Genomic DNA, 53,726 nt, shown 5'->3' with positions numbered 1-53,726 from the left:
CCCCCCCCCCCCCCCCCCCCCCCCCCCCCCCCCCCCCCCCCCCCCCCCCCCCCCCCCCCCCCCCCCCCCCCCCCCCCCCCCCCCCCCCCCCCCGGTTCACGAGACGGGCCGGGCGATCCCGCTCCCGGCCCGCAAGGCCCCCGTCCCCGAAGACGATCGATCCGGAAGGCCCCTGATCCGGAAGGCGGCTCAGCCGCCGCTCTTGCGGCGGAAGGAGCGCTTGGCCGCAGCCGGGCCGTGGGCACCGTGGATCTTCGAGGAGTTCTTCCCCTTGCCCCCGGAACCCGCGTCCGTCTCGGCGAGCTTCTTGCGCTCCAGTGCCTCGCGGAACTTGCGCTTCAGCTCGTCGTCGGAACTCTCGTCGGAGCTCTGGGGCTCCGGTGTGACGTCAGACATCTACAGACCTCCTGATCTGGCGGGCGGTCCAACCCCGACCAACAGGATCGTCATTCTCTCACCCGGATACCGTCCGGGTGGCACCGTAGCTTCGGCTGTGAGAGGAAGGGCGGCCGTCCGCCTCAGTGCACGTCCAGGGCCATCAGCAGCAGCAGGCCGGCCAGGTGGCCCACCACCACGAAGACGAGCACGAAGACGAAGACGAACTTGGCCGGGCCGTGCTCGAAGTGCCGGCCCTCCTTGAGGGCCGGCCTCCCGGCCTGGCGCTCGGCGATCCGTTCCTCGATCGGCTTCTTGTGAAACATGGGGGATCCTTTGCTCGCCGATGCTTGGGGCGATAATCATTTGTGCGTTAAATATCCTACTATGTTCAGATGAGAGGTGATGAGGGACGTGATCGATGCCCTCAGCCTGGAGCGGCAGGTCTGTTTCGCCCTGGCGGTCGCCTCGCGTGACGTCATCGCGCTCTACCGGCCGCTGCTGGAACCGATGAGGCTGACCCACCCGCAGTATCTGGTCATGCTCGCCCTCTGGGAGCGGGCACCGCTGTCCGTCAAGGAGCTGAGCAAGCTACTGCACCTCGACCCCGGTACGCTGTCCCCGCTGCTGAAGCGTCTCGAGACCGTCGGCTACGTCCGGAGGCGACGGGACGGCCAGGACCAGCGTGTCCTGGCCGTCACGCTCACCCCGGAGGGCCTCCGGTTGCGGGACGAGGCGGAGAGGATCCCGCCGGCGATCGCCGAGCGCCTGGGGATGGACCTGGAGGAGCTACAGGAGCTCCACCGGTCGCTGACCCGGGTGATCGCCGCGGCCGGCGGCGCGCATCACTGACTCACGTGGAGAGGAAAGGCTCATGGCCGGTAGTCACGGGGGAAGCCCCAAGTCCTGGCTCGCGGTGATCGTCATCCTGCTGGGGTTCACCGTCGGGGGCGTGGCGCTGTGCCTAGGCCCCAATTGGACGTTCTTCTGGATCGGCGCCGGGATCGTCGCGGTCGGCGGCGTGATCGCCCTGATGGTGGACATCTTCTCGGACGTCATCATCGACGCCCCCCGGGCTCCGATGGACCAGCGCTGAGGCCGATCCACCGGACGCCAGCGCCTCCTCCACGGTGGCGAAGACGCCGAAGGACGAGCGCAGGCCGGTGATGGTGAGAATCCGCTCCAGGACTCCGTGCAGGCCGACCAGGGCCAGGCCGAAGCCCTGGGAGCGGCTCCGCCGGAGCACCTGGATGAGCTGGGCGACCCCGGTGGAGTCGCAGAAGGTGATCTCACCGACGTCGACCACGACCATGGAGGGCGTGCCGGCCTCCCAGGCCTTGTCCATCTCTCCGCGGAAGGTGGGGGCGTGCCGGTAGTCGAGCTCCCCGAGCACCCGGACGACCAGCGCCGTCCCGAGCAGGCTCGATGAGATCGTGAAAAAGGTCATGCTGGGCTCCTTCGCCCGCGGGGACAGGGCGGGCTGTCTTTTTCCTACCAGTTCCGGGGACGCGATGCCCCGGAGAAGCGGCCTCAGATGATCCGATAGAGCAACTCGGGCCGTCCGACCCCACCGTACCGGGGCACCCGGCGGATGATCCCGCTCTCGGTCAGGTGCTCCAGGTAGCGGCGGGCGGTCACCCGGGAGACGCCGATCGCCGCTCCGGCGGCCTGGGCCGACAGGCCGCCGGGGTTCGCGCGCAGCTCCGCCAGGACGGCGTCGAGGGTGGCCTGCGTCATTCCCTTGGGCAGCGGGCCCTGCGCCGGGTTCCGCAGCGCCGCCAGCGCGCGGTCCACCTCGTCCTGGCCGCTGGCCTCGCCCACCCCCTCCACCGACGACCGGAACTCCGCGTAGCGGGTGAGCCTCTCGTTCAGCGCGGCGAAGGTGAAGGGCTTGAGCAGGTACTGCGCCACGCCCACCGAGACCGCGGACCTGATCACCGACAGGTCGCGCGCCGAGGTGACCGCGATGACGTCCGACATCACCCCCGCGGCCCGCAGCGCCCGGCACACCTCCAGCCCGTGCATGTCGGGCAGGTAGAGGTCGAGCAGGACCAGGTCCACTGGGCGGCGGCGCAGGAAGCGCAGCGCCTCACCGCCGGACCTCGCCACCCCCTCCACCCGGAAGCCGGGCACCCGCTCCACGAAGACCCGGTTCGCCTCGGCGGTGATCTCCTCGTCCTCCACGACCAGTACCGAGATCATGGGGCCTCCCTCCCGTTCAGCGGCAGCCGCACGGTGAACACCGCGCCGTGCCCGTGGCCGTGCCCGTCACCGTGGCCGTCACCGTGGCCGTCACCGTGGCCGCGTCCGTGGCCGTCACCGTCGTCGCCGTGGCCGCCCGGGTCCGTCCCGCCGACCGCGATCGTCCCGCCCGCCCGGCGGACCGCCTGCCCGACCATGGCCAGGCCGAGACCGCGGCCGTCGCCCTTGGTGGTCCATCCCCGCCGGAAGGCGTCGGCCGTCCTGGCCGGGTCGAGCCCCTGGCCGCTGTCGGAGACGTCGATCACGAAGGTCGTCTCGTCGGCGCGCAACCGCACCTCCGCCCGCGCGGGACGGGTACCCGCCATGGCCGCGTCCACCGCGTTGTCCACCAGGTTGCCGACGATCGTCACCAGGTCGCGGGTGTCCAGGCCGAGGTCGCCCAGCTCGCTGTCGGGGGTGATCGCCAGCTCCACCCCGCGCTCGGCGGCCTCGGCGCTCTTGCCCAGCAGCAGCGCGGCGAGCACCGGCTCGCGCACGGCGCCCACCACCCGGTCGGTGAGCTGCTGCGCGGCCCGGATCTCCGCGGTCGCGAACTCCACCGCCTGCTCGGTACGGCCCAGCTCGACCAGGGTGATGACGGTGTGCAGCCGGTTGGCCGACTCGTGCGCGGCGGCCCGCAGGGAGTCGGCGAACCCGCGCTCGGCGTCCAGCTGCCCGGCGAGGGACTGCAGCTCGGTGTGGTCGCGCAGGGTGACCACGGTGCCCAGCGAGCGGTTGCCCGAGCGGACCACCGCCGCGTTCACCACCAGTGTCCGCTCCCCGGTCATGTGGATCTCGTCGGTACGGTTCTCGCCCGTCGCCAGCCGCTCGGCCAGCGACGGGGGAAGGCCGATCTCGGTGACGTGCCGCCCGGCCGGCTCGCCCGTCAGGCCCAGCAGCTCGCGCGCGCCGTCGTTGGAGAGCGTCACCCGCCCCTCGGCGTCGACGAGCAGCAGCCCCTCCCGTACGGCGTGCAGGATCGCGTCGTGGTACTCGTACATCCGGCTCAGCTCGGCCGGGCCCATGCCGTGCGTCTGGCGCCGCAGCCGGGCCCCGACCAGGTAGGTGCCGGCCCCGCCGACCGACAGGCCCAGCCCGCCGATCAGCAGGGCCCCGGCGAGCTGGTCGCGGAGCCTGACGCTGATCCTGTCGATCGTGATGCCCCCGCTCACCAGGGCCCTGACCCGGCCGCCGGTGTCGCGGACCGGGGCGACGGCGCGCACCGAGGGGCCGAGCGTGCCGGTGTAGGTCTCGGTGAAGGTCCGCCCCGCCAGGGCGGGCGCGGTGGTGCCCAGGAAGCGACGGCCGATCTGGGCCGGGTTGGGGTGCGTGTAGCGCACGCCGTCCAGGCTCATGATCGTGATGAAGTCGACCCCGGTCTCCCTCCTGACCCGCTCCGCGTACGGCTGCAGCGCCGACGGGTCGCCGAGGGAGGCCAGCACGGAGGGGGAGTCGGCCACGCTGACCGTCACCGCCCTGGCGGTGCCGGCGGCCTCCTCGACGAGCAGGTCCCGCGTCTGCAGGAGGGCCAGCGACGCGCCACCGGCCACGGTGACGCCCACGACGACGATCTGCAGCGCCAGCATCTGCCGCGCCAGGCTCCAGCCGCGCACGGCCAGGCTCCAGCCGCGCACGCGGCGGGGAAGCATCCACAAGTCCACGAACGAAATGTACGCAATGGTGACTTAGATCACAGCACCGGCTCATAGTCGCTCGACCGGATTCTCATCCAGAACGGGAGGCACGCATGAGCGCGGCCCGGGATCGAACGCACTACCTCTACATCGCCGTGATCGTCGCCGTGGTCGCCGGTATCGCCGTCGGGCTCGTGGCCCCCGATCTGGCCAAGGAGCTCAAGCCGATCGGCACCGCCTTCGTCGCCCTGATCAAGATGATGATCAGCCCGATCATCTTCTGCACCATCGTGCTCGGCGTCGGCTCCGTCACCAGGGCCGCCAAGGTCGGCCGGGTCGGCGGGCTCGCGCTCGGCTACTTCCTGGCCATGTCGACCGTCGCGCTGGGCATCGGCCTGCTGGTCGGCAACCTCATCGACCCCGGCCAGGGCCTCCAGCTCACCGACGAGCTGCGCAAGGCGGCCGGGGCCGAGGCGGCCAAGGGCGGCGAGAGCGACACGGTGACGTTCCTGCTCGGGATCATCCCCACCACGCTGGTCTCCGCGCTCACCTCCGGCGAGGTGCTGCAGACCCTCCTGGTCGCGCTGCTGGCCGGGTTCGCCCTGCAGGCCATGGGCGAGCGCGGCAGGCCGATCCTGAACGGCATCACGCACGTCCAGCGGCTCGTCTTCCGGATCCTCGCCATGATCATGTGGGCCGCCCCGGTCGGCGCCTTCGGCGCGATGGCCGCGGTGGTCGGCGCCACCGGCATGGACGCGCTCAGGAGCCTCGGCGTCATCATGCTCGCCTTCTACCTGACCTGCCTGCTCTTCGTGTTCGTGGTGCTCGGCCCGCTGCTGTGGCTGGTGGCCCGGGTCGGCCTGTTCTCCCTGCTGCGCTACCTGGGCCGGGAGTTCCTGCTGATCCTGTCCACCTCCTCGTCGGAGTCGGCGCTGCCCCGCCTGATCGCCAAGATGGAGCACCTCGGCGTCAGCAGGCCCGTGGTCGGCATCACCGTGCCGACCGGCTACTCCTTCAACCTGGACGGCACCGCCATCTACCTGACCATGGCCACGCTGTTCATCGCGAGCGCCACCGGCGCCCCGCTCTCCTTCGGCGAGCAGATCTCCCTGCTGGTCTTCATGATGATCGCCTCCAAGGGCGCCGCCGGGGTCACCGGCGCGGGCCTGGCCACCCTCGCGGGCGGCCTGCAGTCGCACCGCCCCGACCTGGTGGACGGGGTCGGCCTGATCGTCGGCATCGACCGCTTCATGTCCGAGGCGCGGGCGCTGACCAACTTCGCGGGCAACGCGGTCGCCACCGTGCTGGTCGGCACCTGGACCGGCGAGTTCGACCGGGAGCGCGCGGAGGAGGTACTGGCCGGCAGGGCGCCGTTCGACGAGGCGACCCTGCTGGACGACGACCACGGCGACCACGGCGATGACGGCGGCGACGGGAACGACGGTGACGACGGGGACACCCCGCCGCCCGCGACCCGCTCAGGCGACCCGGCGCTCTCGCCCGCGTAGAACCTGCCCGAGCCGGGTACGGTGCCGCCGGTGGCACCTCGCCGCCACCGGCACACCGTGCCGGCACACCACGCCGGCGGCCCGCGGGAGCCGCGGGCCGGGGCACCGGCGGGACGGCGGGCACCCGGGTACCTCGGTGCGCGGCGGCCGTCCCGGTGGTCCCGGCACCACGCCACGCGGTGCCGGCCGGCGTCCTGGGAAACGGAAAGGTCGCGATGAATCTCTCTGGTGTGGGCGTGTGGAGCACCCAGCTGCGGTACGGGGACCCGGCCGAGTCCGCCGAGGCGGCGGCCGAGCTGGAGGAGCTGGGCTTCGGCGCCCTGTGGATCCCCGACGTCGGAGGGGCGCTGTTCGACGCCGTCGAGCACCTGCTGGCGGCGACCCGCCGGACGGTCGTCGCGACCGGCATCCTGAACCTGTGGATGCACACCCCGGCCGAGGCCGCGGCCTCGTACGCGACGCTGTCGGCCGCCCACGGCGACCGGTTCCTGATGGGGATCGGGGTGAGCCACGCGCCGCTGGTCGACCAGGCCGAGGCCGGCCGGTACCGGCGGCCGATGGCGGCCATGGAGACGTTCCTCGACGGTCTGGACGCGGCGGAGCCCCCCGTGCCCACCGGCAGGAGGGTCCTCGCCGCGCTCGGCCCGAAGATGCTCCGGCTCGCGGGGGAAAGGACGCGCGGGGTCCATCCCTACCTCGTCACCCCCGGCCACACGCGGCTCGCCCGCGAGGCGCTGGGCGAGGGCCCGCTCGTCCTTCCGGAGCAGACGGTGATCCTGTGCTCCGGAGCCGACGAGGCACGCGCGATCGGGACCGACTGGCTGCGGGGCTATCTCACCCTCCCGAACTACGCCAACAGCCTGCTGCGCCTGGGTTTCTCGCCCGAGGACCTGGAGTCGGTCAGCGACCGCCTGTTCGACGCCCTGATCGCGTGGGGGGACGAGGAGGCGGTCAGGCGCAGGGTGGACGAGCACCGCGCCGCCGGGGCCGACCACGTCGCCCTGCAGGTGCTCACGGCCGATCCGGACGCCTTCCCGCGCGAGCAGTGGCGCCGCCTGGGCGCCGCCCTGGCATAGACGTCGGGGACGTCCCCGATCCTGCCCCCCGAGCGCCCCCGTTTAAGGGGTCCTCTCCAGGGGAGACATCGCGTTCCCGGACATCGTCCGGGCCGGGCCCGCCGTGCGCGGACGTCCCGGCCGGGACGGCAGGTACTCCCAGGAAAGCGGTTCGTCATGAGCAGAGCACCCATATCTCCATCCGGCTACGACCGGGTCGCGATCGTCACCGGAGCGGACTCCGGCATCGGCAGGGCGAGCGCGGTGGCGCTGGCCGAAGAGGGCTTCGACGTGGGCATCACCTACCACTCCGACCAGGACGGGGCCGAGGAGACCGCGAAGCTGGTCCGTGAGCTGGGCCGTACGGCGGCCGTGCGCCGGCAGGACCTGACCCGGCCGGAGGAGGCCGCCTCCGCCGTGGACGAGCTGGCCGAGGAATTGGGCGGCCTCGGCGTCCTGGTGAACAACGCCGGGACCGGCAGCAGCACGCCACTGCTGGAGATGGACTTCCAGGAGTGGCGGTCGGTGATCGCGGTGGACCTCGACGGAGCGTTCACGTGCGCCCAGCGTGCCGCCCGCCGCATGGTCGCCTCCGGCCGCGGGGGCCGCATCGTCAACGTCACCAGCGTCCACGAGGAGCACCCGAGGGTCGGCTCGGGACCGTACTGCGCGGCCAAGGGCGGCCTGCGCATGCTGACCCGGGTGCTCGCCCTGGAACTGGCCCCGTACGGGATCACGGTGAACAACATCGCCCCCGGGGAGATCGCCACCCCGATGACCGGCCAGGAGGACGAGCTGCCGGAGCCCGGCAGCCGTCCCGGGTACCCCATCGACCGGCCCGGCGACGCCCGCGAGGTCGCCGCCGCCGTCACCTTCCTCGCCGGCCCCTCCTCGTCGTACGTCACCGGCGCCTCGCTGTTCGTGGACGGCGGCCTGGGGCTCATGGGCCCGCAGGCGGGTGGTGCCCTGAAGTCGGGCGAGTGGCGCGAGGGCTGATCCGCACCCGGTACCGGCGTACCGGCGCCGTCCCCGGGACGGTCCGCCCTCCGCGTGCGGTGACGGCCTTCCCGCGGGCCGGTCCGTCCCTCGCACCCCGTCTCGACGGCACGGGCGTCAGCGGCGACGCAGGCCGCTTTCCCGCGGGCCGGTCCGTCCCTCGCACCCGGTACCGGCGCGGTCTCCCCGCGCCGGTACCGTGGTGCCCCCGCGGACGCGGGGGCGGGCCCGTACAGTGATTCCGGGCGGTGCGCTCAAGAGTGCCGAACCGGTACCCCCGCTGCCGCATACTCGATCCGGTGTGTGCGGAGCGTGAAGAGACGTGGGTGGTCACGGATGGACGTACATGACGAGCCGGGCGTCCAGCGCGGTACCGCCCGGATGCTCACCGGGCTCCTCACCGCCAGCCATCTGAGCGCGCTGGAGGAGTTGCCCGCCCTGGTCGTCGAGCACGCCGCGCACGCCGGTCTGGGCGAGGTGCTGATCTACCTGGCCGACCTGCAGCAGGAGGTGCTCCGGCTGCTGACCGGCCGGGGCAAGGACGCCGGTGAGGAGATCGACGGGCACGCCCACGAGCTGCGCATCGACGCGACGCTGGCCGGGCGGGGATTCCAGGAGTCGCGGGTGCTCTTCCGGCCCGGCGACGAGGACGACGAGGCCGGGACCGGCCACTGGTGGATGCCGCTGCTGGACGGCACCGAGCGCCTGGGCATGCTGCGCGTCCAGGCCCCGGCCGACATCGGCGAGGCGGGCCGGGAGGCGATGCGCGCGCTGGCCGCGGCGATGGCGCTCATCGTGGCCAGCAAGCGGGCCCACAGCGACTCCTACGCGCGTCTGGTGCGCACCCGGCCGATGCACGTGGCCGCGGAGATGCAGTGGACGCTGATGCCGCCGCTGACCTTCGCCAACACCGAGGTGGTGGTCAGCGCCGCGCTGGAACCGGCCTACGAGGTCGGCGGGGACGCCTTCGACTACGCCGTCGGCGGCGACCTGCTGCACCTGGGCATCTTCGACGCGATGGGCCACGACGTCTCGGCCGGGCTGACCGCCAACCTGGCCTTGGCCGCCTGCCGCAACAACCGGCGCCAGGGCATGGACCTGGCCGCCAACAGCGAGGAGATCGAGAAGGTACTGATCGCCGAGTTCGGCAGGGCGACCCGGTTCGTCACCGCCATCCTGGCCGAACTGCACGTCCCCACCGGCATGCTCAGCTGGATCAACCGCGGCCACCACCCGCCGGTGGTGATCCGGGGAGGCCGCACGGTCACCACCCTGCGCTGCCCGCCCGCCCACCCCATGGGCCTGGACTTCGACCTTCCCGTCACGGTCTGCCGCGAGCAGCTGCAGCCCGGCGACCGGGTGCTGCTCTACACCGACGGCGTCACCGAGGCGCGCAACCGCGAGGGCCGGGAGTTCGGGCTGGAGCGCTTCGTCGACTTCATCGTCCGCCACCACTCCGACGGCCTGCCGGTCTCCGAGACCCTGCGCCGCCTGATCCACCACGTGCTGGAGTACCACGACGGCAAGCTCCAGGACGACGCCACCGTGCTGCTGGTCGAGTGGCACGGCAACACCTACCGCACGCTGACCCCGAACTGACCGCGCCGCCGGCCGGGGTGCGGGAGGGACGGGCGAGGTGTGCGTACGGGATGCCGGGGGATGAGACGGGCGAGGTGTGACTCCGGGGCGTCGGGGCATGACTCGCTCTCTCCCCACCCCATCCCATCGACCTGACACGGAGCCGCGGTATGTCCGACCGGGACGAGGCGAGCGTGTCGTTCATCGGCAACGCCACCACCCTCATCCGTTACAACGGGTTCACCATCCTCACCGACCCCAACTTCCTGCACCGCGGCCAGCGCGCCTACCTGGGCTACGGCCTGTCCACCCGGCGGCTGACCGAACCCGCGCTGAGCGTCGACCGTCTCCCGCCGCTGGACGCCGTCCTGCTCTCGCACATGCACGGCGACCACTGGGACCGGGTGGCCCGCAGGGGGCTGGACAAGGGCCTGCCGGTCGTCACCACGCCGCACGCCGCGCGGAAGCTGAAGCGGCAGGGCTTCGGCGAGGCGGTCGGCCTGAACACCTGGCGTGACCACGAGCTGCGGGGCCCGGGCGGCTCCGTCAGGATCACCTCGCTGCCCGCGCGGCACGGCCCCGGCGTGATGAACGCCCTCATGCCGCCGGTCATGGGAAGCATGCTGGAGTTCGCCGACCCCGGCGGGCTCGTGAGCCTGCGCCTGCACGTCAGCGGCGACACGCTGATGGGCAGGGAGCTGGACGCCATCCCGCGTCGCTTCCCCGACATCGACGTCGGCATCGTCCACCTGGGCGGCACCAAACTGCTGGGGATGGTGATGGTGACGATGGACGGACGGCAGGGCGCCGACTGGGTGACCATGATCAATCCACGCCGCGTCCTGCCGGTGCACTACGACGACTACGGCGTCTTCAGCTCCCCGCTGTCCGACTTCCGCGAGGAGGTCGAGCGGGACGGCAACGGCGCCCGGGTCGTCTACCTGGCCAGGGGGGAGAGCCACCCGCTGCCCGGCCCGCCGCAGCGTTGACGTGCCCTCCGGGACGGCCCTAGCGTGAGCGGGCCCGGACGACCGATCGAGAAGGAGCGGCGGATGGCCGTCGTCGACGCCCACCAGCACTTCTGGAACCTGGAGACGGGCTCCTACCCCTGGCTGACGCCGGAGGCGGGCCCGATCCACCGCACCTTCGCCCCCGAGGAGCTCCTCCCGCAGCTCGCCGCCGCGGGGGTGGAGCGGACCGTGCTGGTCCAGGCCGCCGACACCTACGCCGACACCGACGCGATGCTGGCGCAGGCGGACGCCCACGACTTCGTCGCGGCCGTGGTCGGCTGGGTGCCGCTGCACCGCCCGGACGAGGCCGCCGGGGCGCTGGAGCGCTACCGCCGGCATCCGAGGTTCGCCGGGGTCCGGCACCTCATCCACGACGACCCCGACCCCGACTGGCTGATCCGGGACCCGGTGGTCGAGGGCCTGGGCCTCCTGGCCGGGGCGGGGCTGCCGTTCGACGTGGTCGCGGTCCTGCCCAGGCACCTGGAGCACGTGCCGGTGCTGGCCGAGCGCGTCCCGGGGCTGCGGCTGGTCGTCGACCACCTGGCCAAGCCGCCGATCAGGGAGAAGGGGTGGGAGCCGTGGGCGTCGCTCATCGCCCGCGCCGCCGAGCACCCGAACGTGTACGCCAAGGTGTCCGGCCTCAACACCGCGGCCGACGCGGGGACCTGGACGGCCGAGGACCTGCGCCCCTACGTGGACCACGCGCTGGAGGTCTTCGGCCCCGACCGGCTGATGTTCGGCAGCGACTGGCCGGTGGCCGTCCTCGCCGGGGACTACGCCAAGGTGTGGCGCGAGACCGGGGTGCTGCTCGCGGGCCTGGCCGAGACCGAGCGCGCCGCCGTCCTCGGCGGCACGGCCACGCGCTTCTACCGGATCGGGGACTGACGGCTCCCGGCGTCCGCTCGTGCCGGCGCGGGGGAGCTCACCCGGGACGAGGGCGGAGGCGGCGGGCGAGGAGCTCGCGCATGGCCCCCGTGTGGTCGGCCAGCCGGTCGAGGGACGACAGCAGATCGTCCGCCGCCGCCTCGCCCAGGACCGCGCGGAGCTCGGCGGTGACGGCGGCGCGCGCCCTGCGGCCCGCGTCGACGGCGTCCCTGCCGTGCCCGGTGAGCTCGACGACGCGCGCCCGCTGATCCTCCGGATCGGTCCTGCGGGTGAGGTAGCCGATCCGCTCCATCTCCGTCACGACCTTGGACGCGCCCTGCGGCGTCATGCCGAGCAGGCCGGCCAGGTCGCTCACGCGGACCGGGCCGCCGAGAAGGTGCTGGAAGACGTAGCCGTGCACCGTGCGCACCTCGGCGTGTCCCGCCGCGGCCATGCGCCCGCGCACTTCGGCGTCGCAGGCGGCGGCCAGGGCGGTGAAGAGCAGGGTGAGGTCCCCGGTCGCACCGGGATCGGCGGGGCTTGACGTCATGTGTCCCACCGTCCAATACTCAACCAAGGTTGCGCAACCATGGTTGAGTAAATGAGGGAGGGGTCATGTTCTGCGATCCGGCGTTCACCCCGGTCGTCGAGGCGTTCAGGCAGGGGATCGGCCCCGGAGGCGCCGCCCTGGCCGTCGCCGCGGGCGGCCGCCTCGTCGTGGACGTCTGGGCCGGTACGGCCGACGAGGGAGGGACCCGTCCGTGGCGGCGCGACACGGTGGTCAACGTCTTCTCCGTCTCCAAGGGGGTCGTCGCGACCGTGGCCCTGCTGTGCGCGCGGCGCGGCCTCCTCGACCTCGACGCGCCGGTGGCCCGCTACTGGCCGGAGTTCACCGCGCGGGCCACCGTCGCCCAGCTGCTCTCCCACCGCGCCGGGCTGCCCGCGATCCGCTCCCCGCTGCCGCCGGGGAGCCTCTACGACTGGGACGCCATGACGAGCGCGCTGGCCGCCGAGGAGCCCTGGTGGACGCCGGGGGAGCGGCACGGCTACCACGCGGTCACGTTCGGCTGGCTGGTCGGCGAGCTGCTCCGCCGGGTCACCGGCCGGGAGATCCGCGACCTCGTCTCCGGCCTCTCCGGGGAGCTGGGCGTCCCCGGCCTGTGGATCGGCCTTCCCCGGCACGACGCGCACCGGGCGGCGTTCGTGCTCCCCCCGGAGAGCCCGCCCACCCCGGAGAGCTCGTCGGCGGAAGGCCGGTCCCCCCAGGGAGGCCGGTCCCCCCAGGGAGGCCGGTCCCCCCAGGGAGGCCGGTCCCCCCAGGAAGGCCCGTCCATCCGGGGAGGCGCGTCCGCGCCGGAGGGCCCGCCCACGCCGGGAGGCCCGACCGGGCCGGGAGGATCCCCGCTGGCCGAGGCGATGGCGGACCCCGCGTCGGTCACCGCCAAGGCGTTCCTCAACCCGGCCGACCAGCTCGTGCCCGGGCTGGTGAACACCGGGCGCTGGCGTGCCGCCCAGATCCCCGCGGCCAACGGCCACGCGTCCGCCAGGGCCCTGGCCACCCTCTACGGCGCCCTCCTGTCCGGCGACCTGCTCGACCCCGGGACGCTGGAGCGTGCCACCACGGCGCACAGCGACGGTTTCGACGAGGTCCTGCGCGGCCGGACCCGCTTCGGCCTGGGATACATGCTCCCCAACGAGGTACGCCCCTTCGCGCCCCGGGCCGAGGCGTTCGGGCACAGCGGATCGGGCGGTTCGCTCGCCTTCGCCGACCCGGTGGCGGGCATCGGGTTCGCCTACACGCCGAGCCGTACGATCACCGCCCCCGCGGGCCCCGACCCGCGCTGGCCCCCGATCCTGGAGGCGCTCTACGACCGGCTGTGACCGGGACCTCCGGACGGCTTGGGCCCGGTCGCGGGGACGTGCCACGCCCACGTGCCGCCCCACCTCCGGTCGTGGCGGCGGCACGCGCTAGCGTGCTGGGGTGGACAGGACCTTCACCGTCGAGGAGGCGCGGGCGCTCATGCCCGTGCTGCTGGAGCGGGCCGACGCGTTCGTGACGATGCGGGGCGAGCTGGCCGAGCTCGCGCACGAGCTCCGCACCACCGGTACCTCCGAGGCCGGTGGGCTGGCGGAGGCGAAGGCGTACGAGGCCAGGCTGGAGGAGATCCTGGGCTGGTTCGAGGAGCGGGGCATCGAGGTCAAGGGCGTCGCGCCGCTGCTGGTCGACTTCCCCGCGGTGCTGGACGGGATGCGGGTGCGGTTGTGCTGGCTCGAAGGGGACCGTGAGCTGGCCTGGTACCACCGTGACGAGCTCGGCTTCGCGGGGCGCAGGCCCCTTCCCTGACCGCCGCGGGTCCCCTCCGGGCGGGGTCTACTCGACCACCAGCTCCACCGGGATGTTGCCGCGGGTGGCGTTGGAGTAGGGGCAGACCTGGTGGGCGGCCTCCACCAGGGCGGTGCCGGCCTCCCCGTGCAGCGCGTCGGGGAGCTCGACGCGGAGCGTCACGGCGAGCCCGAAGCCCTCGCCCGACGGGACGAGGCCGACCTCGGCGGTCACCGAGGCCTCGGAGACGTCGGCCTTGTGCCTGCGGCCGACGAGCTGGAGCGCGCTGGCGAAGCAGGCGGCGTAGCCGGCCGCGAACAGCTGCTCGGGGTTGGTGCCCTCGCCGGAGCCGCCCAGCTCCTTGGGCGGGGCGAGGGCCATGTCGAGACGCCTGTCGGACGAGACCGCCCGCCCTTCCCGGCCGTTGGCAGTGGCGATGGCGGTGTAGAGCGTACTCATCGTGATCCCCTTCATCTGTTGCGAACCATTTGATTGTGCGTAACTTAATAGGACACAGTCAAATCCGGTACACTCGGAACCGTGAAACTCTCCGTGGAGGACCTCGTCTGCTTCGACGTCCACGCCGCGTCCCGGGCGCTGGACGCCGTCTACCGCGGGGTGCTGCGCGAGCTGGGCCTGACCTACCCGCAGTACCTGGTGATGATGACCCTGTGGGAGCGCGGGCCGGTGACGGTCAAGGAGCTCGGGCTCGCCCTCAGGCTCGACTCGGGCACCCTGTCACCGCTGCTGAAGCGGCTGGAGGCCGCGGGCCTGGTGCGCCGCGAACGCAGCGCCGCCGACGAGCGCTCCGTGCTGGTGGGCCTCACCCCCGAGGGCGAGGCCCTGGAGGAGCGGGCCTGCGACGTGCCCGAGCACATCTTCCGGGCCGCGGGCCTGGAGCCCGCCGAGGTCGCCGAGCTGCAGCGCACCCTGCGCCGGGTCGTCGCCTCCCTGGACGCCTCGTCGCGCTGACCCCGGCCCGCTCCCGGCCGGCCGTGTACGCCCCCGTGCGCGACACGACGCGGCAAGGGCGGGCCGGGACCGGCGGGGAACGGACCGGCCGGGTCAGGCGCGCTTGGCGATGGCGGTGATGAGGGGCTGCACCAGCCGGGCGGCCAGCGGGCCGAAGGCGGCCAGGATGAGCACGTACGTGGCGGCCAGCGGGCCGAGGTCGGGGTGGACCCCGGCGGCCACGGCCAGACCGGCGATGACGATGTTGAACTCGCCCCGGGGGATGAGCGCGATCCCGGCCCGCACCCGCCCCGCCTTGGCGATCCCGGCCCGCCGCGCGGCGTACGCGCCGGTGAGCAGCTTCGTGATCATGCTGACCAGGGCGAGCAGCGCAGCCAGCCCGGCGACCGGAAGGATCTTGGTCGGGTCGGTCTGCAGGCCGAAGAAGACGAAGAACACCGCGGCGAACAGGTCGCGTACCGGGGTGAGCAGCGCCTGGGCGTCCTCGGCCAGCTCGCCCGAGAGCGCGATGCCCACCAGGAAGGCGCCGACCGCGGCCGAGACCTGGAGCTGCTGGGCCACCCCGGCGACCAGCAGCGCCAGCCCGATGACCTTCAGTAGCAGCACCTCGGAGTTGGGGCTGGAGACGAACGCCTCGATGGCCCTGCCGTAGCGGAGCGCGACCACCAGCACGACGCTGACCGCGGCCAGGGCGATCGCCACGGTGACCGCGCCGCTCGCGAGGCTCAGCCCGGCCAGCACCGCGGTCAGGACCGGCAGGTAGATCGCCATCGTGAGGTCCTCGAAGACCAGCAGCGACAGCACCACCGGAGTCTCGCGGTTACCGATCCAGCCCAGGTCGGACAGGACCTTGGCGGTGATGCCCGAGGAGGTCGCGTAGGTGACGCCGGCCATGGCGATGGCCGCCACCGGACCCCAGCCCAGCAGCAGCGCGGCGATCGCGCCCGGCGCCGCGTTGAGCACCAGGTCGACCACGCCCGCGCGGGCGTTGCTCCTCAGGCTCGTCACGAGCTCGTCGGCGTTGTACTCCAGGCCCAGGGTGAGCAGCAGCAGGATGACGCCCAGCTCGGCGCCGACCGAGATGAACTCCTCGCTGGTGGCCAGGGGGAGGATGCCGCCGGTGCCGAAGGCCAGACCGGCGATGAGATAGAGGGGGATGGGGGAGATGCCGACCCTCAGGGCCAGGGCACCGAGGATGCCCAGCCCGAGGAGAACGGCGCCGAGCTCAAGAAAGAGGATCGCCGTGTGCACCCGCTGACCTACCCGCCGGAAAGGATGTCGGACACGGCGGAGGTGCTCTCCGGGCTGCCCACCACGACCACCACGTCGGCCTCGGCCAGCTCGAAGTCGGGCGCGGGGCTGGCGAACACCTGTCCCTCGCGCACCACGGCCACGATGGAGGCCCCGGTGCGGGTGCGCACGCGCGCGTCACCCATCGGCCGGCCGGCGTACGGCGAGCCCGGCGCGATCGGCAGCTGCAGGCTGACCAGCCCTTCGACCTCGCGGTGCAGGGCGTTGAGGCGCTGCACGATGCGCGGCGCGCCGAGCAGCTCGGCGAGCGCGTCGGCCTCCTCGTCGTTCAGCTTGACGGTCTCGCAGGCCCGGTCGGGGTCGTTGCGGTCGTAGATCACCAGGTCGCGGCGGCCGTTGCGGTGCGAGACGAGTCCTATGCGTCTGCCCGACCGCGTGGTGAACTCGTGCCGCAGTCCTATTCCGGGCAGTGCCGTCTGCTCGACCTCCACCGTTCCAGCCCTTCACGCGTGCGTGCCCCGGCCTCTCCGGAGCACGACCCTGCACAGAACCTACCAACGCCACCCATGAGGTGCGCGGTCAGCACGGACACCCCGCGGGCCCCGGCGTCCCCTGTCGCGGCGCTCCGGGCGGGAGGCGATTACTGTGGCCGTACGTGATCTCGTGACGAGGAGCCGCACGCATGGCCGACGACCGCCCGTACGACATCGTGCTGTTCGGTGCCACCGGCTTCACCGGGGGGCTCACCGCGGACTACCTCGCGCGCGCCGCGGGTCCAGGGCTCCGCTGGGCCCTGGCCGGACGCGACCGGGCCAGGCTCCAGGCGGTCAGGGAGCGGATCGGCCTGCCCGGGCTGCCGCTGCTGCTCGCCGACGTGACCGATCCCGCCTCCATGACGGAGATCGCCCGGCAGGCCAGGGTCGTCGCGACCACCGTGGGCCCCTACCTGACCTACGGCGAGCCGCTCGTGGCCGCCTGCGCCGACGCGGGCACCCACTACGCCGACCTCACCGGCGAGCCCGAGTTCGTCGACCGGATGTTCATCCGGCACCACGAGCGGGCCAGGCGGACCGGGGCCAAGCTCGTGCACGCCTGCGGGTTCGACTCGATCCCGCACGACCTGGGCGCCTATTTCACGGTCGGCCACCTGCCCGAGGGGGTACCGCTGGAGGTGGACGGGTTCGTCCGGGCCTCGGGCGCCGTCTCGGGCGGCACCGTGCACTCCGCCGTCCTGGCGGCCTCCCGGCTCCGCGAGGCGGGCGAGGCCGCGCGGGTCCGGGAGGAGCTCGAACGCGTGCCGGAACCCCGGCTCGTCGCGGGCCCGGCGGCGGACCGCGCGGTGGACCCCGTGCCGCCGCCCGCTCCCAGGAGGGCGCGCGGCGGGCCCGGCACGGTCCGCTACGTCGGGGGCTGGGCGCTGCCGCTGCCCACGCTCGACCCGCAGGTCGTCGCCCGCTCGGCCCGCGCGCTGGAGCGTTACGGCCCCGACTTCACCTACCGCCACCACTTCGCGATCAGGAGCCTGCCGGCCGCGCTCGGCCTCGCCGCGGGCATGGGCACGCTGGCCCTGCTCGCCCAGGTCCCCCCGGCCCGTTCCCTGCTGCTGAGCCGCTTCCCGCAGGGCGCCGGGCCCACCCCGGAGCGCCGGGCCCGGAACTGGTTCAAGGTCACCTTCCTCGGCCGCGGCGGCGGGGCGCGCGTCGTCACCGAGGTCGCGGGCGGCGACCCCGGCTACACCGAGACCGCCAGGATGCTCGGCGAGGCCGCGCTCTGCCTGGCGAGCGACGACCTGCCGGACGTCTCGGGCCAGGTGACCACCGCCGTGGCGATGGGCGACGCGCTGATCGGGCGCCTGCGGCGCGCGGGCATCACGTTCAGGGTGCTGAGCGACTCGCGCGGGCAGGCCCCCGGCCGGTGAACGCCCTGCTCACCGGGGTCACCGGAGGGCGCCCGGGGGTCGCCGGGGTTCGCCGGAGGGGAAGACTTGGCACGGGCATGGGCGTGAGGGCACCCCGGCCGAGGTATGAGACGGGGTAGCTCCCGTGCTCACGAGCGGGCACGGGCCGCGTCACGTCCGGCCACGGACGCCGGGGACCGTGATCGGGACCCGGCGGACGGGACCGGAGGGCGGTAATACCCACCGGGACACGCCGGGCCGCCGGGTGGTACGCCGGACAGGCTCCCGGGTGGCAGAGCCCGGGGCGACCGGCCGATCCCGGGACCGGCCCCAGCCTCAGGAGGCTTCACCATGCAGATGCCCGCAGTCAACGAGTGCCAGGTCGACGCGTGCGCGTACAACACCGACCACTCCTGCCACGCGCTGGCCATCACGGTCGGCAACAGCACCCACGCCGAGTGCGAGACCTTCTTCAGGGTCTCCACCAAGGGCGGCGACCCGAGCGCCACCGGTCACGTCGGCGCCTGCAAGATGTCCAACTGCCAGCACAACGTCCAGTTCGAGTGCCAGGCCTCCGGCATCGTCGTGGGGTACGCGCAGAAGGACATCGACTGCCTGACCTACGCTCCCGCCTGATCCGTACCCGCCCGGCGACACGGGCGGACCTGGAACGGCGCCCCGGCGCCGCGTCCCCGGCCGGGCCTCAGGGAGAGCTCGTCCGGGCCCGCCGGTCGACGACCACGTCGGCGACGGCCACGACCAGCGCCACCAGCACGAAGGCCACGGTGACCAGCAGCGAGTGCCGGAACGCCGTGGCCTGGTCACCTCCGGACGAGGCGACCTCGGCGAAGAACACCGAGCCGATCGCCGCGATCCCGAGGGCCGCCCCCATCCGCTGACCGGTCTGCAGCACCCCACCGGCGGCGCCTCCCATGGCGGGCGGCACCTCCGACAGCGTCAGCGTCTGGTTGGGGGAGATCACCAGCCCGCTGCCCAGGCCAGCGGCGAGCAGCGGCAGCGCGGTCGCCCAGGCCACGTGCTCGCCGGGGACCAGCCACACCGCGAGCGCCGTGACGCACAGCGAGACCGCGACCAGCAGCAGACCGGCCACGACCAGCGGGCGGCCCATCCGGGTGACGAGCCTGCCGCCCAGGGCGGCGGCCACCGCCGACCCGGCCGCGAACGGCGTGGTGGCCAGGCCCGCCTCCAGGGGCGAGTAGTGCAGCCCGTTCTGCAGGTACAGGGTCAGGATGAAGAAGATCGCGGTGAACCCGGCGAAGTAGAGCGCGCCGATCAGCGCGCCCAGCGCGTAGGAGCGCCTGCGGAACAGCGACAGGTCGACGACCGGCGTCGAGTGCCGCCCGTAGCGGCGCTCCCAGGCCGCGAACCCCGCGAGCACGACCAACCCGGCCGCGGCCGAGACCCACTTCCCGGCGCCGTGCCACTCCTGCCCCTCGACGAGCGGCAGGAGCACCAGCGTGATCCCGCCCGCCAGCAGCAGCACGCCCACCGGGTCGGTGCTCTCCCGGGCGCGCCCGGTGGGAACGTGAGGCCGGATGTAGCGGTACGCCAGCACCACGGCCAGGATGCCGATGGGCACGTTGACGTAGAACACCAGCCGCCACCCGTCGGTGCCGCCGCCCAGATGGATGAGCGCCCCGCCGAGCAGCGGGCCGATCGCGGTCGACACGCCGATGACGGTGCCCAGCATGCCGAACGCCCGGCCCCGCTCGGCCCCCCGGAAGAGCTGCTGGATCAGGCCGCTGACCTGCGGGTTGATCACCCCGCCCGCCACGCCCTGCACGAGCCTCGCCACGACCAGCCAGCTCGCGTCACCGGCGATCCCCGCGACCGCGCTGGCCAGGGTGAACAGCACGACGCCGAGGACGAACGCGTTGCGCCGGCCGTACATGTCGCCGAACCGCCCGGCGGGGATCAGCGCCAGCCCGAAGGTGAGCGCGTAGCCCGACACCACCCACTGCAGGGCGCTCTGCGAGGCGTCCAGCCCGGTGCGGATGGCGGGCAGGGCCACGTTGACGATGCTGACGTCCAGCAGGGTCATGAACCCGGCGACCAGGCAGACGGTCAGCGCCTTCCACCGGCGCGGGTCCGCACCCTCCGGATCCCGGGTGGCGGCCGTGCCCGGCGATCCGCCGCTCATCCGCGCACGCGGGGGAGAGCGGCGCGACACGGCCCCGGCGACACGGGCGACGGGCCGAAGACCATCGTGACCACCTCGTTCTCCGCGCCGACGGCCGGGCTCCGTGCTCGGCAGCCCCTACCTACCCCTTGCGGACATCCGAATCACGAGCCCGGCTCCGGGGGCGTGGTGCGGAAGTGCGGTGGGTTCGTGAAGAGGGTCGCGGTGGGGTGGCGAGAAGGGGGCGGTGGGTCCGCGGGGAGGGAACGCGGCAGGCGCATGGGAAAAGGTACGGCGGGCGGCATCCTCGCCGCCCGCCGTACCCGGCCCGCCCTGAACGCTCCCTCCCACGAGGCCGGGGCCCTTCCGGCCCGAGCCCCCGGCGCCGAACGCTCCCGGCGCCGGGGGAGTCCCGGATCGGGGAGCCCCGGCCCCGGAAGAACTCAGGGCCGGAGATCACCCGATGTCACGGGCAGGCCACCTCGCCGCTGGCGGCCGGTACGTTCACCGCGGTCCAGGCGGCCTTGACCGCGTTGACCTCGACGCAGCTTCCCGGGAAGAGCGACTTGGCCGCGGCCACCGTGGCCCGGCGCGCCTTGGCGTGCGTCCACGGCGCCGTCTTGGTGTTCAGGCCGGACTGGAAGATCTGGCCGGCCTTCTGGATGCCGATGCCGGTCAGGGTCGTCGGGCCCGAGCAGACCGTGCTGGCCGGCTTGCCGACCGGGTTGGTGCCCTCGGAGAGCAGGTAGAACCAGTGGTTCTGCGGGCCGGCCGCCGAGTGCACCGGGGTGGAGGGGATGGAGGAGCTGTAGCAGTTCGGGTGCCCCTTGGCGGAGGGGTTGTACATGTTGCGGATCTCCCCCGAACCGGACAGGTTGACCTCCTCGCCCACCAGGTAGTCCGGCGGGTCGAGGGTGGCGGGCTGGTTGGCGTAGTGCTCGGTCAGCGCGCCGTAGATGTCACCGGTCGACTCGTTCAGGCCGCCGGACTCGTTGCCGCTGCCACCGCCGCCGCTTCCGGAGTTCTGGAAGATGGCGTGGCCGTACTCGTGGGCGACCACGTCCATCGGGGTGGCCTGCCGGGTGTTGGCCGAGTTACGGCCGAAGCTGGTGTAGCTGCCGTTCCAGTAGGCGTTGACGGCGGCCAGGCCGACCCGCGCGGGGTAGGAGCGGCCCGTGCCGGTGACGCCGTTGCGGCCCAGCCAGGTGCGGAGCATGTCCCACTGCTTCTGCGCCGCGTACAGGGCGTCGACGCACGCGGTCTCCAGGTTGGTGCCGGACCCGTTGCCCCAGTTGTCGGTCGACTTGGTGTAGACGGCGCCGTTCTGGCCGCCGCAGCGCAGGCCGGGACGGGTGGTGTCGGTCATCGAGTACGAGCCGCTCGACCCCGACGTCTGGATGGTCACCGGGTTGCCGTTGTAGTAGCTGTTGCCGGTGCCGGCGCGGACGTCGTCGTAGGACTCGATGATCGACCCGTCGAGCGCGTCCACGAAGACGTGCAGGACGCTCGGGGCCTCCTGGGTGGCGCCGTTGACGACCACCTCCCAGGCCAGCCTGGGCGTCGTGGTGGTCGCGTGCACGACCAGCTCGGGGGTGCCCACGCTCTCCACGGTCGGCAGCTGCGCGCGGGCGGTGGCCGACGCCGTGGCGGCGTCCACCCTGCTGGTGACGTCGATCGTGATCCTGCTCTGCAGGCCCGAGTTCACCGAGCCGACCTGCTCGCCGAACCGGTCGGTGGCCACGACCACCTCACCGCCGTGGACCCGCAGGCCGCGGTAGCTGCGCGAGTAGGTCAGGTACTGCAGACCCTTGACGCCCGAGACGTTGGCGGCCAGGTTGAACTTCTCGTTCTCTCCCTTGAGCGTGAGGTCGGCCCTGGCGGCCAGGGTCGCGTTGGCGGTCGCGACGGCCTGGGCGCGCGCCTCGGCGCTCGGCGGCGCGTACACCGGCGGCTCCGCGGAGGCGGCGCGTGCGGGGTTCACCGGCGCGGTGGCGGCGTTCACCGCGGAGGGGGTGGTCAGGGCGGCGACGGCCAGTACGGCCACGGCGCCGACCTTGAGCTTCGAGTTCACGCGGGGTGACTCCTCTCGATGTCCCTTGGGGGGTAGGAGGGATGCAAGGAGCCCTGCAGGTGGGGGCTACACGCAAAGCTGACATCGAAGAAGCCGGTCGAACACCTCACAAAGTTCCATAACGTCGTGCTATGGGCGGTGTGACAGGACCGCCGCAGCGGCGTACTCCCAGCACACGACGGTGGTCGGCCCGCCGCTGTGCCCGCCCGGTGCGGATCGGGGATCACGCGAACGGAGGCGGAGGGCTCCGGAGCGTCACGGTCCGGAGCGGGAGACCGGGGTTCGTCCCCGCGCCCGCGCGGGCCGGACAGGCCCCCGTACGGGTCAGAAAAGACAGTGGTCGCAGGTTTCCGGACCTGTCGATCCGCTTTCGTTGGCGCCCGGCCGGTCCGGCGGGACCGTGGGTACATGACACAGACAGAACCGACTCGCGGACCGGTCACGGCGGCACAGGACGGTGGCCCGGCCGGCACGGCGGCGGGTCCCCGCATCCGGTGGGGCCGGTTCGCCTGGCACTACGTCGAGATGATCATCGCGATGTTCGTCGGGATGTTCGTCCTGGGCATGCTCCTGCGTGCCGTCGGCCTGGGGTTCTCCCAGGAACGGCAGCCCGAGCTCGCCTACCTGCTGATGGCGTTCGACATGTCGGTCGGCATGGTCGTCTGGATGCGCTACCGGGGGCATGGCTGGGTCCCCACCCTGGAGATGTGCGCGGCCATGTTCGTCCCGGTCGTGCCGCTGTTCCCCCTGCTGTGGGCGGGCGTCATCGACTCCGAGGGCCTGATGATGATCGCTCACATGGCGATGTTCCCGCTGATGCTGGTCGCCATGCTGTGGCGCCGCGACGAGTACGCCGGTTGCGGGAGCTGACGCCCCGGCTCGGCGGCCCCGGCCGGATCCGGCGATCCGGCGGGGGCGCCGAGGCCCGGCGCCGACGGGGGCCGGCGCCGGGACGTCGGCCGCCGGGTGAGGTTGGGTCTTCTCAGGGTCCACGCGCCGGGTTATCAAGGGCTGCGGGGCCCGCAGGCCCCCGCCCTCGCGTCAGGCCGCCGGACGATCCCGCCCCGGATGCCTGTGACCATCCACCCCGGAGTGGACGAAGGACGACATGCGACACGTGCGGCAAGCGATCATGCGAATCCTCTGTGTCATGGCCGTGTTCGCGGTCCCGCTCGGGGCCGGTTCCGCCTCGGCCGCCGCGCACGGCCGGGTGGCCGGACCTCCCGGCCCGTGGGGGGTCGCATTCGTCGTCAACGGCCCCACCACCACGACCGTCCAGCGCCAGCGAGGCACGTGGCCGGTCGAGTACCAGGTCCAGAGCTCCTTCGGGGAGCCGGGCGAGGTGCTGGTGAGGTTCCCGCGGATCGGCCTCGCCTCCGGAGGAGTCGCGCACGTCACGGCGGTGTCGGGAGCCCCCGCCTGGTGCCAGGTTCGTGAGTGGCGGCAGTCCGGCGCCGACGAGATCGTGGCGGTGCGATGCCACCGTTATGGCGGGGAGCGGGTCCTCATCCCCTTCTACGTCGTCTTCGGGCACAGCGCCCAGATCCTGCCCGCACGCCAGGCGTACGGCTACGTGCACTGGGACGGCTCCGCGGTGGCCGGGCAGTTCAACTCCTCGGCGGCGACCGCCGTGAACTCCGTGGTGAGGTCGGCGACGACCCCGGGAGTATGGCAGGCCGTCCTGCCCGGCCTCGGCACGACGGGCCTGGCCGGCAACATCCAGGTGACCGCGGTGAACCCGTCCGTGCCGGCCCGCTGCAAGGTGGGCGGATGGACATCGACGGCCGCCGAGCAGAGGATCGCGGTGCGGTGCCACGACGCGAACGACGCGCCGCTCGACACCGGATGGAGCCTGACCTACCACCGGGCGCACGCCGTCCTAGCGACGTACCCGCAGTACGACTCGGCCTACACCTTCGACAACGCGCCCGCCACCGCGGGCTCCTACGTGCCGGTCCCGTCGGCCGTCAACCACAACTCCCACGGCATGGGTGTCGGGATCCAGCGCCCGGCGGTCGGCAGGAAGCAGGTGACCGTCTCCGGGATCGTCAACATGTACGTGGACAACGTGCAGGTCACCGCCACCGGGCCCGGGCCCGCGTTCTGCAACCTGTCCCATCCCTCGCAGCTCTACGCCATGTACGTGAGCATCCGGTACGTCTCCTGCTACACCGGCACCACCCCGTCCGACCAGCCCTCGATGATCACTTACCTCGCCCCGCCCGCCTGACCGGCGAGGCCGGGAGCGCGCGGGGCGATCCCGGCCTGCCGTCCGGAAGGTGCGGTCAGAGCGTCCTGTAGTAGACGGCGACGGGGAGCATGGTGCACCCGAGCTTCTCGTAGAGGGCTCTGGCGGGTGCGTGGAAGGGGTCGCCGCCGGTGCCGATCTCGACCACCTCGGCCCCGAGGGCCCGCATCCGGTCGAAGGCGTGCTCGCACAGCGCGGTACCCACGCGGTGACGGCGGTGCTCGGCCTGGACGGCGAGGTGCGAGACGGTCCCGTTCCTGCGAGCCACATCGACGCTCCAGGCCACGTAACCGGCGACCGCGTCGCCGATCTCGGCGACCGCGACGTGCCTGTGCCGCTCCGGGGCGTGGAGTTCGGCGACCTCCTCGCGGTAGTCGGCGCGCCAGTCGCCGTGCTGGTTGGCGAAGACGACCTCGCCCACCAGGGGGCGGAAGGATTCCTCGTAGAACGGCCGGAACGTCTCGATGGTCAGTTCGGTGAGCCGCGCCAGGTCATGCTGGACGAACGGACGGATGAGCATGGAAGTGCGCCTTTCAGGCTGAGGGCGTGACACCTGGATGGAAAAAGGCATCGGTCGGCCCGCTCACGGCCCGGTGCGGACGGTGAGCCGGCCCTCAGCGGCGGGTACGCCAGGCGGCGAAGCACTCCATGCGCGCCACGATAGCCCGCCAGCGGGCGACACGTCGACCGGCCTCCGCCGAGGCGTCGTGGACGGTGGACCCCGCTTGTTCATGGAACTCCGGAATGAGATGCCCGGCGTGGCCGGTCCCGTGGCTCGAACGGGCATCGTGCCCGAAAGCGGTGCAGGTGGAATCCATGCGGACGTAAAGGCAAACGCATTGCCTTGATGGTGGCAACCGCATTGGCTCCCCTGAGTGAAACGCAATGACCTGCTCGCTCGAACGGCGCGCCTGGCCAGGCGGTACGGCTTCGAGTTCTCCTGGAAGGCCCGACGTGCACGGCGGTGGTCGTGACAAGTGGTACGTCCGGGGGACGCGGTGATCGTGCCGCGCGACGTTGAGATCAACGAGTTGACGGCCAGGGGCATCCTCGGGGAGCGGGAGGCCCTGCTCGCCGCCGAATCGGATGGTCGGCTCGCGGCCACCTGGCGTATCACGGTCGTTCCCGTGCTCGGGGACGACCTCGCGGCGGAGGTCGCACGGACCAGGGAGGTCCGGCGGGAGGCCGACAGGCTGCGCGAGGACGCGGTCAGCCGCTCGCGCCGGACCGCACGGCACCTGCACGAACAGGGACTCCCGCATCGCGACATCGGCCTGCTCCTCGGAGTCTCCCACCAGGCGGTCGGCAAGCTCCTGGCCGGATAGCTCCGTCTTTCCCGGAAGCGGACCACTTCGCCTCCGGCGCTCCGCGCTCCCGGGCGGGGATCTCTTCCGCGAGGCCGTCGAATATCGTTGGTGAAACCAAGGGATCTGTATATAGTTGGTGATACCAATGTTGGAATGACCTACGAAATGGAGTCCTCATGTCCACGGACACCCTGACCGCCGACCGTGTCGAGATCGCCGGCCTGTTCACCCGTCTCGCGCACCTGCTCGACGAGGCGCGGTGGGAGGACGCGGGCACCGTCTACACCGACGACGTGGTGGTGCGCTCGCCGCGCGGGGGCGAGCTCCACGGCATCGACGAGATCGTCGGCTATCTGCGGGGGAGCGAGGTCGAGGGGGAGCGCACCCAGCACCTGACGACCGACCTGCTGGTGGACGTCGACGGCGACCGGGCGGTCGCCTCGGCGAACTCGCTGGTGTACTTCTACCGCGACGGCCGGGCGCCCCACCTGACGAGCGGCCTGCGCCTGGCCTGCACCGCGGCACGGACGCCGGCGGGCTGGCGGTTCCGCGAGTCGCGGATCACGCTCGCCTGGACGCGCGAGGGCTGACGTCCCCGGAAGGCCCGTGACCCCCGGGGTGCCGGACGGGCACCGCCCGGCCGGAGCGCGCGGAGGACGCCGTGGAGCGGTAGCGCGAGGGCGGGACGCCGTAGCGGTCGACGAACGCCTGGCGCAGGGTCTCGGTCGTGCCGAACCCGCAGCGGCTCGCCACGGCGCTCATCGGCAGCGAGGTGGAGGCCAGCAGGTGTGCGGCGCCCTCGGTGCGGGCCCGCCGTACGAACCGGGCCGGGGTCTGCCCGAGGTGTCTCAGGAACAGCCGGGTCAGGTGCCGCTCGCTCACGCCCGCCCCGGCCGCCAGCGTGGAGGAGGCCAGGTCGGCGTCCAGGTTCCCCGTCACGTGGTCGACGATCTGCCTGACCAGGACGTTGTCCGACGGCGGGGTGGCGGTGTACATGCTCATCTGCGCCTGGTTGCCGGGCCGCTGCAGGTAGGTCACCAGGTGCTGCGCCACCTTGCGGGCCGTCTCGGCGCCGTGGTCGTCCTCGACGAAGGCCAGCGTGAGGTCCAGGGCGCTGGTGACACCGGCCGCCGTGTAGGTGTCCCCGTCGCGGACGAAGATCGGGCCCGGGTCGACGGTGACCCCCGGGTGGCGCGCGGCGAGGTCGTCCGCCCACTGCCAGTGGGTGGTCGCCCGGCGGCCGTCGAGCAGCCCGGCGCCGGCCAGGATCTCGGCCCCGGTGCACACCGACGCGACGCGACGGCTCTCGCGCGCCAGGCGGCGGACGTGGCCCACGATCAGCCGGTTGCCGGCCGCGGCCCGGTGGCCTATCCCTCCCGACACGATGAGCGTGTCGAGCGGCCCGGTCACTCGTTCGAGCGCCCCCTGCGCCTGCAGCGTCAGGCCGGTGCCGCAGACGATGGGATGCCCGCCCGGGGTCACCACGAGGACGTGGTACGGGGGAGCGGCCCCCTGGGTGTTGGCCATCACCAGGGTCGTGGTCACGCAGGCGATGTCGAGCAACTCCGCGGCGTCGTACCCGACGACGATGACGCGACGCTCACTCATGGCACGACCCTATGCCAGGAGGGGACAAAGGGCCCTGAGGGCTGGAGGCGACCGGGTCGGGTGACGGCCACCGATACGGGGATTTGCTCCCCGGTTCGGGGTGTGAGAAGTCGGTCACCCGGCGCATCCGGCCACCCGGCCGTTGAGCCTCCCCGCCCCGCCGGGTCCCGTGGTCCTAGGTCCTGGTGAGCCAGGTGACCTGGGCGCCGTTGTCGAAGGACTCGCGCCGGGTGGGGGTGAACATGGTGGGGTCGAACCCTCCGGAGAACATCGGGATGCCCGCGCCCGCCACCACGGGGTAGCTCTTGAGGATGATCTCGTCGATCTCCGGGAGCAGGGAACCGGCGAGCCTGCCGCCGCCGCAGAGGTAGATGTCCATGCCGGTGTCCTCCGCCTTGAGTCGGCGGACGAGCTCGACCGGGTCACCGGTCTCCACCTCGACCGCCGGGTCGTCGATCGTCAGCGTGCCGGAGACGACGTACTGGCGCAGGTGGGCGTAGGGGCTGGTGGTGGGGACGGCCAGGGCGGGCTCGTAGGTGCCGCGGCCCATGACCAGCGTGTCGAAGACCTTGTTCGGTACGTCGTCGATGCCGACGTGCCTGCGGACGTGGGTGGGGAGCGTCTCGGGATAGCGGGTGTTGATCCAGGCGGCCATCTCCTCCGACACGGGGTAGAAGTCGAACTCACCGCCGGGACCCGCGATGTAGCCGTCGAGCGAGACGGCGATGTAGTAGACGAGCTTTCGCACGGGCATCACCTTAAATGTAGTACTCTGGATGAAGTGATCTGAACGTAGTACTACATCTGGAGTGATGTCAAGTGCGGAGAAATCCCGAGCGGCGGCTGGCGCTCATCGACGCGGCCATCGAGGTGCTGGCCAGGGAGGGCGCGCGGGGGCTGACCTTCCGGGCCGTCGACACGGAGGCGGCCGTGCCCCCGGGGACGGCCTCCAACTACTTCGCCAACCGCGACGACCTGTTCACCCAGGTCGGCGGGCGTATCTACGAGCGGTTGCTGCCCGACGAGGCCACCTTCGCCCGGAGCCGGGAGGGCGTTCAGGACGAGGCCCGTTACACCGAGCTCATGCACGAGCTGCTGGCCCGGATCGCCGCCTTCGACACCGGCTACCTGGCCCTGCTGGAGCTCCGGCTGGAGTCCACCCGGCGCCCCGAGCTGCGCGCCGTGCTGACGAAGCGGATCCGCGAGGACATCGACGCCAACGTGGGCTACCACGCCGAGTCGGGCCTGCCCGGCGACTCGACCTCGGTGGTGCTCCTCTACCTCGCCCTGAACTGGCTCATCCTGGAACGGCTGACGCTGCCCGACATCTTCACCGAGGAAGAGGTCCGCGAGCTGGTGGACGCCGCCGTGCAGCGCGTGATGAACCCGCGCGGGGCCGGGCGCGACTGAGGACGCGGTGCCTACGCCCCCCGGACGCGGATCGAGGGCAGGTGGGTGATGGGGAAGTTCACCGAGCGGGCGATGAAGCACAGCGCGTGGATCTCGCCGTGCAGGGCGCGGGCCTTCTCCGTCATCGACGGGTCGGCGACCGTCACCTCGGGACGCAGCACGACCTCGGTGATCCGGCCGCCCCCGCCGCTCTCGTCCATCGTCATGACCCCGTGGGCACGGTCCTCGTACTCGACGACCGTGACCCCGCCGACGGCGCACAGGTGCAGGTACCAGAGCATGTGGCACTGGGCCACGGAGGCCACGAGCAGTTCCTCGGGGCTCCAGCGCGCGGGGTCGCCGCGGAAGGCCGGGTCGGAGGAGGCGGCGATCGGAGCCTTGCGATCCGCCAGGATCTCGTGGTCGCGGCTGTAGGACCGGTAGTCCTCGGTGCCCGGCCCCAGGTTTCCCGTCCACTCGACCGTGACGTCATAGGTGTGCGTCGTCGTCATGGATCGAGGGTAGAGGACGGGCCCCGGACGCCCGGGTCACCCCCTCACGGGCGCCACCGGCGAGCGTACCGGCCGTTGCGACGCACGGCGTCGCCGCGCGGGAGTCCCCCGGCGGGAGGTGGTGGAACGCTGACAGGATCCTCGCCATGACCGCGAATCCGAAGATCGAGATCATCGTCCACGACCCGGCGGACGGGGTGTACGCCAGCACCGACGACTACGTCCACGCGGTGGAGGTCCGCAACGCGCAACGGCTGCTGTTCGTCTCCGGGACGATGGGACTGGATCCCTCGGGTGCCGCCGGAGCCACGCTCGACGAACAGCTCGCCCTCGTCTGGGCCAACCTGCGCGCGATCCTGGCCTCGGCCGGCATGACCGTGGACAACGTCGTCAGGCTCACCAGCTACCTGCGCGACGCCTCCTACGCCGAGGCGAACGCGGCGGCCCGGGTGAGGGCGCTGGGCGGCCGTACCGTTCCCACCACCGTGATCGTCGCGCAGACGCCGGCCGGCGACTGGCTGGTGGAGATCGAGGTGACGGCCGCCGGGTGACCCGTCGCGGCCGGTGCCACTGCCGCTGCGGGGCCCCTCCGGCTCCTGACCGCCGAGCCCGTGACGGTGTGTCCTCCTCCTTAGGTCCGGCCGCGGGTGTCCCTCCCCGGCGACGACGGGACGCCGTGCCGCGGCCGTACCGGAAGGGTCACCTGGTGGACGGCCCCCGTCCTGTTGCTTCACCTATCGATTGTCGATATGTTTTCATCGATAGTCGATTGAAGGAGGGGCGATGGGAAAGTTGGCAGTGCTCGCGTTGCGCGCCGTGCTCGTGGCGTTGCTCGCGGGTTCGGTGTTCGTTCAGGCGGTGATGGTGCCGCTGCTGGCCAGTGACATGGAGGGGTTCAACGCGGAGTTCGCCTACCTGCGCACCCCGCTTCTCGTGATCATCGTGCTGGGCGTCGTGACGGTCCAGGTCGTCCTGGTCTGCGTGTGGAGGCTGGTCACGATGGTGCGCCGCGGAACGGTGTTCTCCCACGCCGCCTTCCGGTACGTGCACATCGTGATCGGCGCGATCGTGGCGGCGGCCCTGCTGGTGTTCGCGCTCGCGGTCCTGCTGGCACCGGGCGAACCGGTCGCCCCGGGCGTGGTCCTGCTGATATGCGGGGGATCCCTGGCGGTCCTGGGGGTCGCCCTCGTCGTGCTCGTGCTGCGGATGCTGCTCGCCCAGGCCGTCGCGCGCGACGTCGAGGCGGCGCAGATGCGGGCCGAGCTGGAAGAGGTCATCTGATGCCGATCGCCGTCGACATCGACGTGATGCTGGCCAAGCGCAAGATGTCCGTGGGCGAGCTCGCCGACCGCGTCGGGATCACACCCGCCAACCTGGCGGTGCTCAAGAACGGCCGTGCCAAGGCGGTGCGCTTCACCACGCTCGCCGCGCTCTGCGAGGTGCTCGAATGCCAGCCGGGGGACCTGCTGCGCTGGGAGGCCGGGGAGAACGGGCACGCCGGGGAGGCCGGGGAGGCCGGGGACGGGTGACGCGGGCCCGTGCCGGTCTCCGGCGGCGCCCGCGTCCCGAGCACGCGTCCGGCCCGCGTCCCGAGCCCGCGTCCCGAGCCCGCGTCCGGCGCGGTGGACCGGGCTAGGAGGGGCGCCGGCCCGTCAGGGTCACCAGCCGGGCGACCGCCTCGGCCACCGGGGTCCCGCCGGTGGTGAGCTCGACGATGGCGTGGTTCAGGGCCGGCTCGTGCAGGGCCGCGTCGATGAACGCCGCGACGTCGTCACGGGGCACGTCGCCGTACTCGATCGCCGGGCCCGCGCTGACGCGCCCGGTGCCGGGCTCGTCCAGGAGCGTGCCCGGCCGGACGATGAGCCAGTCGAGGCCGGTGCCGGTGAGGTGGACGTCGGCGGTCTTCTTGACCCGCATGTAGTGCTCGAAGCCCTCCACGGGCTCGCGGCCGCGCCCCGCGTCCGGGAACACCGACACGAGCACGAAGCGCGACACCCCGGCGCGGGCGGCCGCGTCGGCGGCCTTCTCCAGCCCCTTGCCGTCGATCGCGGTGGTCCGGTCCATGCCGGTGCCGTGGGCCCCGGCCGAGAACACCACGGCGTCGTGCCCCCGGAGCCTGCGCGCCAGCTCGTCCACGGAGTCCTCGACGAGGTCCCCGGCCAGGGGCACCGCACCGGTCGCGCGTACGGTCTCCTCCTGGGCGGGGTCGCGGATCATGCCGGTGACCTCGTCGCCGCGGGCGGTGAGCAGCGGGGCGAGCCGGCGTCCCACGCCTCCGGCGGCGCCGATCTGGAATACCCTCATGGTCCCTGCCCTCCCCGCACCGCACGGCGCGCTCGGACACAGCCTCGCACGAGAGGGCCCTCATCACCCGGTGGCGGCGCCGTCACGACCGGGATCGGGTACGCGACCGATCCGGTGGGAGCCCGCGAAGCCGGCTCAGCGGGTGACGTGCTCCCAGTGCGGGTCGCGGTAGAGCACGACCGTGGTGCCGCGGAGCAGCTCGTTCGGCGCGGAGACCAGCACGAGCTCGCCCGCCGCCTCCAGGCCGCGCAGCACGTCGCGGACCCGCGGCCCGACCGGCAGGCGCCCCGGCGGGAGGCCGAGGGTGTCGCGGACCAGGTCGGCGACCTGGGAGAGCCGGAACGGCCCGGTGAAGGGGGCGATCAGATCGCGGACGAGCTCGTCGGTGATCACTGTCTGGGCCTCGAGGTGGGCGAGCTGCCAGGTCAGCTGGACCCCGCGGCGGCCCGTCCCCGCGCAGGCCGTGCACGGCTGGGAGAAGCCGGGCACGATGTCCTCGACGGTGCCGCCCAGGCAGGTGGTGCACCGGCCGGTCTCCGAGGCGTGCAGCTCGGCGGCGGCCCGGTCGGCCAGCCGGACGCCGCACAGGCACCGGTAGATCCGGAACCCGCCGCGCACCACGACGAGGTCGTCGGCGTCGTCGGGGACCTCTTCCCACAGGGCGGTGATCGTGTGCTGTCTCATCGTCGTGCGACTCTACCCATTCCCGGTCACTTCAGCGCGCCGGGCACCGAAGTCCCGCACCCGGGGCCCACCCGGCTCAGCCCGGGTCGAAGGGGACCAGCCGCATCGGGGTGCTCCACAGCCACTCCTCGGTGATGTAGGTGGAGGTGAGCAGCGACATCAGGCCCAGGGCGCGTTCGGTCGAGGTGGAGGGGTGGGCCCCGCAGTCGCCGAAGCGGCACATCCACAGCTCGAAGATGCTGTCGTCGGAGAGCTGCTCGTGCACCGAGGGCCGCCCGGTGTGGAAGCCGTCCCGCCAGATGTCGACCGACGGGCTGGCGAACGGGAACGACCCGGCCAGCACCCCGCCGCCCGAGGTGACCGCCCGGCCGACCGCGTCGTGCACCGGCAGGATGCCGTCGGTCTGGAAGAGCACCACCCCGCCGCCCGGAGGGCTGGCCACCCGCAGGGTCTCCACCGGGGCCTCCTGCTCGGCGCGCCACAGCTCGGCGATGTCCATCGGCGGGTACAGCTCCGGCGCGGCCCCCAGGCGGCGGACCACCTCGTCCTCGCTCACCTCGCCGACGAAGGCGACGCAGAGGCCCTCGTTGTAGTCCTCGTACGAGAACATCATCGCGTCGACGGTGTCCTGCAGCTCGCGCAGGCGGGGGCTGACGCCCGGGGCGCCGGGCAGGCCGGAGAACAGGCCGGCCATCTCGGTGAAGAGCGCCTGGACGCCGGGGGAGCGGCCCGCGATGCACGGCCGCCAGGGGTCGGCCCCCGCGGCGAGCAGGACGCGCGCGGCGTCGTCACAGCCGTGGCGCACGGCCTCCCAGAGCGGGGTGACACCGTCGGCGTCGACCGGGTCCACCCCCGCCCCCGAGGCCAGCAGCAGCTCGATCACCTGGGCGGCGCCCTCCTTGGCGGCCTGGTGCATGGGCGTCGTGCCCAGCCACGGCAGCCTGCGGCCCGGGTCGAAGCCGTCCGCCAGGTGCCTGCGGATCTGCGCCAGGTTGGTGTCGCGCCACGCGTCGGCGTCCTCGGCCCACTCCTCGTCGCCCATGTTCACCTCGTCTCGTCGTGCTGAGCGGATTCAACCAGCCCGGTACGACGGTTTTCGGCCAGTCTCCTCCGGGAGAGGCGGTCGGCGGTACGGGTGGTCTCGGGAAGGCGGTACCGGGGTGTCAGGTCCAGTACGTTCTGGCAGGCGGTGTCCAGGTCGACGCGGTGGCCCACCGAGACGAAGACGGGCTTGACCCCGTCCCGGGTGCGGAGCACGCGGCCGACGACGTCGCCGTCCAGCGTCAGGTCGGTCCAGGAGCCGCGCTCGGCCGCGGGCTCGGCGTGGACGCCGACGAAGGCGGTCTTGCCGACCCCGATGGTGGGCAGCCCGGTGAGCACGCCCAGGTGGCAGGCCAGCCCGAAGCGGCGCGGGTGCGCCAGGCCGTACCCGTCGCAGACGACCAGGTCCGGGGGCGCCGACAGCCTTCCGAGGGCCTCCAGCAGGGAGGGGACCTCGCGGAAGGCGAGCAGCCCGGGGACGTAGCCGAAGCTCGCCCGCCCGTCGACGGCGATCTCCTCGACGACCTCCAGCGTCGTGCCGTCCAGCACGGTGACCGCCGCCGCGAGCCTGTCCCCGTCGTAGGCGACGTCCACTCCCGCCACCCGGGCCGGCCTCCGCGGGCCGGGACCGGTCAGGTCGAGCAGTTGCCGGAGTTCCGCCTGAACGGCCTCGGCTTCCATCACGGTAAGCGGCATTTGTCCCCTCATGACTGCATGATCGCTACTTTTAGCTTATGACGTCTTATTTTGGAACCGTCCAGCGGATTCTCCGGTGGCCGGTCAAGTCGTTGCGGGGTGAGGAACTCCGCCGGGGCCACTTCGACGGGCGGGGGCTGATCGGCGACCGGGCCTACGCGCTCGTCGACGAGCGCGAGAGCCACGCGGGCAAGGTGCTGACCGTACGGCACCGGCCGGAGATGCTGCACTGGCGCGCCGGATACGCGGGCGAGCCCGCGTCCCTGAGCGGCGACGACGGGCGGGCGCCGGCGCTGACCGCGCCGGACGGGACCGTCTGGGAGTGGGACGCCCCCGGCCTGAGGGGCGCGCTGACGGAGTCGCTGAACACACCGCTGAGCCTGCGCGCCGCCGACGGGCAGCACGACCGGTCGATGACCGTGCTGGTCACCTTCGACAGGTCCCTGGCCGCGCTGGGCGAGGAGCTCGGCACGCCGGTGGAGGTGGAGCGGTTCCGGCCCAACCTGCACCTGGACATCGACGCCCCCGCCTTCGACGAGGAGGACTGGGAGCCCGGCACCGTGATCACCGTCGGAGGGGCCGAGCTCTCGATCGCCGGCGAGCGCACGGGCCCGTGCGTCAGGTGCGTCGTGCCGAGCTGGGACCCGCTGGGCCGCGAGCGCCGGCCCGAGCTGCAGAAGTGGCTGATCGCCGAGCACCGCAACAGGTTCGGCGTGATCATGCGGGTCACCCGCCCCGGCGCCGTCGGCCTCGGGGACGACGTCACCGTCGTCCCGGGTCCGGTCCCGGGGGAACGGCCCGCCGGACCGTCCTGATACCGGGCCTGCCGCGGGGCCGGGGCTAAGGTTTCCGGAGAAGGCCCGCGGGGTTCGGGTGCGTGATTCGGGATTCAGGATTCGGGAGAGGTGCGGCATGTCGGTGCTCGTGGCGTTCAGCGTGACTCCGATCGGGACGGGGGAGGACGTCGGCGAGCTCGTCTCCGAGGCGGTGCGCGTGGTGCGCGCCTCCGGACTGCCGAACAGGACCGACGCCATGTTCACCACGATCGAGGGCGCGGACTGGGACGAGGTGATGACCGTCGTCAGGGACGCCGTCGCGGCCGTGGAGGCGCGGGCCGGCCGGGTCAGCCTCGTGCTCAAGGCCGACATCCGCGAGGGATCGCCCGGCCGCCTGGAGGCCAAGGTGGCCACCGTCGAACGCCACCTGGCCGGGTAGCGGCCCCTGCTCCGGCCTCGCCCGGGGCGTCGCGGGAACACCTCGCCGGACGGGATCGTTCTGCAGGGACGGACGACTCCAGGAGTGTGGCGACATGGCGGGCAGCAGATCGATCGGGCGGCTCCTCGCGGGCGGGGCGGCACTGGCCGCGGCCGGGTGGGTGCTGAAGGACATCCCGGCCGAGCTCGGCGGCAGGGCCGAGGGCGAGCGCCTGGAGCGGATGCGCCGCTCGCCGCAGTTCCACGACGGCGTCTTCCGCAACTCCACGCCCGGTGGCTTCGTGCCCTCGGCGCAGAGCGCGCGCCAGATCTTCTGGCACATGTTCGCCAACCGTGTCGAGCGCCGCCCGGCCGCGCCGGTCCCGGTGGTGACCACCCCGTCCGGCGGGCCGTCCCCGACGGGACTGAGCGTCATCTGGTACGGCCACGCCACCTCGCTGCTGGAGATCGAGGGCCGCAGGGTGCTCCTCGACCCGGTGTGGAGCAGGCGCGCCTCGCCCACCCAGCTGGCCGGCCCGCGCCGCCTGCACCCGGTGCCGGTGCCCCTGGCCGGTCTTCCGCCGCTCGACGCGATCGTGATCTCGCACGACCACTACGACCACCTCGACCGCGCCACGGTCCGCCGCCTCACCGCGCTGCAGACCGCGCCGTTCCTGGTGCCGCTGGGGATCGGCGCCCACCTGGAGCGCTGGGGCGTGCCCGCCCCGCGGATCGTCGAGCTCGACTGGGAGGAGGAGGCGACCGTCGCGGGCCTGCGGTTCGTCGCCACCGCCGCCCGGCACTTCTCCGGCCGCACCTTCGACCGCAACGTCACGCTGTGGGGCTCGTGGGTGATCGCGGGAAGCGGCAAGCGGGTCTTCTACGCGGGCGACTCCGGATACTTCGACGGTTACGCCGCCATCGGCGCGGCCCACGGCCCGTTCGACCTCACGCTCATGCCGATCGGCGCCTACAACGACGCCTGGCCCGACATCCACATGGACCCCGAGGAGGCGGTCGACGCCCACCTCGACCTGGGCGGCAGGCTGCTCCTGCCGGTCCACTGGGCGACCTTCGCCCTGGCCACCCACCCCTGGGCCGAGCCGGTCGACCGGCTGTGGCACGAGGCCAAGGCCCGCGGCGTGCGCATCGCCGTCCCCCGTCCCGGCGAGCGCGTCGACACCGTGGACGTGCCCATGCTGGAGAGCTGGTGGGAGCTGCTGCACGGCGGCGGGACCGCGGCGTCCTCCCTTCCCCGGGAACCCGTACAGGCCGGGGAGCCGAACGACGAGTCGCCCTTCCCGAGGCTCTGACCCGCGACGTCAGGCGTCCCGGGGCCCGGCCGACAGGCGGGTGCGGACGACGAGGTCGTGCACCGCGTCCGCGGCCGGCGCGGTGCCGGGCAGGTGGGAGGCGTCGCGCGCCTCCTCCAGCCGCGCGGTCAGCCGGGCGACGTCGTCCGCCAGCCGCTCGGGGCCCGGCGCGTCCGCGGGCGGCAGGCCGTGCTCGGCGAAGCGCTTGGCGGCCACCAGGTCACCGAGGTACGCGGGGCCGCCCGGCAGCCGGGTGAGGTCGGCCTCCAGCTCCCCGGTGCGCATCAGGTGCAGGCCGGTGAGCAGCACGCGGAAGGTGTACAGCAGCGGCTTGAGCTCACCCGACCGCTCGAACAGCCGCCACTGGGTACGGGCGAAACCGAGGTAGTGACCGGCGTGGTGGCGGGTGACGCAGCCCGGGGCGAGCGCGGCCATCTCCCGGTGGACCGGCGAGGTGGCCACGACCAGCGGGGAGAGCAGCTGCTCCAGCACGTACCCGTTGCGGCGCAGCAGCAGGCGGCAGAACTTGGCCAGGTCGTGGGTGACCAGGTCCACCTCGACGCCGTCGCGCACCCAGGAGCGGGTGAGGGTCTCCGGGCCCGTGCGCAGGCCGACGATCTCCTCCAGCGGCAGCAGGTGCACGCCGCGCAGGTCGACGTCGGAGTCGTCCGACGGGAAGCCGTACAGGTGCGCGCCGCTGACCGTGGCGAAGACGCTCCGGTACGCCTGCCCGGCGGGGATCTCGGGCAGCCAGGAGGGCAGCACGACGGTCACAGCGCCGCCCGCCTGGTCCGCACCAGGAACTCCTCCACGCGCTCCCGGCCGGGCTCGGCGGGCAGCACGCCCGCGTCGCCGAACGCCGCGACCAGGTCGCGGCGCCAGCGGTCGACCTCGTCCCAGGGCACCTCTCCCCGGCGCACCGCGAGAAGCCGGTCGCGGTGGGCGTCCATCCGGACCAGCGGCTCGCCGTGGCGGACCAGGTGCAGGCCGCTGAGCAGCAGGCGGATCATGTGCATGGCCTGCTTCCAGCGGGGCCGCTCCGGGTCGAGGCGCCGGAACTGCGCGTCGGCGTACCCGACGAAGGTCCGGCAGGCGCGTCCGGAGACGAAGGCGTCCCGCAGGGCGAGCAGTTCCTCGCCCACCGGGGTGACGTGCTCGACGACCGGGGACCACAGGCACTCCAGCACCGTCGGGTTGGCCTCGAGCGCGAGCCCGCAGAACCGCTCGACCTCCCAGGAGAACTGCTCGGGCAGCGGCCCCTCGACGTGCGTGGGCGGCTTGTCCAGCCGCCAGAACAGCGGCGTCGGCGCCACGAAGACGCCGCGCCGGTCGGTGTCGGAGCCGTCGACCTCCAGGCCGTACGCCCGCGAGCCGACCACCACCGACAGGACCAGGTGATCGGGGACGTGTTCCACTTCCGTGCCGTCAGTAGAGGGTGTCGCGGGCGGCGGCGTTCAGGTCCTCGTCGATCAGCTCGGCCGGCACGTCCAGGGAGAGCTGGTCCTTCATGATCTGGCCGAGCGTGGGCAGCGACTCGCGGGCCGGCCACCGCTCGGGACGCCACAGCGACGAGCGGCGGAACGCCTTGGAGCAGTGGAAGAAGCACTCCCGCACCTCGACGCTGATCGCCAGCGCCGGGACCTTCCCCCGCACGCTCAGCCGCTCCATGTACGGGGCCTGGCTGACCACCTGGGCCCGCCCGTTGACGCGCAGGGTCTCCTCGGTGCCCGGCACCATGAACAGCAGGCCGACGTTCGGGTTCACCACGATGTTGCGCAGGCTGTCGATCCTGCGGTTGCCGGGACGGTCGGGGATGACCAGCGTGTGCTCGTCGAGGACCAGTACCCCGCCGGCCTCCTCGCCCCGGGGGGAGACGTCACAGGTGCCGTCGGGCCCGGAGGTGGCCAGCAGGACGAACGGCGAGGCGCCGATGAAGGTGCGCGCGTGCTCGTCGAGGCGGCCGATGTCCTTGCGCAGCACGGCCTCGGAGGGCTCGCCGGTGACCCGGCGGAGCCCTTCCTCCGAGGTGATCGTGACGATCCGGCCGGGTTCGTGGGTGTCGGGGGAGGCCATGGCACAAGGCTAGTCCCCGGCGGGGCGATCTTACTTACCGGCCGCAATATGATGTGTCGCGATTTATCACCACGCGGGCCGCGGTTGACTTTTCCGTGGAGCGGAGCGGCCTACGCGATCTACCTGGGGGAACAGTGCTGGGCTTGTCTTCGCGCGCTGCGAGGTCGCTGGATCGATGAGCGCCCCCGCCGACGCCGCGAGAACCGTTCCCTACGACTACGAGAGGTTCAGCAGGCTGGCCGGGCCGGTGACCGAACCGGACCCCGGAACCCCGTACCGCGTGCGCTACCGCTCCCTGCTGGCCACCGAGCCGCACCGGGTGCGGGCGGTGCTGCTGATGGTCGCCGCGCTCCTGGTCGAGTTCACCCTGATGATCTGGCTGCTGCAGCCCGACCACTGGACCGTCCGGCCCGACCCCTACGGCGCGCTCCCGTGGTACCTGCCGGTGGCCGACCGCGTCATGCTCGTGGCGATCGCGCTGATCGAGGTCTTCCGCCTGGTCAGCGTGGTCTCCAACGTGCACGCCATGCTCGCGGCGCGAGACCCCGTCCCGGTTCCGCCCGAACCGGGCACCCGGGTGGCGTTCATCACCACCTGCGTCCCCGGCAAGGAGCCGCTGGAGATGGTCAGGGAGACCCTGTCCGCCGCGCTGAAGGTCCGCCACGACGGGGTGTTCGACGTCTGGCTGCTCGACGAGGGCGACGACCCCGACATCCACGAGCTCTGCGACTGGCTGGGCGTCCACCACTTCAGCCGCAAGGGCGTGCCCCACTGGAACCAGGCCAAGGGCGCGTTCCGGGCGAGGACCAAGCACGGCAACTACAACAGCTGGCTGGACGCGCACGGCGACGAGTACGACTTCTTCGTCTCGGTCGACACCGACCACGTCCCGCTCCCGGAGTTCTGCGAGCGCATGCTCGGCTACTTCCGCGACCCGAGGGTGGCCTTCGTGGTCGGCCCCCAGGTGTACGGAAACTACGAGGCCGGCGTCACCAAGGCCGCCGAGAGCCAGCAGTTCCTGTTCCACTCGCTGATCCAGCGCGCCGGGAACCTGTACGGCGCGCCGATGTTCGTCGGCACCAACAACGCCGTGCGCATCCGCGCGCTCAAGCAGATCGGCGGCCTGTACGACTCGATCACCGAGGACATGGCCACCGGCATCGAGTTCCACCGCGCCCGCGACCCGCGGACCGGCGAGCGCTGGATGTCGGTCTACACCCCCGACGTGCTGGCCGTGGGCGAGGGGCCGTCGTCGTGGACCGACTTCTTCACCCAGCAGCTGCGCTGGAGCCGCGGCACCTACGAGACGCTGCTCACCCAGTTCTGGAGGGCCGCGCCCCGGCTGTCACCGGGACGGTTCTTCAACTACACCCTGATGGTGACGTTCTACCCGATGTCCGCGCTGAACTGGCTGCTGGCCGGTCTCAGCGCGACCCTGTTCATGGCCGTCGGCGGCTCGGGGGTCACCGTGCCCATGGACATGTGGCTCATGCTGTACGGTGACGCGGCGCTGCTGCAGGTCATGCTCTACACCTGGAACCGACGGCACAACGTCAGCCCGCACGAGCCCGAGGGCTCCTCCGGGGTCGCGGGAATGGTCATGTCGGCGCTGTCGGCGCCCGTCTACGTCACCTCCCTGCTGGGTGCCGCGCTGCGCAGGCCCAGCAAGTTCGTGGTCACCCCCAAGGGCGACTCGGCCAGCCCCGACCAGATCGCCACGTTCCGCATCCACCTGTGGTGGGCGGCGATCTTCGGTGGAGGGCTGCTGCTGACCGTGTTCTGGACCGGCCACGTCCACCTGGTGATGACCCTGTGGGCGATCCTCGCCCTGGTCATCTGCACCGGACCGCTCGTCATGTGGGCCTGGGGCCTGCGCGGCGCCCGGGCCGGTGCGCAGGCCCCAGGGGAGGTCCGCTCGTGAGCCGCCTGCGCAAGAACCTGGCCGGCCTGATGGTGGTGGCCGTGATCCTGGCCGTCAACCTGCCCGCCGTCGCGGGGTTCGCCACCCGGCAGTGGCACGACTACAGCATCAACCGGCCGGACTACAAGGCCACCCACGGCCACTGGACCTTCCTCGACGTCCCGGAGAGGTTCAAGGTCAACGCCATCCACGCCGCGCTGCTGCACACCGGCAAGGTGCTCATCGTCGCCGGTTCAGGTAACAACGCCGCGAACTTCGACAAGGGCACCTTCAAGACCGTGCTGTGGGACCCGTCGAAGCCCGGCCGGCCCGAGGAGTTCAAGCTCGTCGACACCCCGGTGGACTTCTTCTGCGCCGGTCACGTGGCGCTGCCCGACGGCCGGCTCCTCATCGCGGGCGGCACCAAGCGCTTCGAGGTGCTGAAGTCCAAGGTGAAGCGGGCCGCGGGAGCCCTGGTCATCAAGAACGAGAACCCCGACGCCAGGCCCAGGGACTTCCACCCCGGTACGTTGCTGACCGCTCCCGGAGGGCAGGTCTACCGCACCCTCGACCACGTCACCGTGCCGCCCGCCAGGAAGATCGAGAGCGGTGTGCCGGGCAAGGTGCGGATCAGGCCCAGCGAGACCAAGGTCTTCGCCGAGGCGGTGACGGAGGGCGCCGCCGGGGTGCTCACCGCGCGGCCCGGCTCGGTCAAGTACGGGATCCAGGGCCTCAAGGGCCGCCAGAAACGCGACCTGTACGCCATGGGCGGCGGCATGACGCTGGAGAAGCAGGACTTCCAGGGCATCAAGGACGCCTACGAGTTCGACCCCGTGACCGAGCGCTACCACAAGGTCCAGGACATGGCCGAGGGGCGCTGGTACCCGACCATGACCGAGCTGCCCGACGGCAGGGTGATGACGGTCTCCGGCCTGGACACCGTGGGGCAGATCACCCGGGACAACGAGATCTACGACCCGAGGACCAAGACCTGGAGGCCCGGCCCCAAGCGCTTCTTCCCGACCTACCCGGCGCTGTTCCTGCTCGAGGACGACATGCTGTTCTTCTCCGGGATGAGCGCCGGATACGGCCCCGGGCAGCTCGCCCTGCGCCCGCCCGGCATCTGGGACTACCGGCGCGACACCGACCGCCTGGTCAGGACCCCCGGAGGGGTGGGCGGCCTGGCGCCGGACGAGACGGAGGCGTTCACCCCCGTTCCGGGCCTGCCTCAGCCGGAGCTGAACGAGACCGGCGCCTCGGTGCTGCTGCCGCCCGCCCAGGACCAGCGGGTCATGGTGATGGGCGGCGGGCCGGTCGGCGAACGCCAGCCGGGCCTGCCCAACTCCACCGCCAGGACCGCCATCGTCGACCTCAACGAGGCCAGCCCCCGCTACGTGCGCGGCCCCGACCTGTCGCACCCGGTGCGCTACCCGTCGGCCGTGCTGCTGCCCGACGACACCGTGCTCTCCTTCAACGGCTCCGGCGACTACCGGGGCCGGGGCGCCAGCGACGTGCTGCGCGCCGAGGTCTACCACCCGGCGACCAACCGCTTCCACGAGGCCGCCTCTCCCGCGGTCGGCCGCAACTACCACGCCGAGGGACTGCTGCTGCCCGACGGCCGGGTGCTCAGCATGGGGTCCGACCCGCTCTTCGCCGACGAGGTGGGGTCGCTCCCCGGCACCTTCGACCAGCGGATCGAGATCTACACCCCGACCTACCTGCACAACGGGGAGAAGGCGCCGGTGTTCACCGGCGGGCGCGAGAGCGTGGGACCGGGCCGCCGGGCCGGTTTCCAGACCCCCGACGCCGCCCGCATCCGCGAGGTGCGGCTGATGCGCCCGAGCGCGGTCACCCACGTCACCGACGTGGAGCAGCGCTCGATCAGGCTGAACTTCATCCGGGTGAAGAGCGGCATCATCGTGACGATTCCCTCCAATCCCGCCCTGGTCCCTCCGGGGTGGTACATGCTGTTCGGTGTCACCGAGCGGGGCACGCCGTCCCCGGCGCGCTGGGTCCGCGTCCAGGGGGAGCCGCGGTCGCGCCGGCAGGCGGACCCGTGGACCAGGACGCCCGCCGAGTCACCCGCGGAGGCCCCCGTGCGGACCCCCGCCGAGACCCGCGCGGACACCTCCACGACCCCCGCGACTCCCACGGGGACCCGCGCGGACGCCGCACGGCGTCCCGTCACTTCCCCTCCCCAGGAACGGTCCCGGGGTCCGCACGCCGGAGGTACTCGATGAACAGGTACGGTCTCGCCGTCGCGCTGGCCCTCGCGCTCGCCACGGCGGCCTGCGCGGCCGACCCCGGCCCGGCCGGTCCGGGCGCGTCCGGATCCGGCACGCCCGCCACGGCCGCCTCCTCCGCGCCCCCGGCCTCCCCGGAGAGCCCCGCGGGCACGGGCTTCTACGTGGACCCCGACAGCGCCGCCGCCCAGGAGGTCCGCAGGCTGGAGGGGGAGGGGAAGAGCGAGGAGGCCGCGCTGATCCGCCGGATCGCCGACCGTCCCAACGCCATCTGGATCGGCGACCAGGACCCCCAGGGCAGGGTCGCCGACATCACGACCAAGGCCCGGCAGGCGGGGCGCATACCGGTCCTGGTGGCGTACCACATCCCCGACCGCGACTGCGGGCGGTTCTCCGCGGGCGGCGCCGCGGGCGCGGACGAGTACCGCGCCTGGATCGGCAGGTTCGCCGCGGGCATCGGCGACCGGCCCGCCTGGGTGATCGTCGAACCCGACGCGCTGGCCCACATCCTCGACAACTGCACCCGGGGCGGCCAGGCCGGTGAGCGCCTGGACCTGCTCCGCGGTGCGGTGGAGACGCTCAAGAGGCAGCCCGCCACCAAGGTCTACGTGGACGCCGGGAACGCCGGCTGGATCAAGAACCCGGACGACTGGGCCGAGCCCATGCGCAGGGCCGGGGTCCCTCAGGCAGACGGCTTCGCCTTCAACGTCAGCAACTTCTTCACCGTCGAGGAGAGCGTCGCCGTCGCCCGCAGGCTCTCCGACGGGCTGGGGGGCGCCCACTACGTCATCGACACCTCCCGCAACGGCAACGGCCCCGTCCGCGACGCCCACGGCGACGACGCCTGGTGCAACCCCAAGGGACGCGCGCTGGGCACCGAGCCGACCACCGAGACCGGCCGGGAACGGGTGGACGCCTTCCTGTGGATCAAGCGACCGGGAGAGTCGGACGGTGAGTGCCACCGCGGGGAGCCCAGGGCGGGCGACTGGTTCCCCGAATACGCGCTGGAACTCGCGCGTAACGCGGGATAGCCGCTCATTCGTTATACCTTCGATCTTGCAGGTCAAGATTGCTTCGCAGGAGATTGACCGGAGTAGTCAGATATTCAGCTACCTTCTGGGAGCCTTCCTGATGAACAGATGGAAGATGATCGTCGCCGCGACGGTGGCCGCCGTGCCGCTCGCCGTGCTTCCGGCCGTCGCGTCGCCCGCCGCGGCGTCGCCCGCCGATCCACCGCTCCCCGGGACGCCGGTCGCCGGCGCCCCTGCCGCGGCGGCGCCGGTCACCGCGCCGACGGCCGCGCCCGCGGTCCGCGACGGTGAGACCCAGCCGGTCCACTCGCGCGCCGACGCGCTGACCGAGACGGTGTTCGTCGAGGTCGCCGGGGTCGACAGCGACGCCGACGGGCTGCCCGACCGGGTCGCGGCCGACATCATGCGTCCCAGGGCGACCGCCTCCGGCCTCAAGGTGCCGGTCATCATGGAGGCGAGCCCCTACTACGCCGGCGGCAACGACGTGCCCAACCACGTCGTCGACCTCGACGGCTCCGACCCCGCGGGCATGGAGTACCGGCGCAACAAGTTCGACGACCTGCGCGACGAGATGTTCGGCGTCGACGGCCTGGACGTGGCCCGCGCCGAGGCCCCGCCCTTCCGCGGTTACTACGACAACTACTTCGTGCCCCGCGGATACGCGGTCGTCCTGGTGGAGAACCTCGGCTCGGGACGGGCGACCGGCTGTCCCACGACCGGCCTGCCGAACGAGACCGCCGGCCCCAAGGCCGCGATCGACTGGCTCAACGGCCGCGCCCGCGCCTTCGACGCCGCCGGGAACGAGGTCAAGGCCGGCTGGTCCACCGGGAACGTCGGCATGATCGGCGTCTCCTACAACGGCACGCTGCCCAACGCGGTCGCCGCGACCGGCGTCAAGGGACTCAAGGCGATCGTGCCGATCGCGGCCATCTCCTCCTGGTACGACTACTACCGCGCCAACGGCGGCGTGCTGGCCCCCGGCGGCTACCAGGGTGAGGACGCCGACGTGCTGGCCCGCTACGTGCTGACGCGCGCCGACGCCCAGAAGGCCTGCGGCGCGTTCGTCGACGCGATCGAACGCGAACAGGACCGCGTCACCGGCGACTACTCCGACTTCTGGGACCGGCGCAACTACCTCGACGACGTGCGCAAGGTCCGCGCGGCCGTCTTCCTGGTGCACGGCCTCAACGACTGGAACGTCAAGACCAAGCAGGCCGTGCAGTGGTGGGACGCCCTCGCCGAGCGGAACGTGCCCCGCAAGATCTGGCTCCACCAGGGCGGCCACTTCAACCCGTTCTCCTACGCCGGGCGCAACGCCGAGTGGCTGCGCCAGCTGCACCACTGGTTCGACCACCACCTGTACGGCCTGTCCAACGGCATCATGAACGAGCCCCAGGCCGACGTGGAGTCCGGGCCGGGCCGGTGGGAACGGCACGCCTCGTGGCCGCTGCCGGGCACCGAGGACGTCCGGCTCCACCTGGCCCCGGGCTCCGGCGGCCGTAACGGCACCCTGGACGTCGGCCGTTCCCGGGACCGCGCCGTGGAGTCCTTCGTCGACCAGAGCGTCCGCACCGCCGAGCTGCTCGCCGAGAACGCCGAGGCGACCGACCCCAACCGCCTGGCCTACCTCTCGGCCCCGCTGACCCGCGACACGCGCCTGTCCGGCACCCCGGAGATCTCGGTACGGGCCTCGTTCAAGGGCGGGCGCTCGCCCTACCTGACGGCGCTGCTGGTGGACTACGGCACCGACGCCCGCGCCTACGGCGACGTCGTCTACGGCGACACCCCGGTCTGCTACGGCCAGGGCGTGGCGGGCGACACCGGGTGCGCGCGGCTGGCCGAGCACGTCACGGTGACCGCCCCCTACAAGATCATCACGCGGGGGTGGATCGACGTCCGCAACCGTCACTCCGCCTCCCGCACCGACCTGCTGCGCGAGGGCCGCTTCTACGACTTCGGCTTCGACCTGCAGCCGAACGACCACGTGTTCAAGGCCGGTCACCGCATCGGCGTCGTGCTGCTGTCCACCGACCGGGACTTCACCCTGCGGCTGCCCCCGGGCACCGGCGTCTCGGTCGAGCCCGCGCGGACCTCGGTGCGGCTGCCCCTGGTCGGCGGCCGGTCGGTGCTGCGGTGACGGTGGCCGGCTGACGACGGTCGCCCGACGGCGTCCGGCCGACGGTGTTCGGACGGCGGTGTTCGGACGGCGGTGTTCGGACGGCGGTGTTCGGACGGCGGTGTTCGGACGGCGGGGTGGCCGGCCGACGGAGCCCGGCCCCCGCCCCGGCGCTTCCCCGACGCGTCCCCGGCGCGTCCTCGGTGGGGTCCGGGCGACCCTGAGGGGGAACCCTGGCTTGTCCCTGACATCGGCGCCGGGCCCTGCCGCCGGGCGGCGGCGGGGCCTAGCGTGGGGGCATGGGACGAATTCTGTTGATCGTGGCGGCCGTGGTGATCGCCTTCCTCCTGCTGGGCTCGGTTCTGGGCTTCCTGTTCACGCTCATCAAGTGGGCGCTGATCATCGGCCTGGTGGGCGTGGTGATCATGTTCGCGAGCAGGCTGTTCGGCTCCTCGAACACGCGCGGGTGACCTCCGTGCCCGGGTGGCCGGCGCCACGCTCGTCGAACGGCGCCAGGCCCGGGTGACCGGCGCCAGGTCCGGCAGACGGCGCCGTGCCGGACGGGTGGCGCCGGCGTCTTTCGGACGGGCGGCACCGCCGCCGTGTCCGGGCAGGCGTCAGCGGACCCGGGCCCCGGTCCTGTGCGCCGGTCGGTATCGCTCGGGGGTCGATACCGGCCCATCGGCCCACCGGCCATCACCGGCCGGGACCCGGCGTGACTCACGGCCCGGCATGCCTGCGCGCATGCCGGGCTTCCGGCGTTCCGGGCCCGTGCTCCGGACCCGGATCTTCAGGGCCTGAACGTTCGGGGCTCGGGTGTTCAGGGCCCGGCCATCCGGAGGCCAGGTGTCCGGAGCCCCGGTGGTCGAGGCCCGGTGGTGGAGGCCGCGGCGCCCGGAGCCCCGGTCAGTCGCGGGCGACCTGCTTCAGCCGCAGGTCGCCGAGCAGGGTCCGGGTGGCCGCGGCCACCTCCTCCACGGCTCTGTCGAACGCCTCGGCGTTGCGCGCCGACGGGGCACGGAATCCCGAGATCTTGCGGACGTACTGGAGCGCGGCGGCTCGTACGTCCTCCTCGGTCACGTCGCTGACGTAGGGCTCACGAAGGGTCTTGATACTCCGGCACATGCCAGGACGGTACTGCGCGCCACCGACGATTCGCCCGCCGGCTCGCCCCGGCCCGGCGCGCCGCCCGCCCTCTCGATGGGTCCGCGGATTCCGGCGGCACCGGCCCGGGAGGTGCCGGGAGCCCCGGCCGGGGTCACGCGGGGGAGCGGGCGAGCGGCTCCTCGCGTTCGCGCCGGGCCGCGTCGGCGGTCAGGATCGCGTCGAGCAGGCCGGGATAGAGCGCGTCGAGGTCACCGCGGCGCAGCGCGTTCATCTTGGCGGTGCCCCGGTAGACCTGCCTGATCACGCCCGCCTCGCGCAGCACCCGGAAGTGGTGGGTGGTGGTCGACTTGGTGATCGCCAGGTCGATCGCCGAGCAGGGGGCCTCCTCGTCCTCCTCCAGCGGCCACAGGAAGCGCACGATCTGCAGGCGCATCGGGTCGGACAGCGCGTGCAGCACGCCCTCCAGGGTGATCTCGCCGGGCTCGGGGTGGTCCAGGGTCCTGGCGGCGGGGGCGGTCGGCACGCGGTCTCCCTTCTCGCGGGTCGTCATGATTGTACGAGAACGATCGTAGTTTGACATCTCTCGTAGTACGTCGTTTATCGTATGACCGTGAGCCGGGGAGCCCGTCCCCGCGTCACCCCCGGATGCCCCCGCGTGAGAAGGAGTACGGCCGTGAGCGCCCTGTTCGAGCCCCTGACGTTGCGCAGCCTCACCGTCCCCAACCGGATCTGGATGTCTCCGATGTGCCAGTACTGCGCGGCGGAGGAGGGGCCGGAGCAGGGGGTGCCGACCGACTGGCACCTGACCCACCTGGGCGCCCGCGCGGTGGGCGGCGCCGGGCTCGTCATGGCCGAGGCCACCGCGGTGACGCCGGAGGGCCGCATCAGCCCGGCCGACCTCGGCCTGTGGAACGACCGCCAGCAGGAGGCGTTCGCCCGCATCACCCGTTTTCTGTCCGAGCACGGTGCCGTGCCCGCCATCCAGCTCGCGCACGCCGGGCGCAAGGCCTCCACCCGCCGCCCCTGGCAGGGCGGCGCCCCCACAGGTCCCGGCGAGAACGGCTGGCGGCCGGTCGCGCCGAGCCCGATCCCCTTCGCCGACGGCCACCCCGTCCCCGAGGAGCTGGACACCGACGGCATCGACCGGCTCGTGGACGCCTTCGCCGCCGCGGCCCGGCGGGCGCTGGCCGCGGGCTTCCGGGTGGCCGAGGTCCACGGCGCGCACGGCTACCTGATCGGCGAGTTCCTCTCGCCGTTCAGCAACCACCGCACCGACGCCTACGGCGGCTCCTACGAGGGCCGGACGCGGTTCGCGCTCCGGGTCGTCGACGCGGTGCGCGCGGTCTGGCCCGAGGAGCTTCCCGTCTTCTTCCGCATCTCGGCCACCGACTGGCTCGCCGAGGACCCCGCCGACGACCGCGAGGGCTGGAGCGTCGACGACACCGTCCGCTTCGCCAAGGACCTGCTCGCCCACGGCGTCGACCTCCTCGACGTCTCCTCCGGAGGCAACGTCCCCAGGGCGCGCATCCTCACCGGACCCGGTTACCAGGTGCCGTTCGCGGCCCGGGTGAAGGCCGAGACCGACCTGCCGGTCGGGGCCGTCGGGGAGATCACCGACCCCCGGCAGGCCGAGGAGATCGTCGCCTCCGGCCGGGCCGACGCCGTGCTGCTCGGCCGCGAGCTGCTGCGCAACCCCTACTGGCCCAACCTCGCCGCCCGCGAGCTGGCCCCGGCCGGCGCCCGCTGGCCCGACCAGTACCACCGGGCGGTCTGACCCGCCCCGAGGTTCCGCGCGATCCCGCGGGGTCCACCGGGTCCCGCGGGACCTCACGGCGGCCACGCCGATCCCCTCCGGACACGCTCGCGAGCGCGACCGGACGGGATTCGGGGCGGGGACCGGGACGGGGCGGCCCGCGAGGGGGGACGCGGGCCGTCCCGCCGGTCACCGGCAGGAGGGGGAAGCGGACCGGCCCGCCAGGAGGCGAGCCTCCGGGGGTCGAGCGGGCCGGTCCGGGATCATGGGGTGGCGTGGCGCAGCGCCACCGCGTCCCGCAGCACCCTGGCGGGATCATGGCCGTCGATCAGCAGGCGGCGCATCAGGGCCGCGACCGCGCCCATGGCCTCCGGGGGGAAACCGCGCCGGGTCACCTCCTGGGTGCCGATCCGCAGGCCCCGCATGGGCTCGCCGGGCGCCTGGCCGGGCAGGCCGATGCCGCTGAGGTAGACACCGCCCTCGGCCAGCAGCCTGGCGGCCTCGTCCCCGCCGCCGAACGCGGTGGCGTCCACCGCCACGTGGTGCGAGGCGGTCCAGCCCCGGTCGGCGGCGAAGACGGTGAAGCCCTCCGCGTCCAGCGCCGAGGCCAGCGCCCGGGCGTTGGCCAGGCAGCGGTCGGCGTAGCCGGAGCCCCCGGCGGCATGCTCGGCGGCGACGACGGCCAGCGGCGCCAGGCGGGAGGCGTCGTAGTTGGCGGTCAGGCCCGGGTAGGCCGCCGCCGACACCCGGCGGGCCAGCTCCTCGTCCCGGGTCACCACGGCCGCGCCCGGAGGGCCGCCGAAGGAGGTGTAGGTGGACATGGTCAGCAGGTGCGCGCCCTCGCCCAGCGGGCACTGGAACCGGCCGCCGGCGATCAGCCCCGCCACGTGCGAGGCGTCGTACACCACCAGCGCGCCGACCTCGTCGCAGGCCGCGCGCACCCGCGCGACGTCGTACGGGAACAGCATCAGCCCCGTGCCGAGCACCACGAGCGCGGGCCGGTGCTCGCGCAGGAAGGCCGGGAGGGCGTCGTGGTCGACGTCGAGCCGCGCGGCGTCGTAGGGCAGGTCGGCGACCCGCAGCCCCCGGATGCCTGCCACGGCCCGCGCGTTCCGGGCGCCGTGGCCCCCGGCCTCCTCGGGCGGCACCGCGATCGTGTCGCCCGGGGCGGTGAACGCGCTGTAGCAGGCCAGATTGGCCAGCGTGGCGCTCTGCAGCCGCACCTCGGCGAACTCGCCGCCCATCAGCGCGGCGACCTGGAGCGGGACGAGGACCTCCAGCACGTCCAGCTCGTCCAGGCCGGTCTGGTACTTGTCGCCGGGCCAGCCCATCGAGGGACGGCATCCCATGGAGATCTCGTGGGCCGCCCTGGCCCGCTCGCTCATCGTGTTGGTGCCCGCGTACAGGACCACGCCGTCCTCGTCGAGGCGGCCCCGGTGCTCGGCCAGCACCGCGTCGACCAGCCGGGTCACCGCGTCCAGGCCCAGCCCGGACACCTCCGACTCCAGCTCGGTCAGGCGCAGCTGTGCCCGGGGCGGGGCCCACGGGGCGACGCGGCTGCGCATCTCCAAAGAACGTCCTTCCGCCGATCGGCCGGACGGCTCTGGCGAGACGCGCGCCCGGACTGTGACTACTGTGACGCTACGACGCGCGCGGTGGCCCGTCATCGTTCCGCCGGTGGAGATCCTTCCTACATATGTAGGATCGGACGGTGATCGCGGATGATGTTCAGGAACTGCTGGAGTCGCTGGCCGCGGCGGTGGGCCGGGGCATGTCCGTGGACGACCTGGAGGGCCGGGTCGTGGCCCACAGCGCCCACCACGGCGACGCCGATCCGGTCAGGGCGCACGCCATCCTGTCGCGGTCGGTCCCGGCGGAGGTGACCGCCTGGCAGGAGGCGCACGGGGTGAGCACGGCCAGGGAGCCGGTCAGGGTCCCCGAGAACGCCGCGCTCGGCATGGTCGGCCGGCTCTGCGTGCCGCTGCTCCACCAGGACCGCCGGGTCGGCTACCTGTGGATCATCGAGGGGGCCGGCCCGCTGAGCCCGCAGGAGCGGGCCAGGGCCGTGCGCGACGCCGCCGCGATCGCCGCCCTGCTCGACGACGGCGGCAGCTCCCACACCCTGGGCCACCTGCTCACCGGCGAGATCGGGGTGCGGCGCGCGGCCGGCGTGCTCGGCGAGGGACCGCTGCGCGTCCTCGCCCTCCGGGGGGAGCCGGCCGGGGTGCGCGAGGCGGTCGGCGCGGAACTGGCCAGGACACTGCGCCCCCCGGCCTTCACCATGCTGGACCGGCACGCCGTGCTGCTGCTCAACCGCGGTGAGGACGCGGTGGCGCTGGGGGAGCGGCTGGTCGCGCGGACCGGCGCGGGCGCCGGGGTGAGCGCCGTGCACCCGGGGCTGGAGTCGGCCGTACGGGCGCACCGCGAGGCGCTCGTCGCGGCCAGGGCGGCGGCGGCCGAGCCGAGGCTGGGACCCGTCGCCCGCTGGCCGGACCTGGGCGTGTACCGGCTGCTGGCCGAACCGGTCACCGACGCCTCCGGCCATGCCGGCGGGCCGCTGGACGCGCTGCGCGAGCACCCCGGGCTCGTCGTCACCCTGGAGACCTACCTGGACAGCGGGGGAGACGTCCAGGAGACCGCCCGGCTGCTGCACCTGCACCGCACCAGCCTGTACTACCGGCTCACCAGGATCGAGCAGCTGGCCGACCGCGACCTCAAGAAAGGAACCCACAGGTTAGAACTCCATCTCGCGCTGAAGCTCGGACGCTGGAACGCGGTGTAACGGCCGGACGAACCGGGCAGGGCTTTCCGGTGTCGCAGTTGATCAGTGAGATCATGACCGTTCTCGTCGTGTTCGCTCTCATCCCGCTGTCACTCGTCCTGGTGTCGGTGGTCATGCTCGCCGCGCTCGCGGCGCTGGCCCTGACGACCTCACGGGAGCAGGATGGGAGGACGACTTCCCGGAGGTAGACGGTGCGACAGCTCAACGCGGTGGACACGCAGTTCCTGAATTTCGAGACCTCGACGAACGTCGCGAACATCGGGGGGCTGGCGATCCTGTCGGGCGGGCTGTCGCGCGGCGACCTGGTGTCGCTGCTGGCCAGGAGGCTGCACCTGGCGGCGCCCTTCCGGATGAGGCTGGTGCCCGTCCCGCTCGGACTGGACCACCCCTACTGGACCGAGGAGCACGCGGTCGACCTGGACTACCACGTGCGCGAGCTCGCGCTGCCCGCGCCCGGCAGCGACGAGCAGCTCGGGGAGCAGGTGGCCAGGCTGCACGCCCGCCGGCTGGACCGGCGGCTGCCGCTGTGGGAGATGTACCTGATCCACGGCCTGGCCGGGAACCGCACGGCCCTGTACATGAAGGTGCACCACGCCGCGGTCGACGGCGTCACCGGCGCCGACGTGCTGGCCGGCCTGCTGGACACCTCGCCGGAACCGCCCGACCTCGCCGAGCCCGAGTTCCCGGAGTCCCCGCGGTCCGGGAAGTCCGCGAAGTCCGCGGAATCCGAGGGGTCCGAGGATCCCGCGGGGCCTTCGGGGCTCGTGGAGCCCGCCGAGCCCGCGGAGACGATCGACACCCGGGAGATGCTCGCCAGGGGGATCGCCAAGGCCGTCGTCAACCCGGCCAACACGGTGCGCTTCCTGGTCAACGCGGTCCCGCACCTGGACGAGATCCCCCTGGTCTCCCAGATGCCCGGGGCCAGGACGATCTCACGGGCCACCCGGCACCTGGCCAACCGGCTGGCCGGGACCGCCGAGGTGCCCGAGATGCCCCGCATGGTCGTCCCCCGCACCCCGTTCAGCGGCAGGATCAGCGCGCACCGCAGGTTCGCCTTCACCACCCTGCCGCTGGAGGACGTCAAGCTCGTCAAGAACGCCCTCGGCGTCACCGTGAACGACGTGGTGATGGCCGTGTGCGCCGGGGCGCTGCGCCAGTGGCTGCTCAAGCACGGCTCCCTGCCCGAGCAGCCGCTCGTCGCCGGGGTGCCGTTCTCGCTGCGCACCCCCGGGGACCGGCGGACCGGGAACCAGGTGACCATCATGATCACCACGCTGGCCACCCAGGTGGCCGACCCGCTGGAACGCCTGATGGCGGTACGCGACGCGATGCGGCTGATCAAGGAGCGCTCCTCGCTCGCCCCGGCCCGCTGGCTGCAGGAGATGAGCGACATGATGCCCGCCGCGCTGACCGGCCTGGCCGCGCGCGCCGCCTTCAACCTCTTCGCCGGGAGCGCGGGCCCGATCAACGTGATGATCTCGAACGTCCCGGGCCCGCAGCTCCCGCTCTACATCAGCGGCGCCCGGCTGCTGGCGTACCACCCGGTCTCGGTGGTGACCGACGCCAGCGGAGGGCTGAACATCACGGTCTTCTCCTACGACGGCTCACTTGACGTCGGCGTGATCGCCTGCCGGGAGATGGTCCCCGACGTGTGGACCGTCACCGACTACCTGGGGGACGCCCTCGTCGAGCTCAAGCTCCTCGTTGAGCAGCAGTGACAGCCCCGGGGCGTCGTCGACGAAGCGCAGTGCCTTCTCCAGGCAGACGATCGAGCCCTTCTCGTGCCGGTTGACGAACCGGATGTCGTCGGCCAGGGCCTGCATGATCAGCAGTCCCCTGCCGTGCTCGGAGGTGGGGGCGGGGGAGAAGGCGCCGTCGAAGTCGAAGCCGTTGCCGGCGTCCACCACCTTGATCACGCAACGGTCCCGGGACAGCTCGGTGCTGACCATGTAGTCGTCGCTGGGGGTGGCGTGCTGGATGACGTTGGAACACGCCTCCGAGAGCATGAGCTGGATGTCCTCGCGGATCTGGGGGATGACGCCCAGGGCCTGCAGCGAGGAGTCGAGAAGTTGCCTGATGACGGGAACACTCGCGGCGTCACGCGGCAGACGCAGCGCGATGGTTGCCTCCACGGTCCCCTCCTTTCACAGCCGGTTGCCAGAGCACTTGCCCTGCACGTTCGGGCCTAACCGGCCACGGCCGATTCCCCGCCCGTGCGGTGCCGGTGCGAGGCGGCGCGGCCGGACCGTGATCGCCCAGGTCGGAGGCGGGAAACACCCCGCCGCGAGACCGCGCGAGGCCACGAAAAGCCGGGTCGCGTAGGGGGACGCGACAGGCCGGGTCGCGCACGACGCGAGAGGCCGGGTCGCGCATGAGGACGAGCGGAAGCCGGGAACGGCGAGGAGGAGACCGGGAACGGCGGCGGGGGGGGGGGGGGGGGGGGGGGGGGGGGGGGGGGGGGGGGGGGGGGGGGGGGGGGGGGGGGGGGGGGGGGGGGGGGGGGGGGGGGGG

58 protein-coding genes and 1 pseudogene are annotated in these 53,726 nt (G+C 72.8%); 33 read left to right on the top strand and 26 right to left on the bottom strand.

Annotated elements, in window-relative coordinates:
• Window positions 1-189: 189 nt before the first annotated feature.
• A complete protein-coding gene (locus tag ACZ6RT_RS34110) occupies window positions 190-396 on the bottom strand; it encodes a DUF5302 domain-containing protein (RefSeq protein ID WP_344906494.1) in 207 nt (68 codons plus the stop codon).
• A 122-nt stretch (window positions 397-518) separates the two neighbouring features.
• Window positions 519-701, bottom strand: coding sequence for a hypothetical protein (locus tag ACZ6RT_RS34105; RefSeq protein ID WP_470158075.1), 183 nt, complete (start codon window positions 699-701; stop codon window positions 519-521).
• A 79-nt stretch (window positions 702-780) separates the two neighbouring features.
• Between ACZ6RT_RS34105 and ACZ6RT_RS34100 the strand changes: the two genes are divergently transcribed.
• Window positions 781-1,227, top strand: coding sequence for a MarR family winged helix-turn-helix transcriptional regulator (locus ACZ6RT_RS34100; protein WP_399196582.1), 447 nt, complete (start codon window positions 781-783; stop codon window positions 1,225-1,227).
• 22 nt (window positions 1,228-1,249) lie between these two features.
• Window positions 1,250-1,354, top strand: a pseudogene (locus tag ACZ6RT_RS34095) (HGxxPAAW family protein); the annotation flags it as partial.
• On the opposite strand, the gene ACZ6RT_RS34090 reads toward ACZ6RT_RS34095, so the two are convergent.
• The 3 genes from ACZ6RT_RS34090 to ACZ6RT_RS34080 all read right to left on the bottom strand — a co-directional run bounded on the left by ACZ6RT_RS34090 (window position 1,340) and on the right by ACZ6RT_RS34080 (window position 4,277).
• Window positions 1,340-1,822, bottom strand: coding sequence for an STAS domain-containing protein (locus ACZ6RT_RS34090; protein ID WP_470158073.1), 483 nt, complete (start codon window positions 1,820-1,822; stop codon window positions 1,340-1,342). The pseudogene ACZ6RT_RS34095 and the gene ACZ6RT_RS34090 sit on opposite strands and share 15 nt — an antisense overlap.
• A gap of 83 nt (window positions 1,823-1,905) precedes the next feature.
• Window positions 1,906-2,577, bottom strand: coding sequence for a response regulator (locus tag ACZ6RT_RS34085; protein WP_470158072.1), 672 nt, complete (start codon window positions 2,575-2,577; stop codon window positions 1,906-1,908).
• A complete protein-coding gene (locus tag ACZ6RT_RS34080) occupies window positions 2,574-4,277 on the bottom strand; it encodes a sensor histidine kinase (protein ID WP_470158070.1) in 1,704 nt (567 codons plus the stop codon). The genes ACZ6RT_RS34085 and ACZ6RT_RS34080 overlap by 4 nt, the downstream gene beginning before the upstream one ends.
• Before the next feature lie 86 nt (window positions 4,278-4,363).
• On the opposite strand from ACZ6RT_RS34080, the gene ACZ6RT_RS34075 reads away from it, so the two are divergent.
• The 6 genes from ACZ6RT_RS34075 (at window position 4,364) to ACZ6RT_RS34050 (ending at window position 11,282) form a co-directional block, all read left to right on the top strand.
• Window positions 4,364-5,758: a cation:dicarboxylate symporter family transporter gene (locus tag ACZ6RT_RS34075; protein WP_470158068.1), complete on the top strand. Its 1,395-nt coding sequence runs from the start codon at window positions 4,364-4,366 to the stop codon at window positions 5,756-5,758.
• Window positions 5,759-5,973: 215 nt separating this feature from the next.
• Window positions 5,974-6,834, top strand: coding sequence for an LLM class F420-dependent oxidoreductase (locus tag ACZ6RT_RS34070; protein WP_399196587.1), 861 nt, complete (start codon window positions 5,974-5,976; stop codon window positions 6,832-6,834).
• 156 nt (window positions 6,835-6,990) lie between these two features.
• Window positions 6,991-7,809 (top strand): SDR family oxidoreductase, encoded by an 819-nt coding sequence (locus ACZ6RT_RS34065; protein ID WP_399196588.1) that lies wholly within the window; start codon window positions 6,991-6,993, stop codon window positions 7,807-7,809.
• Window positions 7,810-8,145: 336 nt separating this feature from the next.
• A complete protein-coding gene (locus ACZ6RT_RS34060) occupies window positions 8,146-9,408 on the top strand; it encodes a PP2C family protein-serine/threonine phosphatase (protein ID WP_470158066.1) in 1,263 nt (420 codons plus the stop codon).
• A gap of 149 nt (window positions 9,409-9,557) precedes the next feature.
• The gene (locus ACZ6RT_RS34055; protein WP_470158064.1) at window positions 9,558-10,376 is read left to right on the top strand and encodes an MBL fold metallo-hydrolase; all 819 of its coding nucleotides are present in this window, start codon (window positions 9,558-9,560) and stop codon (window positions 10,374-10,376) included.
• A gap of 63 nt (window positions 10,377-10,439) precedes the next feature.
• Complete coding sequence (locus ACZ6RT_RS34050) at window positions 10,440-11,282, top strand: amidohydrolase family protein (protein ID WP_470158063.1); 843 nt, start codon at window positions 10,440-10,442, stop codon at window positions 11,280-11,282.
• A 37-nt stretch (window positions 11,283-11,319) separates the two neighbouring features.
• On the opposite strand, the gene ACZ6RT_RS34045 is transcribed toward ACZ6RT_RS34050, so the two are convergent.
• Window positions 11,320-11,811 carry a MarR family winged helix-turn-helix transcriptional regulator gene (locus ACZ6RT_RS34045; protein WP_470158061.1) on the bottom strand — a complete coding sequence of 164 codons (492 nt, stop codon included), beginning with the start codon at window positions 11,809-11,811 and terminating at the stop codon, window positions 11,320-11,322.
• Between the two features lie 65 nt (window positions 11,812-11,876).
• Here ACZ6RT_RS34045 and ACZ6RT_RS34040 point away from each other — a divergent pair, with 65 nt between their 5' ends.
• Both ACZ6RT_RS34040 and ACZ6RT_RS34035 read left to right on the top strand, forming a co-directional pair.
• Window positions 11,877-13,142, top strand: coding sequence for a serine hydrolase domain-containing protein (locus tag ACZ6RT_RS34040; protein ID WP_470158060.1), 1,266 nt, complete (start codon window positions 11,877-11,879; stop codon window positions 13,140-13,142).
• Between the two features lie 100 nt (window positions 13,143-13,242).
• Window positions 13,243-13,605: a DUF2203 domain-containing protein gene (locus ACZ6RT_RS34035; protein WP_399196594.1), complete on the top strand. Its 363-nt coding sequence runs from the start codon at window positions 13,243-13,245 to the stop codon at window positions 13,603-13,605.
• Window positions 13,606-13,632: 27 nt separating this feature from the next.
• On the opposite strand, the gene ACZ6RT_RS34030 is transcribed toward ACZ6RT_RS34035, so the two are convergent.
• On the bottom strand, window positions 13,633-14,043 hold the full coding sequence (locus tag ACZ6RT_RS34030; protein WP_470158058.1) for an organic hydroperoxide resistance protein: 411 nt from the start codon (window positions 14,041-14,043) through the stop codon (window positions 13,633-13,635).
• 81 nt (window positions 14,044-14,124) lie between these two features.
• On the opposite strand from ACZ6RT_RS34030, the gene ACZ6RT_RS34025 reads away from it, so the two are divergent.
• Window positions 14,125-14,556: a MarR family winged helix-turn-helix transcriptional regulator gene (locus tag ACZ6RT_RS34025; protein ID WP_399196596.1), complete on the top strand. Its 432-nt coding sequence runs from the start codon at window positions 14,125-14,127 to the stop codon at window positions 14,554-14,556.
• 93 nt (window positions 14,557-14,649) lie between these two features.
• Here the strand turns inward: ACZ6RT_RS34025 and ACZ6RT_RS34020 are convergent, their stop codons facing one another.
• Together ACZ6RT_RS34020 and ACZ6RT_RS34015 are read right to left on the bottom strand one after the other, a co-directional pair.
• Entirely contained in the window at window positions 14,650-15,807 is a 1,158-nt protein-coding gene (locus ACZ6RT_RS34020) for a cation:proton antiporter (RefSeq protein WP_399196597.1), read from the bottom strand.
• 8 nt (window positions 15,808-15,815) lie between these two features.
• Window positions 15,816-16,298, bottom strand: coding sequence for a cation:proton antiporter regulatory subunit (locus ACZ6RT_RS34015; RefSeq protein WP_399196598.1), 483 nt, complete (start codon window positions 16,296-16,298; stop codon window positions 15,816-15,818).
• Window positions 16,299-16,489: 191 nt separating this feature from the next.
• Here ACZ6RT_RS34015 and ACZ6RT_RS34010 point away from each other — a divergent pair, with 191 nt between their 5' ends.
• Entirely contained in the window at window positions 16,490-17,725 is a 1,236-nt protein-coding gene (locus ACZ6RT_RS34010; RefSeq protein ID WP_399196599.1) for a saccharopine dehydrogenase family protein, read from the top strand.
• 330 nt (window positions 17,726-18,055) lie between these two features.
• Window positions 18,056-18,340, top strand: coding sequence for a DUF1540 domain-containing protein (locus tag ACZ6RT_RS34005; RefSeq protein WP_344906431.1), 285 nt, complete (start codon window positions 18,056-18,058; stop codon window positions 18,338-18,340).
• A gap of 67 nt (window positions 18,341-18,407) precedes the next feature.
• Here ACZ6RT_RS34005 and ACZ6RT_RS34000 read toward each other — a convergent pair whose 3' ends face one another.
• Window positions 18,408-19,865 (bottom strand): MFS transporter, encoded by a 1,458-nt coding sequence (locus ACZ6RT_RS34000; protein ID WP_470158056.1) that lies wholly within the window; start codon window positions 19,863-19,865, stop codon window positions 18,408-18,410.
• Between the two features lie 445 nt (window positions 19,866-20,310).
• Window positions 20,311-21,915: a M4 family metallopeptidase gene (locus tag ACZ6RT_RS33995; protein WP_470158054.1), complete on the bottom strand. Its 1,605-nt coding sequence runs from the start codon at window positions 21,913-21,915 to the stop codon at window positions 20,311-20,313.
• Between the two features lie 408 nt (window positions 21,916-22,323).
• On the opposite strand from ACZ6RT_RS33995, the gene ACZ6RT_RS33990 reads away from it, so the two are divergent.
• Together ACZ6RT_RS33990 and ACZ6RT_RS33985 are read left to right on the top strand one after the other, a co-directional pair.
• A complete protein-coding gene (locus ACZ6RT_RS33990; protein ID WP_399196602.1) occupies window positions 22,324-22,785 on the top strand; it encodes a hypothetical protein in 462 nt (153 codons plus the stop codon).
• A gap of 280 nt (window positions 22,786-23,065) precedes the next feature.
• Complete coding sequence (locus ACZ6RT_RS33985; protein ID WP_470158052.1) at window positions 23,066-24,145, top strand: hypothetical protein; 1,080 nt, start codon at window positions 23,066-23,068, stop codon at window positions 24,143-24,145.
• A gap of 55 nt (window positions 24,146-24,200) precedes the next feature.
• Here the strand turns inward: ACZ6RT_RS33985 and ACZ6RT_RS33980 are convergent, their stop codons facing one another.
• Complete coding sequence (locus ACZ6RT_RS33980; RefSeq protein ID WP_399196604.1) at window positions 24,201-24,683, bottom strand: GNAT family N-acetyltransferase; 483 nt, start codon at window positions 24,681-24,683, stop codon at window positions 24,201-24,203.
• A gap of 484 nt (window positions 24,684-25,167) precedes the next feature.
• On the opposite strand from ACZ6RT_RS33980, the gene ACZ6RT_RS33975 reads away from it, so the two are divergent.
• Together ACZ6RT_RS33975 and ACZ6RT_RS33970 are read left to right on the top strand one after the other, a co-directional pair.
• Window positions 25,168-25,488, top strand: coding sequence for a hypothetical protein (locus ACZ6RT_RS33975; RefSeq protein ID WP_399196605.1), 321 nt, complete (start codon window positions 25,168-25,170; stop codon window positions 25,486-25,488).
• Window positions 25,489-25,646: 158 nt separating this feature from the next.
• Window positions 25,647-26,060: a nuclear transport factor 2 family protein gene (locus ACZ6RT_RS33970; protein WP_470158050.1), complete on the top strand. Its 414-nt coding sequence runs from the start codon at window positions 25,647-25,649 to the stop codon at window positions 26,058-26,060.
• On the opposite strand, the gene ACZ6RT_RS33965 is transcribed toward ACZ6RT_RS33970, so the two are convergent.
• Together ACZ6RT_RS33965 and ACZ6RT_RS33960 are read right to left on the bottom strand one after the other, a co-directional pair.
• Window positions 26,032-27,078: a GlxA family transcriptional regulator gene (locus tag ACZ6RT_RS33965; RefSeq protein WP_399196607.1), complete on the bottom strand. Its 1,047-nt coding sequence runs from the start codon at window positions 27,076-27,078 to the stop codon at window positions 26,032-26,034. The genes ACZ6RT_RS33970 and ACZ6RT_RS33965 overlap by 29 nt on opposite strands.
• A gap of 175 nt (window positions 27,079-27,253) precedes the next feature.
• Complete coding sequence (locus tag ACZ6RT_RS33960) at window positions 27,254-27,826, bottom strand: dihydrofolate reductase family protein (RefSeq protein WP_470158077.1); 573 nt, start codon at window positions 27,824-27,826, stop codon at window positions 27,254-27,256.
• Between the two features lie 71 nt (window positions 27,827-27,897).
• On the opposite strand from ACZ6RT_RS33960, the gene ACZ6RT_RS33955 reads away from it, so the two are divergent.
• Complete coding sequence (locus ACZ6RT_RS33955) at window positions 27,898-28,488, top strand: TetR/AcrR family transcriptional regulator (protein ID WP_399196608.1); 591 nt, start codon at window positions 27,898-27,900, stop codon at window positions 28,486-28,488.
• Window positions 28,489-28,499: 11 nt separating this feature from the next.
• Here the strand turns inward: ACZ6RT_RS33955 and ACZ6RT_RS33950 are convergent, their stop codons facing one another.
• Window positions 28,500-28,979 (bottom strand): OsmC family protein, encoded by a 480-nt coding sequence (locus ACZ6RT_RS33950; protein ID WP_470158048.1) that lies wholly within the window; start codon window positions 28,977-28,979, stop codon window positions 28,500-28,502.
• A gap of 146 nt (window positions 28,980-29,125) precedes the next feature.
• Here ACZ6RT_RS33950 and ACZ6RT_RS33945 point away from each other — a divergent pair, with 146 nt between their 5' ends.
• From ACZ6RT_RS33945 to ACZ6RT_RS33935, 3 genes are all read left to right on the top strand, one after another.
• Complete coding sequence (locus ACZ6RT_RS33945) at window positions 29,126-29,530, top strand: RidA family protein (RefSeq protein ID WP_470158046.1); 405 nt, start codon at window positions 29,126-29,128, stop codon at window positions 29,528-29,530.
• A gap of 232 nt (window positions 29,531-29,762) precedes the next feature.
• Window positions 29,763-30,260, top strand: a complete 498-nt coding sequence (locus ACZ6RT_RS33940) for a DUF2975 domain-containing protein (RefSeq protein WP_399196612.1) — start codon at window positions 29,763-29,765, stop codon at window positions 30,258-30,260.
• Window positions 30,260-30,508 (top strand): helix-turn-helix domain-containing protein, encoded by a 249-nt coding sequence (locus ACZ6RT_RS33935; protein WP_470158044.1) that lies wholly within the window; start codon window positions 30,260-30,262, stop codon window positions 30,506-30,508. Before ACZ6RT_RS33940 ends, ACZ6RT_RS33935 begins: the two co-directional genes overlap by 1 nt.
• A gap of 103 nt (window positions 30,509-30,611) precedes the next feature.
• Here ACZ6RT_RS33935 and ACZ6RT_RS33930 read toward each other — a convergent pair whose 3' ends face one another.
• From ACZ6RT_RS33930 to ACZ6RT_RS33915, 4 genes are all read right to left on the bottom strand, one after another.
• On the bottom strand, window positions 30,612-31,283 hold the full coding sequence (locus tag ACZ6RT_RS33930; RefSeq protein ID WP_470158042.1) for an NAD(P)H-binding protein: 672 nt from the start codon (window positions 31,281-31,283) through the stop codon (window positions 30,612-30,614).
• A 135-nt stretch (window positions 31,284-31,418) separates the two neighbouring features.
• Complete coding sequence (locus ACZ6RT_RS33925; RefSeq protein ID WP_399196615.1) at window positions 31,419-31,967, bottom strand: hypothetical protein; 549 nt, start codon at window positions 31,965-31,967, stop codon at window positions 31,419-31,421.
• Between the two features lie 76 nt (window positions 31,968-32,043).
• Window positions 32,044-33,009: an ankyrin repeat domain-containing protein gene (locus ACZ6RT_RS33920; protein WP_399196616.1), complete on the bottom strand. Its 966-nt coding sequence runs from the start codon at window positions 33,007-33,009 to the stop codon at window positions 32,044-32,046.
• Between the two features lie 2 nt (window positions 33,010-33,011).
• Window positions 33,012-33,704, bottom strand: coding sequence for an endonuclease V (locus ACZ6RT_RS33915; RefSeq protein WP_470158040.1), 693 nt, complete (start codon window positions 33,702-33,704; stop codon window positions 33,012-33,014).
• 38 nt (window positions 33,705-33,742) lie between these two features.
• On the opposite strand from ACZ6RT_RS33915, the gene ACZ6RT_RS33910 reads away from it, so the two are divergent.
• The 3 genes from ACZ6RT_RS33910 to ACZ6RT_RS33900 all read left to right on the top strand — a co-directional run bounded on the left by ACZ6RT_RS33910 (window position 33,743) and on the right by ACZ6RT_RS33900 (window position 36,210).
• The gene (locus ACZ6RT_RS33910) at window positions 33,743-34,519 is read left to right on the top strand and encodes an MOSC domain-containing protein (RefSeq protein ID WP_470158038.1); all 777 of its coding nucleotides are present in this window, start codon (window positions 33,743-33,745) and stop codon (window positions 34,517-34,519) included.
• A 97-nt stretch (window positions 34,520-34,616) separates the two neighbouring features.
• On the top strand, window positions 34,617-34,919 hold the full coding sequence (locus tag ACZ6RT_RS33905) for a thiamine-binding protein (RefSeq protein WP_425582738.1): 303 nt from the start codon (window positions 34,617-34,619) through the stop codon (window positions 34,917-34,919).
• Window positions 34,920-35,013: 94 nt separating this feature from the next.
• Window positions 35,014-36,210, top strand: a complete 1,197-nt coding sequence (locus ACZ6RT_RS33900) for an MBL fold metallo-hydrolase (protein WP_470158036.1) — start codon at window positions 35,014-35,016, stop codon at window positions 36,208-36,210.
• A gap of 9 nt (window positions 36,211-36,219) precedes the next feature.
• Here ACZ6RT_RS33900 and ACZ6RT_RS33895 read toward each other — a convergent pair whose 3' ends face one another.
• Genes ACZ6RT_RS33895 through ACZ6RT_RS33885 form a run of 3 tightly spaced genes read right to left on the bottom strand, consistent with a single transcriptional unit; the run spans window position 36,220 to window position 38,283 of the window.
• Entirely contained in the window at window positions 36,220-36,984 is a 765-nt protein-coding gene (locus ACZ6RT_RS33895; protein ID WP_399196620.1) for a nucleotidyltransferase domain-containing protein, read from the bottom strand.
• The gene (locus ACZ6RT_RS33890; RefSeq protein ID WP_399196621.1) at window positions 36,981-37,625 is read right to left on the bottom strand and encodes a nucleotidyltransferase domain-containing protein; all 645 of its coding nucleotides are present in this window, start codon (window positions 37,623-37,625) and stop codon (window positions 36,981-36,983) included. Before ACZ6RT_RS33890 ends, ACZ6RT_RS33895 begins: the two co-directional genes overlap by 4 nt.
• A 10-nt stretch (window positions 37,626-37,635) precedes the next feature.
• The gene (locus ACZ6RT_RS33885; RefSeq protein WP_399196622.1) at window positions 37,636-38,283 is read right to left on the bottom strand and encodes a pyridoxamine 5'-phosphate oxidase family protein; all 648 of its coding nucleotides are present in this window, start codon (window positions 38,281-38,283) and stop codon (window positions 37,636-37,638) included.
• Window positions 38,284-38,458: 175 nt separating this feature from the next.
• On the opposite strand from ACZ6RT_RS33885, the gene ACZ6RT_RS33880 reads away from it, so the two are divergent.
• The 5 genes from ACZ6RT_RS33880 to ACZ6RT_RS33860 all read left to right on the top strand — a co-directional run bounded on the left by ACZ6RT_RS33880 (window position 38,459) and on the right by ACZ6RT_RS33860 (window position 46,043).
• Window positions 38,459-40,204, top strand: coding sequence for a glycosyltransferase family 2 protein (locus ACZ6RT_RS33880; RefSeq protein WP_470158033.1), 1,746 nt, complete (start codon window positions 38,459-38,461; stop codon window positions 40,202-40,204).
• On the top strand, window positions 40,201-42,423 hold the full coding sequence (glxA, locus tag ACZ6RT_RS33875; RefSeq protein ID WP_399196624.1) for a radical copper oxidase GlxA: 2,223 nt from the start codon (window positions 40,201-40,203) through the stop codon (window positions 42,421-42,423). The genes ACZ6RT_RS33880 and glxA overlap by 4 nt, the downstream gene beginning before the upstream one ends.
• Window positions 42,420-43,457: a glycoside hydrolase family 6 protein gene (locus tag ACZ6RT_RS33870; protein ID WP_399196625.1), complete on the top strand. Its 1,038-nt coding sequence runs from the start codon at window positions 42,420-42,422 to the stop codon at window positions 43,455-43,457. Before glxA ends, ACZ6RT_RS33870 begins: the two co-directional genes overlap by 4 nt.
• 100 nt (window positions 43,458-43,557) lie before the next feature.
• The gene (locus ACZ6RT_RS33865; protein WP_470158031.1) at window positions 43,558-45,594 is read left to right on the top strand and encodes a Xaa-Pro dipeptidyl-peptidase; all 2,037 of its coding nucleotides are present in this window, start codon (window positions 43,558-43,560) and stop codon (window positions 45,592-45,594) included.
• 278 nt (window positions 45,595-45,872) lie between these two features.
• Window positions 45,873-46,043 (top strand): hypothetical protein, encoded by a 171-nt coding sequence (locus tag ACZ6RT_RS33860; protein WP_399196627.1) that lies wholly within the window; start codon window positions 45,873-45,875, stop codon window positions 46,041-46,043.
• Between the two features lie 436 nt (window positions 46,044-46,479).
• Here ACZ6RT_RS33860 and ACZ6RT_RS33855 read toward each other — a convergent pair whose 3' ends face one another.
• Both ACZ6RT_RS33855 and ACZ6RT_RS33850 read right to left on the bottom strand, forming a co-directional pair.
• The gene (locus tag ACZ6RT_RS33855; protein WP_399196628.1) at window positions 46,480-46,698 is read right to left on the bottom strand and encodes a DUF2277 domain-containing protein; all 219 of its coding nucleotides are present in this window, start codon (window positions 46,696-46,698) and stop codon (window positions 46,480-46,482) included.
• 133 nt (window positions 46,699-46,831) lie between these two features.
• On the bottom strand, window positions 46,832-47,230 hold the full coding sequence (locus ACZ6RT_RS33850) for an ArsR/SmtB family transcription factor (protein ID WP_470158029.1): 399 nt from the start codon (window positions 47,228-47,230) through the stop codon (window positions 46,832-46,834).
• 123 nt (window positions 47,231-47,353) lie between these two features.
• On the opposite strand from ACZ6RT_RS33850, the gene ACZ6RT_RS33845 reads away from it, so the two are divergent.
• Entirely contained in the window at window positions 47,354-48,454 is a 1,101-nt protein-coding gene (locus ACZ6RT_RS33845; RefSeq protein ID WP_470158027.1) for an NADH:flavin oxidoreductase/NADH oxidase, read from the top strand.
• Between the two features lie 242 nt (window positions 48,455-48,696).
• Here ACZ6RT_RS33845 and ACZ6RT_RS33840 read toward each other — a convergent pair whose 3' ends face one another.
• Window positions 48,697-49,998: a serine hydroxymethyltransferase gene (locus ACZ6RT_RS33840; RefSeq protein WP_399196655.1), complete on the bottom strand. Its 1,302-nt coding sequence runs from the start codon at window positions 49,996-49,998 to the stop codon at window positions 48,697-48,699.
• A gap of 146 nt (window positions 49,999-50,144) precedes the next feature.
• Between ACZ6RT_RS33840 and ACZ6RT_RS33835 the strand changes: the two genes are divergently transcribed.
• Genes ACZ6RT_RS33835 through ACZ6RT_RS33825 form a run of 3 tightly spaced genes read left to right on the top strand, consistent with a single transcriptional unit; the run spans window position 50,145 to window position 52,933 of the window.
• The gene (locus ACZ6RT_RS33835) at window positions 50,145-51,215 is read left to right on the top strand and encodes a PucR family transcriptional regulator (RefSeq protein ID WP_470158025.1); all 1,071 of its coding nucleotides are present in this window, start codon (window positions 50,145-50,147) and stop codon (window positions 51,213-51,215) included.
• A 53-nt stretch (window positions 51,216-51,268) separates the two neighbouring features.
• Window positions 51,269-51,403 carry a hypothetical protein gene (locus tag ACZ6RT_RS33830; RefSeq protein WP_399196632.1) on the top strand — a complete coding sequence of 45 codons (135 nt, stop codon included), beginning with the start codon at window positions 51,269-51,271 and terminating at the stop codon, window positions 51,401-51,403.
• A 3-nt stretch (window positions 51,404-51,406) separates the two neighbouring features.
• The gene (locus tag ACZ6RT_RS33825; RefSeq protein ID WP_470158023.1) at window positions 51,407-52,933 is read left to right on the top strand and encodes a WS/DGAT/MGAT family O-acyltransferase; all 1,527 of its coding nucleotides are present in this window, start codon (window positions 51,407-51,409) and stop codon (window positions 52,931-52,933) included.
• Here the strand turns inward: ACZ6RT_RS33825 and ACZ6RT_RS33820 are convergent.
• Window positions 52,820-53,347, bottom strand: a complete 528-nt coding sequence (locus tag ACZ6RT_RS33820; protein WP_470158021.1) for an ATP-binding protein — start codon at window positions 53,345-53,347, stop codon at window positions 52,820-52,822. The genes ACZ6RT_RS33825 and ACZ6RT_RS33820 overlap by 114 nt on opposite strands.
• Between the last annotated feature and the right edge of the window lie 379 nt (window positions 53,348-53,726).

This window comes from Streptosporangium sp. NPDC050148 (assembly GCF_055586505.1).
This window is presented reverse-complemented; position numbering and strand designations above follow the sequence as displayed.

Excerpts from the sequence above, each read along its gene's own strand:
- ACZ6RT_RS33965 (WP_399196607.1), bottom strand. The coding sequence starts at position 27,078 with ATGAGTGAGCGTCGCGTCATCGTCGTCGGGTACGACGCCGCGGAGTTG.
- ACZ6RT_RS34050 (WP_470158063.1), top strand. The coding sequence starts at position 10,440 with ATGGCCGTCGTCGACGCCCACCAGCACTTCTGGAACCTGGAGACGGGC.
- ACZ6RT_RS33850 (WP_470158029.1), bottom strand. The coding sequence starts at position 47,230 with ATGACGACCCGCGAGAAGGGAGACCGCGTGCCGACCGCCCCCGCCGCC.
- ACZ6RT_RS33830 (WP_399196632.1), top strand. The coding sequence starts at position 51,269 with ATGACCGTTCTCGTCGTGTTCGCTCTCATCCCGCTGTCACTCGTCCTG.
- ACZ6RT_RS34045 (WP_470158061.1), bottom strand. The coding sequence starts at position 11,811 with ATGACGTCAAGCCCCGCCGATCCCGGTGCGACCGGGGACCTCACCCTG.
- ACZ6RT_RS34005 (WP_344906431.1), top strand. The coding sequence starts at position 18,056 with ATGCAGATGCCCGCAGTCAACGAGTGCCAGGTCGACGCGTGCGCGTAC.
- ACZ6RT_RS34055 (WP_470158064.1), top strand. The coding sequence starts at position 9,558 with ATGTCCGACCGGGACGAGGCGAGCGTGTCGTTCATCGGCAACGCCACC.
- ACZ6RT_RS34075 (WP_470158068.1), top strand. The coding sequence starts at position 4,364 with ATGAGCGCGGCCCGGGATCGAACGCACTACCTCTACATCGCCGTGATC.
- ACZ6RT_RS33985 (WP_470158052.1), top strand. The coding sequence starts at position 23,066 with ATGGCCGTGTTCGCGGTCCCGCTCGGGGCCGGTTCCGCCTCGGCCGCC.
- ACZ6RT_RS34030 (WP_470158058.1), bottom strand. The coding sequence starts at position 14,043 with ATGAGTACGCTCTACACCGCCATCGCCACTGCCAACGGCCGGGAAGGG.
- ACZ6RT_RS34110 (WP_344906494.1), bottom strand. The coding sequence starts at position 396 with ATGTCTGACGTCACACCGGAGCCCCAGAGCTCCGACGAGAGTTCCGAC.
- ACZ6RT_RS33970 (WP_470158050.1), top strand. The coding sequence starts at position 25,647 with ATGTCCACGGACACCCTGACCGCCGACCGTGTCGAGATCGCCGGCCTG.
- ACZ6RT_RS34010 (WP_399196599.1), top strand. The coding sequence starts at position 16,490 with ATGGCCGACGACCGCCCGTACGACATCGTGCTGTTCGGTGCCACCGGC.
- ACZ6RT_RS33870 (WP_399196625.1), top strand. The coding sequence starts at position 42,420 with ATGAACAGGTACGGTCTCGCCGTCGCGCTGGCCCTCGCGCTCGCCACG.
- ACZ6RT_RS33935 (WP_470158044.1), top strand. The coding sequence starts at position 30,260 with ATGCCGATCGCCGTCGACATCGACGTGATGCTGGCCAAGCGCAAGATG.
- ACZ6RT_RS33940 (WP_399196612.1), top strand. The coding sequence starts at position 29,763 with ATGGGAAAGTTGGCAGTGCTCGCGTTGCGCGCCGTGCTCGTGGCGTTG.
- ACZ6RT_RS34085 (WP_470158072.1), bottom strand. The coding sequence starts at position 2,577 with ATGATCTCGGTACTGGTCGTGGAGGACGAGGAGATCACCGCCGAGGCG.
- ACZ6RT_RS34070 (WP_399196587.1), top strand. The coding sequence starts at position 5,974 with ATGAATCTCTCTGGTGTGGGCGTGTGGAGCACCCAGCTGCGGTACGGG.
- ACZ6RT_RS34000 (WP_470158056.1), bottom strand. The coding sequence starts at position 19,865 with ATGAGCGGCGGATCGCCGGGCACGGCCGCCACCCGGGATCCGGAGGGT.
- ACZ6RT_RS33925 (WP_399196615.1), bottom strand. The coding sequence starts at position 31,967 with ATGAGACAGCACACGATCACCGCCCTGTGGGAAGAGGTCCCCGACGAC.
- ACZ6RT_RS33910 (WP_470158038.1), top strand. The coding sequence starts at position 33,743 with ATGACGTCTTATTTTGGAACCGTCCAGCGGATTCTCCGGTGGCCGGTC.
- ACZ6RT_RS33840 (WP_399196655.1), bottom strand. The coding sequence starts at position 49,998 with ATGCGCAGCCGCGTCGCCCCGTGGGCCCCGCCCCGGGCACAGCTGCGC.
- ACZ6RT_RS34065 (WP_399196588.1), top strand. The coding sequence starts at position 6,991 with ATGAGCAGAGCACCCATATCTCCATCCGGCTACGACCGGGTCGCGATC.
- ACZ6RT_RS34105 (WP_470158075.1), bottom strand. The coding sequence starts at position 701 with ATGTTTCACAAGAAGCCGATCGAGGAACGGATCGCCGAGCGCCAGGCC.
- ACZ6RT_RS33905 (WP_425582738.1), top strand. The coding sequence starts at position 34,617 with ATGTCGGTGCTCGTGGCGTTCAGCGTGACTCCGATCGGGACGGGGGAG.
- ACZ6RT_RS33860 (WP_399196627.1), top strand. The coding sequence starts at position 45,873 with ATGGGACGAATTCTGTTGATCGTGGCGGCCGTGGTGATCGCCTTCCTC.
- ACZ6RT_RS33855 (WP_399196628.1), bottom strand. The coding sequence starts at position 46,698 with ATGTGCCGGAGTATCAAGACCCTTCGTGAGCCCTACGTCAGCGACGTG.
- ACZ6RT_RS33900 (WP_470158036.1), top strand. The coding sequence starts at position 35,014 with ATGGCGGGCAGCAGATCGATCGGGCGGCTCCTCGCGGGCGGGGCGGCA.
- ACZ6RT_RS33915 (WP_470158040.1), bottom strand. The coding sequence starts at position 33,704 with ATGCCGCTTACCGTGATGGAAGCCGAGGCCGTTCAGGCGGAACTCCGG.
- ACZ6RT_RS33885 (WP_399196622.1), bottom strand. The coding sequence starts at position 38,283 with ATGGCCTCCCCCGACACCCACGAACCCGGCCGGATCGTCACGATCACC.
- ACZ6RT_RS34090 (WP_470158073.1), bottom strand. The coding sequence starts at position 1,822 with ATGACCTTTTTCACGATCTCATCGAGCCTGCTCGGGACGGCGCTGGTC.
- ACZ6RT_RS33980 (WP_399196604.1), bottom strand. The coding sequence starts at position 24,683 with ATGCTCATCCGTCCGTTCGTCCAGCATGACCTGGCGCGGCTCACCGAA.
- ACZ6RT_RS33865 (WP_470158031.1), top strand. The coding sequence starts at position 43,558 with ATGAACAGATGGAAGATGATCGTCGCCGCGACGGTGGCCGCCGTGCCG.
- ACZ6RT_RS33930 (WP_470158042.1), bottom strand. The coding sequence starts at position 31,283 with ATGAGGGTATTCCAGATCGGCGCCGCCGGAGGCGTGGGACGCCGGCTC.
- ACZ6RT_RS33880 (WP_470158033.1), top strand. The coding sequence starts at position 38,459 with ATGAGCGCCCCCGCCGACGCCGCGAGAACCGTTCCCTACGACTACGAG.
- ACZ6RT_RS33920 (WP_399196616.1), bottom strand. The coding sequence starts at position 33,009 with ATGGGCGACGAGGAGTGGGCCGAGGACGCCGACGCGTGGCGCGACACC.
- ACZ6RT_RS34060 (WP_470158066.1), top strand. The coding sequence starts at position 8,146 with ATGGACGTACATGACGAGCCGGGCGTCCAGCGCGGTACCGCCCGGATG.
- ACZ6RT_RS33950 (WP_470158048.1), bottom strand. The coding sequence starts at position 28,979 with ATGACGACGACGCACACCTATGACGTCACGGTCGAGTGGACGGGAAAC.
- ACZ6RT_RS34040 (WP_470158060.1), top strand. The coding sequence starts at position 11,877 with ATGTTCTGCGATCCGGCGTTCACCCCGGTCGTCGAGGCGTTCAGGCAG.
- ACZ6RT_RS33945 (WP_470158046.1), top strand. The coding sequence starts at position 29,126 with ATGACCGCGAATCCGAAGATCGAGATCATCGTCCACGACCCGGCGGAC.
- ACZ6RT_RS34100 (WP_399196582.1), top strand. The coding sequence starts at position 781 with ATGAGGGACGTGATCGATGCCCTCAGCCTGGAGCGGCAGGTCTGTTTC.
- ACZ6RT_RS33990 (WP_399196602.1), top strand. The coding sequence starts at position 22,324 with ATGACACAGACAGAACCGACTCGCGGACCGGTCACGGCGGCACAGGAC.